Here is a 57,360-nt window from a genome sequence, read left to right as displayed (position 1 = left end):
CCGCCATTAAGCAGAAGGGCTGTACGCTGCAGCAGGTGGCGGAAGCCAGCGGAATGACCAAAGGCTATCTGAGCCAACTGTTGAATGCCAAAATCAAAAGCCCAAGCGCGCAGAAGCTGGAAGCGCTGCACCGTTTTCTCGGCCTTGAGTTTCCGCGTCAGCAAAAGAGCGTCGGCGTGGTGTTTGGTAAGTTTTACCCGCTGCATACCGGGCACATCTATTTGATTCAGCGCGCCTGTAGCCAGGTGGACGAACTGCACATCATTATGGGCTACGACGATACCCGCGATCGTCAGCTGTTCGAAGACAGCGCGATGTCGCAACAGCCGACGGTCTCTGACCGTTTGCGCTGGCTGCTGCAAACCTTCAAATATCAGAAAAACATCCGCATTCATGCGTTTAATGAAGAGGGGATGGAGCCTTACCCACACGGCTGGGACGTCTGGAGCCGCGGGATCCGCGGATTTATGAGCGATAAGGGCATTCAGCCAAACTGGATCTACACCTCGGAAGAGGCGGATGCGCACCAGTATTTACAGCATCTGGGGATCGAAACCGTGCTGATCGATCCTAAGCGCACCTTTATGAGCATCAGCGGCGGGCAGATCCGTGAAAACCCGTTCCGCTACTGGGAATATATCCCAACGGAAGTGAAGCCGTTCTTCGTGCGTACGGTGGCGATCCTCGGCGGCGAGTCGAGCGGTAAATCGACGCTGGTGAATAAGCTCTCGAACATTTTTAATACCACCAGCGCCTGGGAGTATGGCCGTGATTACGTCTTCTCGCACCTCGGCGGCGACGAGATGGCGTTGCAGTATTCCGATTATGACAAAATCGCGCTTGGTCATGCTCAGTACATTGATTTTGCAGTGAAATATGCTAATAAAGTGGCGTTTATCGATACCGATTTTGTCAGTACCCAGGCCTTCTGCCTTAAATATGAGGGGCGCGAGCACCCTTTCGTGCAGGCGCTGATCGACGAGTATCGCTTCGACCTGGTGATCCTGCTGGAGAACAATACCCCGTGGGTGGCCGATGGTTTACGCAGCCTCGGCAGCTCGGTGGATCGCAAAGAGTTCCAGACCCTGCTGGTGTCGTTGCTTAAAGAAAATGAGATTGACTTCGTGCATGTCAAAGAGCCGGACTACGATACGCGCTTCCTGCGCTGCGTCGAGCTGGTGAAACAGCTGATGGGCGAGCCGGGCTGATCGTCCTGCTGGTCACTCAAGGCGGCCAGCATATTTTTAGGGTTTATCGTGGCGTGACGTGATGCCGGTAAACGGTGGTTTGGCGAAGCTGTTTTCTTCGCTTGTGCTGTAAAATATCCCGTTCGCTTACGGTGGAATATCACCATATGTTTCGCACACTTTTGTTTCCCGCCATGCAGGTGAACTGCCCGGGGCCGGTTTCGTCCGGCCCCGGGAACCCGGCATTCAGGCAAGAAAAATCGTCGCTGCGCGACACCTTCGTCTCCCGTCTTCGCCGTCTGGCTTTTCGCGGACGGCAAGAGGTCACTTCCCCGTAAGGCTTGCCTCCGCCAGGTTGTTCGCCCCTCCCTCTGGAGCTCACCCCTTCGGGGCCGCCTGCGCCTCAGCGATTTTTAGCCGTCCCAACCCCCTGCTGTCTGTCCCGATGTTCCATGCTGACATAATGGTCGTTGCTGAAAAAACGTTCAGCAACGATATAGCGACAGAGCGGTCACAGGCTGGCAGCGCGGGGGTGAGAAAAGTGATGCATTCACCGTGAACGGAACATTCCTCGGAAGTCAGCGGAATATTCCGCAGGACATCCGTTTTCTGGCTTCCCCGCATAAAAAAATCCGTAATCACGCTGTGATTACGGATTTTTATGTCACCACAGGAGCGGCCAATGAATCCTTAAATGATCGGCATTATAGTATGAGCCGCCCGTTTTATGACTGCGTGGCTTACTTCGCGATACGCTTGTATTTGATTCGCTTCGGCTCCAGCGCATCGGCGCCGAGGGTGCGTTTCTTATACTCTTCGTATTCGGTAAAGTTACCTTCGAAGAACTCCACCTTGCCTTCATCCTGGTAATCCAGAATGTGGGTGGCGATACGGTCGAGGAACCAACGGTCGTGCGAGATGACCATCGCGCAGCCCGGGAACTCCAGCAGGGCGTTTTCCAACGCGCGCAGAGTTTCGATATCCAGGTCGTTGGTCGGTTCATCGAGCAGCAGCACGTTGCCGCCAACCTGCAGCAGCTTCGCCAGGTGCAGACGACCGCGCTCGCCGCCGGACAATTCGCCAACGCGTTTACCCTGATCGACACCTTTAAAGTTGAAGCGGCCGACGTAGGCGCGGCTTGGCATCTCGGTGTTGCCGATCTTCATGATATCCAGCCCGCCGGAAACTTCTTCCCAGACGGTTTTGCTGTTATCCATCGCGTCACGGAACTGATCGACGGACGCCAGCTTCACGGTTTCACCGAGGGTGATAGAGCCGGCATCCGGCTGTTCCTGGCCGGACATCATGCGGAACAGGGTCGATTTACCCGCGCCGTTCGGCCCGATGATCCCGACGATGGCTCCTTTCGGTACGGAGAAGGTCAGATCGTCGATCAGCAGGCGATCGCCGTAGGATTTACGCAGGTTGCTCACCTCAACGACTTTATCCCCCAGACGGGCTCCAGGCGGAATAAACAGTTCGTTGGTTTCGTTACGCTTCTGATACTCAACGTTGTTGAGCTCTTCAAAGCGCGCCAGACGGGCTTTGCCCTTCGACTGACGGCCTTTCGCGCCCTGGCGTACCCATTCCAGCTCTTTCTCAATTGATTTGCGGCGCGCCGCTTCCTGAGAGGCTTCCTGCGCCAGACGCTGATCTTTCTGCTCCAGCCATGAAGAGTAGTTGCCTTCCCACGGAATCCCTTCGCCGCGGTCGAGTTCGAGGATCCAGCCGGCCACGTTATCGAGGAAGTAACGGTCGTGGGTAATCGCCACCACGGTACCTTCGAAGTCGTGGAGGAAGCGTTCCAGCCACGCCACGGATTCGGCATCCAGGTGGTTAGTCGGTTCGTCGAGTAGCAACATGTCCGGTTTTTCCAGCAGCAGGCGGCACAGCGCCACGCGGCGGCGTTCCCCCCCGGAAAGGTTGGCGATTTTCGCGTCCCAGTCCGGCAGACGCAGGGCATCGGCCGCACGCTCCAGCTGAACGTTCAGGTTGTGGCCGTCGTGCGCCTGGATAATCTCTTCGAACTTGCCCTGCTGCGCCGCGAGCTTATCGAAATCGGCATCCGGCTCGGCGTACTTCGCATACACCTCGTCCAGGCCCTTCAGCGCGCTAACCACTTCGGCAACCGCTTCTTCCACGGACTCACGAACGGTTTGCTCCGGGTTCAGCTGCGGCTCCTGCGGCAGATAGCCAATTTTAAGACCCGGCTGCGGACGGGCTTCACCTTCAATATCGGTATCGATACCGGCCATAATGCGTAGCAGGGTGGACTTACCGGCGCCGTTCAGACCGAGAACGCCGATCTTCGCGCCAGGGAAGAAGCTCAGGGAGATATTTTTCAAAATATGTCGTTTCGGCGGAACCACTTTGCCGACACGATGCATGGTATAAACGAATTGAGCCACGGTGGACTTCGCCTCTTTTATTTTGCGGAATAGTTTTCAAAGGCGAAGTGTAGCCTTTTTCGCGCGTTAATCCCAGAGAGGCGATGGGATTCACAGAAGAGTAAAAAAATGTCCAGGACGTGGCACGTTTGGCGTTGTCTGGTTAGCATATCTAAAGCGACACCGGGATATTTTACACGCGGCACGATGCTGCTCTGATGTACTTAATATAGAGGAAGAGCTTGTGGAAAAAGCCAAAACGATGGCATGGCGTCTGCTGGCGGCCAGCGTGAGTCTGCTGACGCTCAGCCAACTGGCGCATGCGGATTCACTGGATGAACAGCGCAGCCGCTACGCTCAAATTAAGCAGGCATGGGACAGCCGGCAGATGTCCATCGTCGATCAGCTGATGCCTACGCTAACCACCTATCCGCTATACCCCTATCTCCAGTACCGGCAGATTGCTGACGATCTGATGAACCAGCCGACGCTGGTGGTGAAAAACTTCATCGAAGCGAACCCGACGCTGCCGCCCGCGCGTTCCCTTAAATCGCGCTTCGTCAACGAGCTGGCGCGTCGTAGCGACTGGCAAGGACTGCTGGCGTTTAGTCCGGATAAGCCGGCCAGCACCGAGGCGCAGTGTAATTACTACTATGCGAAACTGAGCGTGGGCCAGGCGCAGGAAGCCTGGGAAGGGGCGAAAACGCTGTGGCTGAGCGGTAAAAGCCAGCCCAATGCCTGTGACGCGCTGTTTAGCGCCTGGCGATCTTCCGGCAAGCAGGACCCGTTGGCCTGGCTTGAGCGTATTCGCCTGGCGATGAAGGCGGGTAATACCGGCCTGGTCAGCGTGCTGGCGCAACAGATGCCGCCTGAATACCAGACGATTTCGTCCGCGGTGGTGGCGCTGGCCAATGATCCGAATACCGTGATGACCTTCGCCCGCACAACCGGGGCGACGGATTTCACCCGCCAGATGGCGGCGGTGGCGTTTGCCAGCGTCGCCCGCCAGGATGTAGAAAACGCCCGGCTGATGATCCCCTCGCTGGTGCAGGCCCAGCAGCTCAATGACGATCAAACCCAGGAACTTCGGGATATCGTCGCCTGGCGTCTGATGGGCAACGACGTGACCGAAGAACAGGCCGTCTGGCGCGATGACGCCATTATGCGTTCGCAATCCACCCCGCTGGTGGAACGACGGGTGCGGATGGCGCTGGGGATCGGCGATCGTCGCGGCCTGAATACCTGGCTGGCGCGCCTGCCGATGGAAGCGAAAGAGAAAGATGAGTGGCGCTACTGGCAGGCGGATCTGCTGCTGGAGCGCGGGCGCGATGACGAAGCGAAAGCGATCCTCCACTCGCTGATGCAGCAGCGCGGTTTCTATCCGATGATCGCCGCCCAGCGTCTGGGAGAGGAGTTTACCTTCCGGATCGATAAAGCGCCGGCCAACCTTGACTCTGCGTTGACCTCGGGGCCGGAAATGGCCCGGGTCCGCGAGCTGATGTACTGGAATATGGATAACACCGCCCGCAGTGAATGGGCGAACCTGGTGACCAGCCGGACCAAAGATCAGCAGGCGCAGCTGGCGCGCTACGCTTTCAACCAGCACTGGTGGGATCTCAGCGTTCAGGCCACGATCGCCGGAAAGCTATGGGATCAGTTGGAAGAGCGCTTCCCGCTGGCCTACAACGATCTCTTCTCGCGTTATATCAGCGGCAAAGATATCCCGCAGAGCTACGCGATGGCGATCGCCCGGCAGGAGAGCGCCTGGAATCCGAAAGTCCGCTCGCCGGTCGGCGCCAGCGGCCTGATGCAGATCATGCCGGGTACCGCGACCCATACGGTCAGCATGTTTAATCTCCCGGGCTACAGCGGCCCGTCACAGCTGCTGGATCCGGCAACCAATATCAATATTGGCACCAGCTATCTGCAATATGTTTATCAGCAGTTCGGTAACAACCGTATCTATGCCTCGGCGGCCTACAATGCCGGTCCCGGACGCGTGCGGACCTGGCAGGGCAATAGCGCCGGGCGCATCGATGCGGTGGCCTTCATCGAGAGCATTCCGTTCTCGGAAACCCGTGGCTACGTGAAGAACGTGCTCTCCTATGATGCGTACTACCGTTACTTTATGGGGCAGAATGGGCCGATGCTGAGCGATGCGGAGTGGAAGCAACGCTACTGATACTCGCCGTGATTCGCGCGTCGGAGAGCGGCATGCCGGCGATCCGGCGCGCGAAATCGATAGAGTATTGAACGGAGTATGTTATGCTTTGTACTCGTTAATGAGTACATTCGACAGGCGGCCACGGTCGCCTGCCTCAACATGGCGGCGTAACATGACCCAACAATCTCCATATTCAGCGGCAGTGGCCGAACAGCGTCATCAGGAATGGCTTCGCTTCGTAGCGTTACTCCAGCAGGCGTACGCCGACGATCTGCATCTGCCATTACTGCAATTAATGCTGACGCCCGATGAGCGCGAAGCGCTGGGCACGCGGGTGCGTATCATTGAAGAGTTATTGCGTGGCGAAATGAGCCAGCGCGAGCTCAAAAATGAGCTCGGCGCCGGGATTGCCACCATTACCCGCGGCTCCAACAGCCTGAAATCGGCCCCGCCCGAGCTGCGACAGTGGCTGGAACAGGCTCTGCTTAACGGTAAATAGGGTTATGGAACGGGCTTAACGCCAGCACCACCGCCTGGTGATAGACGCTGCTGCGGGTGAGTTTACCGGCGGTGAAGACGCCGATAGCGCCTTCTTTGCGGCCAATCTCATCAATACCGGTATGCTGCGACATCACCGGGCCTAATGCCTCACCGGCGCGAACCTGTTCCAGGATCACCGTCGGTAATGGCAACGTCGCCGATCGCGCTTCGCCGCGCTGATGGCGATCTTCAATCACCACCCAGCTGAAGGTGCTGCCGTCGTCGATCCCGGCTTCAATGGCGACCCAGAAATCGGCATTCGGCTGCGCAATACGTGCGTTGCTCACCCTGTTTCGTGCGCCAGCGCGCGTTTCCTCGTTACCAAATGGCTGTTCCGGTACGCCGCTCTCGACGGAGACGGACGCAATATGGCAGGATCCGGCGCCGAAGATCTCGTTAAACGCCTGCAGAATTGCCTGAATTTTGGCGGGATTGGTGGTAGCTGAGACAACATGGTGCATAATCAAACGACTCAGAATACATTAACGTCATCGCAGTATACTCCAAATCGTTTTCGCTGCAGGCACGGCGCCCGCAAGCGAAATTGTGAAGAGCACAGAACGGAAAAAACGCATGTTACAGGTACACCTAGTTCGCCACGGTGAAACGCAGTGGAACGCCGAGCGACGTATTCAGGGCCAGTCCGACAGCCCGCTAACCGCCCACGGCGAACGTCAGGCCTGGCAGGTCGGCGAGCGCGCCAGATCGCTGGGTATTACGCATATTATTGCCAGTGATTTGGGGCGTACGCGCCGGACGGCGGAAATTATCGCGGAAGCCTGCGGCTGCGGCGTTACCCTTGATTCGCGGCTGCGCGAGCTGGATATGGGGGTTCTTGAGAAGCGCCATATCGACTCGCTGAGTGAAGAAGAAGAGGAGTGGCGTCGTCGGCTGGTAAATGGCACCCCGGACGGCCGTATTCCACAAGGCGAGTCGATGCAGGAGCTGAGCGAACGGATGCATGCCGCGCTGGCGTCCTGCCTGGATCTGCCTGCCGGGAGCCGACCGCTGCTGGTGAGCCACGGCATCGCGTTGGGCTGCCTGGTCAGTACGATTCTCGGTCTGCCCGCGCATGCGGAACGCCGCCTGCGTTTGCGTAACTGCTCAATTTCACGGGTGGATTATCAGCAGAGTCTGTGGTTGGCATCGGGCTGGGTCGTGGAAACGGCGGGGGATGTGTCGCATCTTGACGCCCCCGCGTTGGATGAGCTGCAGCGTTAACGACGAATCGGGATCAGGTACTCACAACGCAGTTGAATCGGCGTGTCCTGATCCCGGCTTTCATCCTCCGGGAAGAAGCGTTCAATATCCAGCCCCTTGCGGCGGGTCAGGTTGAGCATTGGCATGCAGGTGCCATACACCGTCAGGATAAACTCCTGCAATCCGGTCCCTGGCCCTTCGTAGGTGAACATCACATACTCTCCGCCTTCCAGAACGATCGGCTGGGAGTTGTGCAGGTGGCCGTTCGCCATCTCCGGCATCAGCGCGGTGGTATAGAAGACCTCCTGCTCGTCGTCTTTTTCAAGGCTCGGACGCGGTTCGTGCAGGCCGTACAGCAGCGGCGGGATTGACGGCGAATTGCCGAGGAAATCACGCCAGAACTGCACGCGCATCTGGGTACGGAAGTCAGAGATCTCTTCGAGCTTGCAGGTGTAGCTCTGGGTCACGCCGATCAACTGGGTATTGCTTAGCGTGACGAACTCATGCTTCGGCATGGCGAACTCGCCCAGACGCAGCGGAGGACGCATACCATAGGAGCTCCAGTCAGGGGAGCGGCGGTACAGCGCCGGCGTTAAAGAAAACTGTTTCTTAAACGCGCGGGTGAAAGTCTGCTGTGAGTCAAAACGATACTGCAGCGCAATATCAAGAATCGGGCGGGCAGTCAGGCGCAGGGCGACCGCTGATTTTGACAGGCGACGAGCGCGGATATAGGCACCTATGGCATGGCCGGTCACGTCTTTAAACATTCTTTGCAAATGCCACTTGGAATAACCCGCCTTTGCCGCCACATTGTCCAGTGACAGTGGCTGATCCAGGTGACCTTCTAACCAGCTAAGGAGATCGCGAATAATCCCTGCTTGATCCATAAAATGTCCTCATCCTTAAACTCAGGTAGCCTGCTACTAAGGTAGCGGATAATAGCATTTTTTGATGTTTTAGCATTCAGTGTTTTTTTTGCTTATAAATGCGATTTGTCAGTGGCGATGGTGAGGAATTTTGTAAAGCTGTGATCTATAAACATTTTCCACTGAGCAGAACGTCATCACTCCGCTAAATTCTAAAGAATGGTAACAATATGAAATACAAGAAGTTAGTAGCCGGGCTGTTTTTACTGGCCGGTTGTCAGGTCGCCCAGGCGGAACAAATTGGCTCCGTGGATACGGTATTCAAATTTTTTGGCCCGGACCATAAAATCGTCGTGGAAGCTTTTGACGATCCGGATGTGCAGAATGTGACGTGCTACATCAGCCGGGCGAAAACCGGCGGGATTAAGGGTGGCCTCGGGCTGGCGGAAGATACCTCTGATGCGGCCATTTCTTGCCAGCAGGTCGGGCCGATCGAGCTGAGTGATAAGATTAAGAACGGCAAGTCGCAGGGTGAGGTGGTGTTCCAGAAACGCACCTCGCTGGTGTTTAAAAAATTGCAGGTGGTACGCTTTTACGACAGTAAACGTAATGCGCTGATCTACATGAGCTATTCGGATAAAGTCGTCGACGGTTCGCCGAAGAACGCGCTCAGCGCCGTGCCGATCATGCCATGGAATAAATAACAGGGAACGCCGATGCAACAACCGCGGATCTGGTTGGTGGAAGATGAGCAGAGTATTGCTGATACGCTGGTCTATATGCTTCAGCAGGAAGGCTTTATCGTCAGCGTATTCGGGCGCGGGCTACCCGCGCTGGATGCCGCCCGCCAGCAGATCCCGGACCTGGCGATTCTGGATGTCGGTCTGCCGGATATCAGCGGCTTTGAGCTCTGCCGCCAGCTGCTGACGCGCTATCCGGCGTTACCGGTACTGTTCCTGACGGCGCGCAGCGAGGAGGTGGATAAGCTGCTGGGGCTCGAAATCGGCGCCGATGATTATATTGCCAAACCCTTTTCCCCGCGTGAAGTCTGCGCGCGAGTGCGCACCGTGTTACGCCGGTTGCAAAAGTTTTCCGCCCCTTCGCCACGGCTGCAGGTGGGCGAGTTTACCCTCAATGACGCCACCACTCAGGTGACCTGGTGCGGCCAACCGTTAACGCTGACCCGCTATGAATATCTGCTGCTAAAAACGCTGCTGCACGCCCCTGGCCGCGTTTTTTCCCGCCGGCAGCTGATGGAACGGGTGTGGAGCGATGCGCATGAGAGCTACGACCGTACCGTCGATACCCATATTAAAACCCTGCGCGCCAAACTGCGTGAGGTGAATCCTCATCTTTCGCCGATTAACACCCACCGCGGCATGGGGTATAGCCTGGGAGGCTTCTGATGCGCATCGGCATGCGGCTGCTGCTTGGCTACTTCCTGATTGTCGCCGTTGCGGCGTGGTTCGTCCTGTCGATTTTCGTTCAGGAGGTCAAACCCGGCGTACGCCGCGCAACGGAAGGTACGCTGATTGATACCGCAACGCTGCTGGCCGCGCTGGCGCGTGAAGACTTACTCGCCGCCAATCCGCAGCAGGGGCGTCTGGCCGAGGCCTTTCAGACGCTGCGCCAGCAGCCGCTCAACGCCAGTATTGCGGGGATTCGCAAAACCCGGAATGAATACCGCGTCTATCTGACCGACGCGCAGGGGAAAGTCGTTTTTGACTCGACAGGAGAAGCGGTGGGGCAGGACTACTCCCGCTGGAACGATGTCTGGCTGACGCTACGCGGCCAGTACGGCGCCCGCAGCACCCGAACTGACCCGGACGATCCGGACAGCTCAGCGATGTATATCGCCGCCCCGGTGACCGATAACGGTCGTATTATCGGCGTGCTGACCGTCAGTAAACCCAATCAGGCGATGGCTTCGGTGATTAAGCGCAGCGAACGTCGCATTTTGTGGGCCGGCGGGGCGCTGTTAGGGATTGCGCTGCTGATCGGCTCGGCGATGGTCTGGTGGATCAATTTTTCTATCGGCAAGCTGGTGCGCTACGCGGATTCCGTGACGGCCGATCGTCCGCTGCCGCTGCCTGCTGTTGGCAGCAGCGAACTGCGTAAACTGGCGCTGGCGCTCGAAAGCATGCGTATCAAACTGGAAGGTAAGCACGCGATTGAAAACTACGTCCATGCGCTGACGCATGAGCTAAAAAGCCCGCTGGCGGCAATCCGCGGCGCGGCGGAGATCCTGAGGGAAGGGCCGCCTCCGGCGGTTGCTGCACGCTTCACCGACAATATCCTCGCGCAAAATGCGCGCATGCAATCGCTGGTGGAAAAGCTGCTGCAGCAGGCGCGGCTGGAGAATCGTCTGGAGATTACGCCACGGCCGATCGCGGTGGCGCATCTTTTCCAGCGTCTGGCGCAGGAACGCGAGGTCGTGCTGGCGATGAAACATCTGCAACTGCGCTGCCAGGACAGGGCGTTGACCATGGAAGGGGATAGCGAGCTGTTGGCGCAGGCGTTGGGCAACCTGCTCGATAACGCGATCGACTTCACCCCGACGGGAGGCGAGATTGTGATGGCTGCCGAAGCGCGCGACGGGCGTATACAGCTGACGGTCAGCGACAACGGGAGCGGAGTTCCTGACTATGCTCTCGCGCGTATTTTTGAGCGTTTCTACTCCCTGCCGCGTGCGAATGGCCAAAAAAGCAGCGGCCTGGGGCTGGCTTTCGTCCACGAGGTGGCGCGATTGCATCAGGGCGAGATTCGGCTGGCGAATCGCCCGCAGGGGGGCGTGGTGGCCACCCTGCAACTTCACCGTCCCTTCACATAGCTTCAAACTCTCCCCACATAGCCGGACTAAGGTGAGGGCCTCACTAAGGAGAAGGCTATGTTGAAATCACCGTTGTTCTGGAAAATGAGCACCCTGTTGGGGTGCATTCTGTTGCTCTCTGTCCCGCTGATGATGGTCCGCCAGCTGATCGTTGAACGTGCGGATTATCATAACGATGTTGTTGATGCCTTAGAGAAAAGCACCAGCGGTTCGCAAAAGCTGGCGGGGCCGCTGATTGTCATTCCGGTGGTCGAAACCCTGACCCGTGTCGAGGGGAAAACAACGGTGAAATACCAGAATCGCTGGCTGCGCTACTGGTTACCTGAGTCGCTGGCGGTAAAGGGCAGGCAGAACGTGGAGACCCGCCAGATCGGTATTTATGAAGGGCAGCTGTGGCATAACGAGGTACAGTTTAACGCGCAGTTTGACCCGGCGCGGCTGGCGGATCTGCAGAAAGAGAACATAACCCTGGGGAGGCCATGTCTGGTGGTGAGCGTCAGCGATGCGCGCGGAATTGGCTCTATAACCGCTCCGGAAATCGACGGCGTCGCCTTGTCCGTCGAGCCGGGACCTGGGCTAAGCGGCAGCGGCGAGGGGATACATATGCCGATGCCGCCGCTCTCGTTACAGGCAAAGCCGCTGGCGCTGACGTTTGCGCTCAACCTGAGCGGCACCGGCAGCTTCTCGGTGGTTCCGCTCGGGCGTAACAGCGACCTGCAGATGACCAGCAACTGGCCGCATCCGGGATTCCTCGGCGATTTTTTGCCGCAACATCGTGAAATCAGCGCTTCGGGCTTTAGCGCCAGCTGGCAAAGCAGCTGGTTCGCTAACAACATGGCGCACTATTTCCCCGATGATGAAACCATCGAATGGCAGAGCCTGCCTGCGTTTAATGTCAGCGTTACCACTCCTGCCGACCAATATCAGCTGACCGACCGGGCAACAAAATATGCCATCTTGCTGATCGCGCTGACTTTTATGGCCTTTTTCGTCTTTGAAAGCTTAAGCGCCTGCCGTTTGCATCCGATGCAATATCTGCTGGTCGGTCTGTCGCTGGTGATGTTTTATCTGGTACTGCTGGCGCTCTCCGAGCACCTTGGCTTCACGCCGGCCTGGATTGTCGCCAGTCTGCTCGGCGCCGCTATCAATGGCGTTTACCTGCAGGCGGTGCTGAAAGGGTGGCGCAATAGCCTGCTGTTTGTCTGCTCGCTGCTGGCGCTGGATGGAGTGATGTGGACGCTGCTACGTTCGGAGGATAACGCCCTGCTGCTGGGGAGCGGTGTGTTGATGCTGGCGCTATCGGCGCTGATGTTCCTGACCCGGCGGGTTGACTGGTATACGCTATCCATGGCGAAACCGAAGGAGGATAAATCTGGCGGTGGCGGGAAGGATACGCTACGGATCGGCAAATAAAAAACGGCGCCAGGAGGCGCCGTTTTTACGTGGTGATGGCCGGAAAACGGATGTTATTCCTGCAGGTCGCCACAGAAGCGGTAACCTTCGCCGTGAATGGTGGCGATGATTTCCGGGGTATCCGGAGTGGACTCGAAGTGCTTACGAATGCGACGGATGGTCACGTCTACGGTGCGGTCGTGCGGCTTAAGCTCACGGCCGGTCATTTTCTTCAGCAGTTCAGCACGTGACTGGATTTTGCCCGGGTTTTCGCAGAAGTGCAGCATCGCGCGGAATTCACTGCGTGGCAGCTTGTACTGCTCGCCATTTGGGCTAACCAGCGAACGGCTATTGATATCCAGTTCCCATCCGTTGAACTTATAGCTTTCTACGCTGCGACGTTCTTCGCTCACGGTACCCAGGTTCATGGTACGAGAGAGCAGGTTGCGCGCGCGAATAGTCAGTTCACGAGGGTTAAACGGTTTAGTGATATAGTCATCAGCGCCGATTTCAAGGCCCAGAATCTTATCAACTTCGTTGTCGCGGCCGGTCAGGAACATCAGCGCGACGTCCGCCTGTTCACGCAGTTCACGCGCCAGCAGGAGACCATTTTTACCCGGCAGATTAATATCCATAATCACCAGGTTGATATCATTTTCAGACAGGATCTGATGCATTTCCGCGCCATCGGTCGCTTCGAACACATCATAACCTTCTGCTTCGAAAATACTTTTTAACGTGTTGCGTGTTACCAACTCGTCTTCAACGATAAGAATGTGCGGGGTCTGCATGTTTGCTACCTAAATTGCCAACTAAATCGAAACAGGAAGTACCAAAGTCCCTGACCTGCCTGGTGCATGTCGCAAATTAACATGTCCGGCGTAACATGACTAAAGTACGTAATTGCGTTCTTGATGCACTTTCCATCAACGTCAACAACATCATTAGCTTGGTCGTGGGTACTTTCCCTCTGGACCCGACGGTGTCAAAAACGGCTGTCATCCTAACCATTTTAACAGCAATATAACAGGCTAAGAGAGGCTGAACACCCAATAAAACTACGCTTCGTTGACATATATCAAATTCAATTGTAGCACGTTAACAGTCTTGTGAAATCATTGCATGGTAATGCCATTAATAGTCACAAATCTTACACAGCTCAAGTGGTTGCGCGGGTAAATTAGTAAATATGCTGAATCCAATATCCGTCGGGAGCGTTTGCCTTAAATCTCATTGGCAAACAGATGGATAAAAGCGTTCTGTTAACATACTCCGTGTCGAGGTTTGTTGGAAACAGTTTAGGCTTTTTTATGGGTAATAAACGGCAATTTTAGTGATTTTTGTTGCAATTTTGTAAATTTTCGCCGCGTAAAAATGGACATGCTTCCATTTTCGCCGCGTAAGAACGTAGAAGAGAGTCACAATGCGTGTATCTATTGTATTAGTCGCCCCGGCCAGGGCAGAGAATGTTGGCGCGGCGGCGCGGGCGATGAAAACGATGGGCTTTAGCGACATGCGCATCGTCGATAGCGATGCGCATCTGCAGCCTGCCGCGCGCTGGGTGGCGCATGGTTCTGGCGATATTCTCGATAATATCAGCACTTATCCCACCCTCGAGCAGGCGCTGCACGATGTCGACTTTACCGTCGCGACCACCGCCCGCAGCCGGGCGCGTTTTCATTACTACGCCACGCCGCAGCAGCTGTTGCCGCTGCTGGAAGAAAAAGCGCGCTGGATGAATCATGCCGCGCTGGTGTTTGGCCGCGAGGATTCCGGGCTGAGCAACGAGGAGCTGGCGCTCGCCGATGTCCTGACCGGGGTGCCGATGGTGGCGGACTATCCTTCGCTTAACTTAGGGCAATCGGTGATGGTTTATTGCTACCAGTTGACCTCTTTGCTGCAGCAGACGTCGGCCGCTTCCGCCTGCGCCGATGCAAATCAGCTGCAGGCATTACGCCTGCGCACTCACGATCTGTTGACCCGACTTGGCGTCTCTGCAGACACCAAACTCACCGACTGGCTGCAGCAGCGGATCGGGCTTTTGCAGCAGCGCGACACGGCGATGTTGCACCGATTGCTGCACGATATTGAAAAAAACCTACCAGAGTAAAGTGCTGATATAAGATTTTAGTATGGTTATATCTGCTGATAGCAAGCGCGATACTCCACAAATGCGCAGGAATTGTCAGGCCATTGTGGCGCATTGCCCAGGTGCCTGAGAACAGGCGAAATGTAAAAATTCGTTGACTTAAACCGGCAGATACTTTAACCAATATAGGCACAGGACACAGACAGATAAAAATTACAGAGTACACAACATCCATGAAACGCATCGGCATGATGACAACCATTATCACCATCACCATTACCACAGGTAACGGTGCGGGCTGACGCGTACAGGAAACACAGAAAAAAGCCCGCACCTGAACAGTGCGGGCTTTTTTTTCGACAAAAAATCTAGGGGTAACAACCATGCGCGTGTTGAAGTTCGGCGGTACATCAGTGGCAAATGCAGAACGTTTTCTGCGGGTTGCCGATATTCTGGAGAGCAATGCCAGGCAGGGGCAGGTAGCAACCGTCCTGTCTGCCCCGGCGAAAATCACCAACCATCTGGTCGCGATGATTGAAAAAACCATCGGCGGTCAGGACGCGCTCACCAATATCTCCGACGCCGAACGCATTTTTGCCGAACTGCTGCAGGGCCTCGCCGACGCGCAGCCGGGGTTTCCGCTGGCGCAGCTGAAAGCGTTTGTCGCACAAGAATTTGCCCAGATTAAACATGTCCTGCACGGTATCAGCCTGCTGGGCCAATGCCCTGATAGCGTCAACGCGGCGCTGATTTGCCGCGGCGAAAAGTTATCTATTGCCGTTATGGCAGGTCTGCTGGAAGCGCGCGGCCATAAAGTTAGCGTGATTAACCCCGTCGAAAAACTGCTGGCCGTGGGCCATTACCTTGAATCCACCGTTGATATCGCGGAGTCGACCCGCCGCATTGCCGCCAGCCACATTCCGGCCGATCATATGGTGCTGATGGCCGGGTTTACCGCCGGTAACGAGAAGGGGGAGCTGGTGGTGCTGGGGCGGAATGGCTCCGACTATTCCGCTGCCGTGCTGGCCGCCTGCCTGCGCGCCGACTGTTGTGAAATCTGGACCGATGTTGACGGCGTCTATACCTGCGACCCGCGTCAGGTTCCCGATGCGCGCCTGCTGAAGTCGATGTCTTACCAGGAGGCGATGGAGCTTTCCTACTTCGGCGCCAAAGTGCTGCATCCGCGTACCATTGCCCCTATCGCCCAGTTCCAGATCCCCTGCCTTATCAAAAACACCGGTAATCCGCAGGCGCCCGGCACGCTGATCGGCGCCAGTCTCGAGGAAGACGGTCTGCCGGTCAAAGGCATCTCCAACCTCAATAATATGGCGATGTTCAACGTCTCCGGCCCGGGGATGAAAGGGATGGTCGGTATGGCCGCCCGGGTCTTTGCCACCATGTCCCGCGCCGGGATTTCAGTGGTCCTGATCACCCAGTCCTCTTCGGAATACAGCATCAGCTTCTGCGTACCGCAGAGCGACTGCGCGCGCGCAAAACGGGTGATGGAAGAGGAGTTCTATCTGGAGCTGAAAGAGGGCCAGTTGGAGCCGCTGGCGATCATGGATCGTCTGGCGATCATCTCCGTCGTGGGCGACGGCATGCGCACGCTGCGCGGGATTTCCGCGAAGTTCTTCGCTGCGTTAGCCCGCGCCAATATCAATATTGTGGCGATTGCTCAGGGCTCTTCCGAGCGCTCGATTTCCGTAGTGGTCAGCAACGATGATGCGACCACCGGGGTGCGCGTGACCCACCAGATGCTGTTCAATACCGATCAGGTGATTGAAGTCTTTGTCATCGGCGTGGGCGGCGTGGGCGGCGCGCTGATTGAACAGATCAAGCGCCAGCAGGGCTGGCTGAAAAACAAGCATATCGACCTGCGCGTGTGCGGCGTGGCTAATTCACAGGCCCTGCTGACCAACGTCCACGGCCTGAATCTCGAAAACTGGCGGGCGGAGCTGGCGGAGGCGAAAGAGTCGCTGAACCTCGGGCGGCTGATTCGTCTGGTTAAAGAGTACCACCTGCTGAACCCGGTTATCGTTGACTGTACTTCCAGTCAGGCGGTCGCCGATCAGTACGCCGATTTCCTGCGCGAAGGTTTCCACGTGGTGACGCCGAACAAAAAGGCCAATACCTCGTCGCTGGATTATTATCATCAGCTGCGCCATGCTGCCAGCAGCTCACGGCGTAAATTCCTCTACGACACTAACGTGGGCGCCGGGCTGCCGGTGATTGAAAACCTGCAAAACCTGCTGAACGCCGGGGATGAACTGCTGCATTTCTCCGGGATACTGTCAGGCTCGCTGTCGTTTATCTTCGGTAAGCTGGATGAGGGGATGAATCTCTCCGAGGCGACAACCCTGGCGCGCACGATGGGCTATACCGAACCGGATCCGCGTGACGACCTTTCTGGCGTCGACGTTGCCCGTAAACTATTGATTCTGGCCCGTGAAACCGGCCGCGAGCTGGAGCTGTCGGATATCGTCGTCGAACCGGTATTGCCGGCGGAATTTGACGCCAGCGGCGATGTTGAGAGCTTTATGGCGCGTCTGCCCGCGCTGGATAACGAGTTTGCGTCACGCGTTGCCAAAGCGCGTGACGAAGGTAAAGTCTTGCGTTACGTCGGTAATATCGAAGAGGATGGCACCTGTCGGGTGAAAATTGCCGCCGTTGATGGTAACGATCCTCTGTTCAAAGTGAAAAACGGCGAGAACGCCCTGGCCTTTTACAGCCATTATTATCAGCCGCTGCCGCTGGTGCTGCGCGGTTATGGGGCGGGTAACGATGTCACGGCGGCCGGCGTGTTTGCTGACCTGTTGCGCACCCTGTCATGGAAGTTAGGAGTTTAAGATGGTCAAAGTATATGCCCCGGCTTCCAGTGCCAATATGAGCGTCGGGTTCGATGTGCTGGGCGCGGCGGTGACGCCGGTCGATGGCACGCTGCTGGGGGACAACGTCTCGGTAGAGGCGGCAGAAAGCTTCAGCCTGCAAAACGTCGGTCGTTTTGCCGCTAAATTACCTGCCGCGCCGCAGGAGAACATTGTTTATCAGTGCTGGGAGCGTTTTTGCCAGGAAATAGGCAAAAAAGTTCCGGTTTCGATGGTGCTGGAAAAGAACATGCCGATTGGCTCAGGACTCGGCTCCAGCGCCTGTTCGGTCGTTGCCGCGCTGGTAGCGATGAATGAATTCTGCGGTAAGCCGCTGAATGAAATGCGCATGCTGGCGCTGATGGGGGAGATGGAAGGGCGTATCTCCGGCAGCATCCACTATGACAACGTCGCTCCCTGCTATCTGGGCGGGATGCAGCTGATGATTGAAGAGAATGGCATCATCAGCCAGCAGATTCCGGGATTTGACGAGTGGCTATGGGTGCTGGCTTATCCGGGGATCAAAGTGTCGACGGCGGAAGCGCGCGCCATCCTCCCGGCGCAATATCGCCGCCAGGACTGTATCGCTCACGGGCGTCACCTGGCGGGCTTTATTCATGCCTGCTACACCCGCCAGTCGCAGCTGGCGGCGAAATTGATGAAAGATGTGATTGCCGAACCGTACCGCACCAAACTGCTGCCGGGCTTCAGTGAAGCGCGTCAGGCGGCAATGGAGATCGGCGCGCAGGCGTGCGGTATCTCTGGTTCTGGCCCAACGCTGTTTGCGTTGTGCGATAAGCCGGAAACCGCGCAACGCGTCGCGGAGTGGCTGGGCACGCACTATCTGCAAAATCAGGAAGGCTTTGTTCATATTTGCCGGCTGGACACGGCGGGCGCACGAGTAGTGGGATAACCAATGAAACTCTATAACTTAAAAGATCATAACGAACAGGTCAGCTTCGCGCAGGCCGTGACGCAGGGGCTGGGCAAGCAGCAAGGGCTGTTCTTTCCGCACGATCTGCCGGAATTTAGCCTGACTGAAATCGACGACATGCTGGAGATGGATTTGGCCTCCCGCAGCGCCACAATTCTGTCGGCCTTTATTGGCGACGAGATCCCGCAGGAGATCCTCAAACAGCGCATCGCCGCCGCTTTCACCTTCCCGGCTCCGGTCAGTAAGGTGCAGGATGACGTCGGCTGTCTGGAGCTGTTCCACGGCCCGACGCTGGCGTTTAAAGATTTCGGCGGCCGTTTTATGGCGCAGATGCTGACCCATATCGCCGGCGACAAACCGGTGACGATTCTGACGGCAACCTCAGGTGATACCGGCGCGGCGGTCGCGCACGCGTTTTACGGTCTGCCAAATGTGAAAGTCGTTATCCTCTATCCGCGCGGCAAGATCAGCCCGCTGCAGGAAAAACTGTTCTGTACCCTGGGCGGCAACATTGAAACCGTGGCGATTGATGGCGACTTCGATGCCTGTCAGGCGCTGGTAAAACAGGCCTTTGACGATGAAGAGTTGAAGGTCGCTCTGGGTCTGAATTCGGCGAACTCCATTAACATCAGCCGCCTGCTGGCGCAAATTTGCTACTACTTTGAAGCGGTGGCGCAGCTGCCGCAGGAAGCGCGTAACCAGCTGGTGATTTCCGTGCCGAGCGGTAACTTCGGCGATCTGACCGCGGGTCTGCTGGCGAAGTCTTTAGGCCTGCCGATTAAACGCTTTATTGCCGCCACCAACGCCAATGATACCGTGCCGCGTTTCCTGCAGGACGGCAACTGGGCGCCGAAAGCGACCCAGGCGACGCTGTCTAACGCGATGGACGTCAGCCAGCCGAACAACTGGCCGCGCGTGGAAGAGCTGTTCCGTCGCAAAGTCTGGCGTCTGAACGAGCTGGGCTATGCGGCGGTGGACGATGAAACCACCAAACAGGCGATGCGCGAGCTGAAAGCCATTGGCTACACCTCTGAGCCGCACGCAGCCATCGCCTGGCGCGCGCTGCGCGACCAGCTGCAGCCGGGTGAATATGGTCTGTTCCTCGGTACCGCGCATCCGGCGAAGTTCAAGGAGAGCGTTGAAGAGATCCTCCAGGAGACGCTGCCGCTGCCGAAAGAGCTGGCCGATCGCGCTGACCTGCCGCTGCTGTCGCATAATCTGCCGGCGGATTTCGCCGCGCTGCGTCAGCTGATGATGGGCAAAGCGTAACCGCGCTTATCCCTGCGCGTATTTCTCCAGCCGGACCTGAGCGTCCGGCTTTTTTAGCGGCAAAAAAGGAGAAATTATGCAGAAATCAGGCAGGGAAAATGGATGAATTACCAATAAATGCCGGACGTCAGAGATTAGGATTGCGGAGAATAACCAGCGGTGTTGTGGCGGGGTAATCTTTTGTTATCGGCCCGAACGGGGACTGTTAATTAAGGGGAAACCTATGTCAAAGCTGAAATCTGTGATCCTTGCGCTTTCGATGTCGCTGGTGGCTCCTGCGGTGGTACATGCAGCGGAAATTACGCTGGTTCCGGCGGTTAAACTGCAAATTGGCGATCGTGACAGCCACGGCAACTACTGGGATGGCGGCCACTGGCGCGATCATGCATGGTGGGGACGTCATTACGAGTGGCGCGATAACCGCTGGCGCCCGCATGATGAGCATCGCCATGACCACCATCGCGGCCGCGGAGCGGATCGCGACTGGCACCATCGCTAAACCGATTCCCCGGCCGCCGGCAGCGGCCGGGGAGCCCGCTAGCGCTCGTGGCGTTTAAAGACCATTTCACCGTTACCGGAGGCTTCTGAATCAAAGAAATAGCCTTCGCTGTCGAAGCCGGCAAGCTGTTCCGGCTGGGTTAGACGCTTCTCAATGATATAGCGGCTCATTAAACCGCGCGCCTTCTTGGCGTAGAAGCTAATGACCTTAAACTTACCGTTTTTCTCATCGAGGAACACCGGCTTAATGATTTGCCCCTGCAGCCGTTTGGTTTTCACCGAACGGAAGTATTCGTCGGAGGCGAGATTAATGACGATATCGTCGCCCTGGGCTTTCAGCGCCTGGTTTAGCGTGTCGGTAATCACGTCGCCCCAGAACTGGTAAAGATCTTTCCCGTTGGGGTTTTCCAGCTTAATGCCCATTTCCAGACGATAAGGCTGCATCAGATCCAGCGGGCGCAGCACACCATAGAGGCCGGAAAGCATGCGCAGATGCTGCTGGGCGAAATCAAAATCGGCTTCGCTGAGGGTTTCCGCCTGCAGTCCGGTATATACGTCGCCTTTAAAGGCCAGAATCGCCTGGCGAGCGTTTTGCGGGGTAAAGTCCGGGTGCCAGTCGTGAAAGCGGGTGGCGTTCAGATCCGCCAGTTTATCGCTGATGCTCATCAGCTTAGCGATCTGCGGCGCAGAGAGCTGGCGCGCGACGCCGATCAGCTGTTGCGAATACTCCAGCAGCTCAGGCTGAGTGTAACGTGTGGTCGCCAGCGGGCTGTGGTAGTCGAGCGTTTTGGCAGGTGAAATCAGAATCAACATATCCAGTCCTTGCAGGAGATTTTCCGTGACTTTAACAAAAAAAGGCCATGGTGGGATCGATAGCTGCGATTGCCGCGCTATTCGCGCGGCAGATCATCCCAGCTTCCCGGCGCCAGCTGCTGACGGATCTCCGGATAGCGCGTGGCGTCAAAGGTCGGCTGGACGCCGCGTCGCCGCTGGCTGAGATAATCGCCCGCCAGCAGCCGCACCGTCGGCGATAGCAGCAGGATCGCCGTCAGGTTGGTGATGGCCATCAGCGCCATAATGGTGTCCGCCAGCTGCCAGACGACCGGTAAACCGATCCGCGTCCCCATCAGTACCATCAGGATCGTCAGGATCCGCAGTCCCCAGATATGGCGAGGGCGATTAAGACGCAGGAATATCAGGTTATTTTCTGCGTAGATGTAGTTTGCGACGATAGAACTAAAGGCGAAGAGCAGCACGATGAAGGCGACGAAGCCGGCTCCCCAGCCGCCGATTAGCCCGCTCATGGCCTGCTGCAGAGCCTGGATACCATTGGCGGAATCTTCCGTGGCTCCGCGCGGGGCGAGCATGATAATCACCGCACTGGCGGTACAGATGACAATCGTATCAATAAATACGCCAATCATCTGCACAATTCCCTGCGCCGCCGGATGAGGTGGCCAGGAGGCCGCCGCCGCCGCTGCGTTAGGCGTCGAACCCATTCCCGCTTCGTTTGAGAACATGCCGCGTTGAAAACCGCTGGTTAATGCCTGACTGATGGTATAGCCCACCGCGCCGGCAGCGGCTTCCTGCCAGCCGAACGCACAGCGAAAAATGGTTTCGAAAATAGCCGGTAGCGCCGTGATATGCCAGAGGCCAATGAGCAGACTGGTGGCCACCCACAGCAGCGCCATGAGCGGCACGATCCACTGCATTAAGCGCGCCACGCCCCGCAGGCCGCGCGCGATCGTCAGCAGGGTTATCGCTGCCAGGAAGCCACCGGTGATAAGAACGGGAAAATCAAAAGCATAGGCCATTGCATTCGCCACTGAATTGGCCTGAACCGTGTTAAAAATAACCCCGTAGGCCAGCAGCAGGAGAATCGAAAATATCACCCCCATCCAGCGCATTCCTAAGCCTCGGGACATGTACCAGGCTGGGCCACCGCGAAATTGCCCCTGCTCATCGCGCTCTTTATACAGCTGGGCAAGGGAACATTCGGCAAAACTGCTGGCCATGCCGAGCAGCGCCGAGACCCACATCCAGAAGACGGCCCCGGGCCCGCCTGCGGCGATGGCCAGCGCAACGCCGGCAAGGTTGCCGCTACCGACCCGCGCGGCCAGGCTGGTACACAGGGCCTGAAAGGAGGTTAACCCGTGGGGCTGGGGCAGGAGGCTTTTTTTTAGACTTTTCCCAAACTGGCGAACATAACGAAACTGAATGAATTTCGTTCGCCAGGTAAACCAGACGCCAGCGCCCAGTAACAGATAAATCATTACCGAGCCCCAGAGTATTTCATTGATAAAAGAGAAAAAATCAGGCATTAAACATCCTCTTGTCCATGCCGGTACGCTACTGTAAGCGTTACCAATTCAGTGACAATCCCTTAACATTCAGAGAATTAATTCATCCAGTTTATCACACTCTGCGCTCTTGCATGGTCCGCAGTTGCGCTGAAGATGCAGCGTGTTATCATCTTGGCAGACCGGTTACATCCCCTTAACTGCTGTTTAAGAGAAACACTATCATGACGGATAAATTGACTTCTCTGCGTCAGTACACCACTGTCGTAGCTGATACCGGAGATATTGCGGCAATGAAGCTGTATCAGCCTCAGGATGCCACGACGAACCCTTCTTTGATTCTTGGCGCGGCTCAGATTCCTGAGTACCGTAAGCTGATTGATGACGCTGTTGTGTGGGCCCGCGGCCAGAGCAGCGATCGCGCGCAGCAGATTATCGATGCTTCCGATAAACTGGCGGTGAACATTGGTCTCGAAATCCTCAAGCTGATTCCAGGCCGTATTTCAACCGAAGTTGATGCGCGTCTCTCCTATGACACTCAGGCTTCCATCGCTAAAGCGAAACGCATCATCAAGCTGTACAACGAGGCCGGCATCGGTAACGATCGCATTCTGATTAAACTGGCTTCTACCTGGCAGGGCATTTGCGCCGCCGAGCAGCTGGAAAAAGAAGGCATCAACTGTAACCTGACTCTGCTGTTCTCCTTCGCTCAGGCTCGCGCTTGTGCGGAAGCGGGCGTATTCCTGATCTCGCCGTTCGTTGGCCGTATCCTCGACTGGTACAAAGCGAACACCGACAAGAAAGAGTACGCGCCGGCTGAAGATCCGGGCGTGGTTTCGGTGAGTGAAATCTATGAGTACTACAAGCAGCACGGTTACGAAACTGTCGTCATGGGCGCGAGCTTCCGTAACGTCGGCGAAATCCTCGAACTGGCCGGCTGTGACCGTCTGACCATCGCCCCGGCTCTGCTGAAAGAGCTGGCAGAAAGCGAAGGCGCTATCGAGCGTAAACTGGCGTTCAGCGGCGAAGTGAAAGCGCGCCCGGAACGTATCACCGAATCCCAGTTCCTGTGGCAGCACAACCAGGATCCGATGGCGGTAGACAAACTGGCGGAAGGTATCCGTAAGTTTGCGATCGACCAGGAAAAACTGGAAAAAATGATCGGCGATCTGCTGTAATCCCCCATGTGGCCGACGTTCGTCGGCCACATTAAACTGTCTGTCACGCTCCCCTCAGTGTATCATTCTGTTTATACTCGTCGTCTTTCAGGTTGCTGATGCGTTGGCTTTGCCCACTCGCCCGGTGATTGCATGATCAATGCTAGCTGGCCCTGGGTTCGCTGCCTTTTTGCACCTTAAAGCTCATAACGTCCCATGACACTGTTTGAACGGAATAACGATGAATACCTTACGAATCGGCTTAGTTTCCATTTCCGATCGCGCCTCCAGCGGCGTCTATCAGGATAAAGGCATCCCGGCGCTCGAAGAGTGGCTGGCGCGTGCGCTGACCACGCCTTTCGAGCTCCAGACCCGCTTAATCCCTGACGAACAGGTGATTATCGAGCAAACGCTGTGTGAGCTGGTTGACGAGATGGGCTGCCATCTGGTGTTAACCACCGGCGGTACCGGCCCCGCGCGGCGTGACGTCACGCCCGATGCGACGCTGGCCGTCGCCGATCGCATGATGCCGGGCTTCGGTGAGCAAATGCGCCAGGTTAGCCTACACTTCGTCCCGACGGCTATCCTTTCTCGTCAGGTTGGCGTGATCCGCAAACAGGCGCTGATTTTGAATTTGCCGGGTCAACCGAAAGCGATTCAGGAAACCCTTGAGGGGGTGAAAGACGCTGAGGGTCAGGTACTGGTGCAGGGGGTTTTTGCCAGTGTACCCTATTGTATACAGTTGCTTGAGGGCCCCTATGTCGAGACCGCAGCGGATGTCGTAGCAGCTTTTCGCCCAAAAAGCGCAAGGCGTGAAACTTTATCCTGAATTTGATCCATTCCTGACATAACCTGCATCGCTGGTGGTGTGCCGTTTTATTTACGATATAGTGTTTTTTATTTTACACCGTCGGTAAAACACCCTATACACCTCTGGATAAAGCGCTTTGTTATGTCACAAGATACCCGACCTCTGAATCGACAAGACTATAAAACTCTGACGCTGGCTGCCCTTGGCGGGGCGCTGGAGTTTTATGATTTCATTATCTTCGTTTTCTTTGCCGCCGTTGTCGGGGAGCTGTTCTTTCCGACGGATATCCCGGAATGGCTGCGTCAGGTGCAGACCTTCGGCATCTTTGCCGCTGGCTACCTGGCGCGTCCTCTTGGCGGCATTATCATGGCCCACTTCGGCGATCTGGTCGGGCGCAAGAAAATGTTTACCCTGAGCATTTTGCTGATGGCGCTGCCGACGCTGGCGATGGGTCTGCTGCCGACCTATGAGTCGATGGGGATCGTGGCGCCGCTGCTGCTGCTGCTGATGCGCATTCTGCAGGGTGCGGCTATCGGCGGTGAAGTACCCGGCGCGTGGGTGTTTGTGGCCGAGCACGTACCGGAAAAGCGCATCGGTATTGCCTGCGGCACCCTCACTGCCGGCCTGACGGTCGGTATACTGCTCGGTTCGGTGGTCGCGACGCTGATTAATACCAGCCTGACGCCGCAGGGGATCCATGACGGCGGCTGGCGCATTCCCTTCCTGTTAGGCGGCGTGTTTGGCCTGGTCGCCATGTATTTGCGTCGTTGGCTGCAGGAAACGCCGATATTCCTCGAGATGCAGCGGCGTAAAGCCCTGGCGCAGGAGCTGCCGGTTAAATCCGTGGTGCTGAAGCATCAGAAAGCGGTGGTGGTCTCTATGCTGCTGACCTGGCTCCTGTCCGCCGGCATCGTGGTGGTGATTCTGATGTCGCCGGTCTGGCTACAAAAGCACTACGGTTTTGCTCCGGCAGTCACCCTGCAGGCCAACAGCATTGCCACAATAATGCTGTGCATCGGCTGTTTGCTGGCGGGGCTGGCGGCGGATCGGTTTGGCGCCAGCCGGACTTTTATCGTCGGGAGCCTGTTGCTGGCGCTCTCCAGCTGGGCGTTTTATCACCTTGCGGGCAGCAGTCCGCAGCAGCTGTTCTTGCTGTATGGCACGGTGGGATTATGCGTCGGTGTGGTGGGAGCGGTGCCTTATGTGATGGTGCGCGCCTTCCCGGCGGCGGTGCGCTTTACCGGAATTTCGTTCTCCTATAACGTCTCTTACGCCATCTTTGGCGGCCTGACGCCGATTGCCGTCACGATGTTAATGGGCGTTTCGCCAATGGCTCCCGCCTGGTATGTACTGGCGCTTTCGCTGATGGGATTAGGATTGGGAATTTGGCTGCGCCAGGGAATGCATCGCGAAGCTACCGCTGAGACGGGGGAGTTACAGCGCCTGCCGTAACGTTCCGCGGGCAACCCCCTCGCTCCGTCGGGGCGAGGGGGTGTTTATCACAGTGGCGCGCCGATTGGCAGCACCGTACGGCCAAACTGCTCGTTCAGGACTTCAGCCATCGCCAGGTAAATGGCGCTACCGCCGCACACCAGGCCAAGGTAGCCCGCAATTTTGACGATACCTTCGTTATCCGCCAGATGACCGATTGCCAGCAGCGCAAACAGGACGGTCAGGCTCAGGAAGACGAATTGCAGCACCCGTGCGGCTTTCAGGGTGCCGAAGAACATAAACAGCGTGAAGACTCCCCATAGTCCGAGATACATGCCCAGGAAGTGCGCATTTGGCGCTTCTGCCAGGCCCATTTTCGGCATCAGAAGAATCGCGACCAACGTCAGCCAGAAGGCGCCGTAGGAGGTAAAAGCGGTTAAACCAAAGGTGTTGCCTTTTTTAAATTCCAGCAGGCCGGCGAAAATCTGCGCAATGCCGCCGTAAAAAATGCCCATCGCCAGGATAGCTACATCAAACGCGAACAGGCCGCTATTCGCCAGGTTAAGCAGAACAGTGGTCATGCCGAAGCCCATAAGGCCCAGCGGTGCCGGATTAGCCAACTTAGTGTTGCCCATAATTCCTCAGAATAATGATTAGAAAGGGAAGCATTACCCCGCCATACGGTGGCGGGGCGCGGCATAATAATGAGGCCCCGGATAACTGTCTATGATCTGGCGGGGTATTTTTCGCCAATTTACGCAGCGAACGCGTAATGCCGCTCATGGTTGATCGACGGGCAGAGGAGCGGGGCGTCGGGTGGCATGATGCTGAACAATGAACGCCGCTTTCCTGCCCGCTCCTGGCGTGGATATTCCCGCCCCCGTCCCGTCGGCGGCAATATAAAGATAAAAATTTTTTTGCCTCCCCCCTTGATGAAGCGGTGGGCGACCCCATCTTGTAGTCAACCGCAGTGAATGAACCTGAAAAAAATGATGTCGGGGCAGTTGAAACCAAAGGTTTCGCCCTTATTACAGGTTTACAACCACATGTTGATCGAATTTTTAGTGGAGACGTTTAGATGGGTAAAATTATTGGTATCGACCTGGGTACTACCAACTCTTGTGTAGCGATTATGGATGGCACTACTGCACGTGTGCTGGAGAACGCCGAAGGCGATCGCACCACGCCTTCTATCATTGCTTATACCCAGGATGGTGAAACTCTGGTTGGTCAGCCGGCTAAACGTCAGGCAGTGACAAACCCGCAAAATACTCTGTTTGCGATTAAACGCCTGATTGGTCGCCGCTTCCAGGACGAAGAAGTTCAGCGTGACGTATCCATCATGCCGTACAAAATCATCGGCGCCGACAACGGCGACGCATGGCTTGATGTGAAAGGTCAGAAAATGGCACCGCCGCAGATCTCTGCCGAAGTGCTGAAGAAAATGAAGAAAACGGCAGAAGATTACCTGGGTGAACCGGTAACTGAAGCGGTTATCACCGTACCGGCCTACTTTAACGATGCTCAGCGTCAGGCAACTAAAGACGCCGGCCGTATCGCAGGTCTGGAAGTCAAACGTATCATCAACGAACCGACCGCCGCTGCGCTGGCTTACGGTCTGGATAAAGAAGTCGGCAACCGTACTATCGCGGTTTACGACCTTGGTGGTGGTACCTTCGATATCTCTATTATCGAAATCGACGAAGTTGACGGCGAAAAAACCTTCGAAGTTCTGGCAACCAACGGTGATACCCACCTGGGTGGTGAAGACTTCGATAGCCGCATGATCAACTACCTCGTTGACGAGTTTAAGAAAGATCAGGGCATTGACCTGCGTAACGATCCGCTGGCCATGCAGCGTCTGAAAGAAGCGGCTGAAAAAGCGAAAATTGAGCTTTCTTCCGCTCAGCAGACCGACGTGAACCTGCCGTACATCACTGCAGACGCCACCGGTCCGAAACACATGAACATCAAAGTGACGCGTGCGAAACTGGAGAGCCTGGTTGAAGATCTGGTTAACCGCTCCATCGAGCCGCTGAAAGTTGCTCTGCAGGATGCTGGCCTGTCCGTGTCCGATATCCAGGACGTTATCCTGGTCGGTGGTCAGACTCGTATGCCGATGGTGCAGAAGAAAGTGGCTGAGTTCTTCGGTAAAGAGCCGCGTAAAGACGTTAACCCGGATGAAGCGGTCGCTATCGGCGCTGCGGTTCAGGGCGGCGTACTGACCGGTGAAGTGAAAGACGTTCTGCTGCTGGACGTTACCCCGCTGTCGCTGGGTATCGAAACCATGGGCGGCGTCATGACTGCGCTGATCAACAAAAATACCACCATCCCGACCAAGCACAGCCAGGTGTTCTCTACTGCAGAAGACAACCAGTCTGCGGTAACCATCCATGTGATTCAGGGTGAGCGTAAACGCGCCTCCGATAACAAATCACTGGGTCAGTTCAACCTGGATGGGATTAACCCGGCACCGCGCGGCATGCCGCAGATCGAAGTCACCTTCGACATCGATGCTGATGGGATCCTGCACGTGTCGGCGAAGGACAAAAACAGCGGTAAAGAGCAGAAAATTACCATTAAAGCGTCTTCTGGCCTGAACGAAGAAGAGATTGCCAAAATGGTTCGCGATGCGGAAGCGAATGCTGAATCTGACCGTAAGTTCGAAGAGCTGGTTCAGACCCGCAACCAGGGTGACCATCTGCTGCACAGCACCCGTAAGCAGGTTGAAGAAGCAGGCGACAAACTGCCGGCTGACGACAAAACGGCGATCGAGTCTGCGCTGACCGCGCTGGAAACCTCGCTGAAAGGTGAAGATAAAGCCGATATTGAAGCGAAAATGCAGGCGCTGGCGCAGGCTTCGCAGAAGCTGATGGAAATTGCTCAGCAGCAGCACGCTCAGCAGCAGGCTGGCGGCGCTGAAGCTTCCGAAGGCAATGCGAAGGACGACGATGTCGTTGACGCAGAGTTCGAAGAAGTGAAAGACAAAAAATAATCGCCCTTTGAACGGGTAAAACACTGGCACGGGCGAAGAGGTTTCCTCTCCGCCCGTGCACGCATGTTAAGGGGCTGAAAAACACCAATGGCAAAGCAAGATTATTACGAGATTTTGGGCGTTTCCAAAACAGCGGATGAGCGTGAAATCAAAAAGGCCTACAAGCGCCTGGCCATGAAATATCACCCGGACCGTAACCAGGGCGATAAAGAAGCCGAAGCCAGATTTAAAGAAATTAAAGAAGCGTATGAAGTCCTGACTGATGACCAGAAGCGTGCGGCCTACGATCAGTACGGCCATGCGGCCTTTGAACAAGGCGGCATGGGCGGCGGCGGCGGTTTTGGCGGCGGCGCAGATTTCAGCGATATCTTTGGCGATGTTTTCGGCGATATCTTCGGCGGCGGTCGCGGCCGTCAACGCGCAGCGCGTGGCGCTGACCTGCGTTACAACATGGAACTGACGCTGGAAGAAGCCGTTCGCGGCGTGACGAAAGAGATTCGTATTCCGACGCTGGAAGAGTGTGATGTCTGTCACGGCAGCGGCGCGAAAGCCGGCAGCAAGCCGCAAACCTGTCCAACCTGTCACGGCGCCGGTCAGGTACAGATGCGCCAGGGCTTCTTTGCCGTTCAGCAAACCTGTCCTCATTGCCAGGGACGCGGGACGCTGATTAAAGATCCGTGCAACAAATGCCACGGCCACGGTCGGGTTGAGAAAACCAAAACCCTGTCGGTTAAAATCCCGGCGGGCGTCGATACCGGCGATCGTATTCGTCTCTCAGGCGAAGGTGAAGCGGGTGAGCACGGCGCTCCGGCGGGCGACCTGTACGTTCAGGTCCAGGTTAAGCAGCACGCCATTTTTGAGCGTGAGGGCAATAACCTGTACTGCGAAGTGCCGATTAACTTCACCATGGCCGCACTCGGCGGTGAGATTGAAGTTCCGACGCTGGATGGCCGCGTGAACCTGAAAGTACCAGGCGAAACGCAGACCGGCAAGCTGTTCCGCATGCGTGGTAAAGGCGTGAAGTCGGTGCGCGGCGGTGCGCAGGGCGATCTGCTGTGTCGCGTGGTGGTTGAAACGCCGGTCGGGCTGAATGACAAACAGAAACAGCTGCTCAAGGATCTGCAGGAAAGTTTTGGCGGCCCGACGGGGGAGAAAAACAGCCCGCGCTCCAAAAGTTTCTTTGACGGCGTGAAGAAGTTCTTCGACGATTTGACCCGCTAATCCACAGCGAGTTTAAAAAGCCACTTTATTGTTAAAGTGGCTTTTTTGTTTATAGCCCACTATCTGTTAATGATCTCTGTATCTCCCCGCCGGGGTGCTTGTTGCTAAGTCTGGTTTCATATCGTAAAAGCCGATCTATAACGCAATAATAAACTTATTTTTTCGAAGTGTTATGGCGACTAAAATAGTTTCATCGATGAATTAGCCTTATAGAGAGAGTAAACGTGAAACATCTGCAGCGTTTTTTTAGTAGCGATGCTTCAGGAGGGATTATCCTTATTTGCGCGGCTGCGCTGGCGATGCTATTGGCTAATACCGGCGCGACCAGCGCTCTGTACCACTCTTTTCTGCAAACGCCCGTTCAGCTGCGTGTGGGCGCGTTGGAAATCAATAAGAACATGCTGCTGTGGATTAACGATGCGCTGATGGCGGTCTTCTTTCTGTTGATTGGTCTGGAGGTGAAGCGTGAGATGATTCAGGGCGCGCTAGCCAGCCGTCGTCAGGCGGTTTTCCCGGTGGTCGCCGCCTTCGGCGGGATGGTGGTTCCGGCGTTGATTTACCTGGCGTTTAACGCTCAGGATCCGATTACCCGGGAAGGGTGGGCGATTCCGGCGGCGACCGATATCGCCTTTGCACTGGGCGTTCTGGCCCTGTTGGGGAGCCGCGTGCCCACCGCGCTGAAAATTTTCCTGATGGCGTTGGCCATTATTGATGACCTGGGGGCGATCGTCATTATTGCCCTGTTCTATACCCACGATCTGTCGATGCTGTCGCTGGCCGTTGCGGCAGGGGCGATCGTCGTGCTGGCGGCGCTGAATCTGTGCGGCGTCCGGCGGAGCGGTATTTACCTCCTGGTGGGGGCCGTGCTGTGGACCGCGGTGTTGAAATCCGGCGTTCACGCGACTTTAGCCGGGGTCATCGTTGGCTTCATGATCCCGCTGAAGGAACGCGCCGGTAAATCTCCGGCCAGGCAGCTTGAGCATGTCCTGCATCCGTGGGTGGCTTATCTGATTTTACCGCTTTTCGCCTTCGCCAACGCCGGCGTGTCGCTGCAAGGCGTGACGCTTGAAGGGCTGACGTCGCTGCTACCGCTGGGCATCATTGCCGGGCTGTTTATTGGTAAGCCGCTAGGTATCAGTCTGTTCTGCTGGCTGGCGCTGAAGCTCAGGTGGGCTTCACTGCCGGAGGGCACTACCTGCCAGCAGATTATGGCCGTCGGCATTCTGTGCGGAATTGGCTTCACCATGTCGATTTTTATCGCCAGTCTGGCCTTCGGTAGCGTGGACCCCGGATTAATCAACTGGGCGAAGCTGGGGATCCTGATAGGTTCTGTCCTGTCGGCGGTTACCGGTTATATGATTCTTCGTAGGCGGATAGCAGGTCCCGCCGCCGTTTAACCTTCACGGGAGAGCCTACAGAGGCTCTCCCTGGCATTATCAGGGAGAGAAATATGTCGCATATTAATTACAACCATTTGTACTACTTCTGGCACGTTTATAAGGAAGGCTCCGTTGTTGGCGCTGCGGAGGCATTGTTCCTGACCCCGCAGACCATCACCGGGCAAATCAAAGCGCTTGAAGAGCGCCTGCAGGGGAAGCTGTTTAAGCGTAAGGGCAGGGGGCTGGAGCCGAGCGAGCTGGGGGAGCTGGTATTTCGCTACGCTGACCGTATGTTCACGCTGAGCCAGGAGATGCTCGATATTGTGAACTACCGCAAAGAGTCCAACCTGCTGTTTGACGTTGGCGTCGCCGATGCGCTGTCGAAACGGCTGGTGAGCGGGGTGCTGGATGCGGCGGTGGTCGATAATGAACAGATTCACCTGCGCTGTTTTGAGTCGACCCACGAAATGCTGCTGGAGCAGCTCAGCCAGCACAAGCTGGATATGATTATCTCTGACTGCCCGATTGACTCCACGCAGCAGGAAGGGCTGTTTTCGGTGCGTATCGGGGAGTGCAGCGTGAGTTTCTGGTGTATGAATCCGCCGCCGGAAAAACCGTTTCCCGCTTGTCTGGAGGAGCGCCGTTTACTGATCCCCGGGCGCCGTTCGATGCTGGGGCGCAAGTTACTCAACTGGTTCAATTCGCAGGGACTGAAGGTCGAAATTCTCGGTGAGTTTGACGATGCGGCTCTGATGAAGGCATTCGGCGCGGCGCACAATGCGATTTTTGTCGCCCCAACGCTTTACGCCCATGATTTCTATCATGATGAGTCAATTATTGAGATTGGGCGGATGGATAATGTGATGGAGGAGTACCACGCCATCTTTGCTGAAAGGATGATTCAGCATCCGGCGGTGCAGCGTATCTGCAATCGCGACTATTCAGCGCTCTTTACCTCGCCCGTATCGTAACGACACCTTGCGCCTGCGGCGCTTCTGGCGTAAATGACAGGCATAAAAAAACCCGCTTTCGCGGGTTTTTCTACAAAGCGATAACAAGCAGGCGATTAAGCCAGTTTGTTGATCTGAGCGGTCAGGTTTGCTTTATGACGCGCAGCTTTGTTTTTGTGGATCAGACCTTTAGCAGCCTGACGGTCCACGATCGGTTGCATTTCGTTAAATGCTTTCAGTGCAGTAGCTTTGTCGCCAGCTTCGATAGCTGCGTATACTTTCTTGATGAAAGTACGCATCATAGAGCGACGGCTAGCGTTGTGCTTGCGGGCCTTTTCAGACTGAACGGCGCGCTTCTTAGCTGATTTGATATTAGCCAAGGTCCAACTCCCAAATGTGTTCTATATGGACAATTCAAAGGCCGAGGAATATGCCCGTTTAGCCTTCTTTTGTCAATGGATTTGTGCAAATAAGCGCCGCTTAAAACAACAACGCTTTATTACGTAGTGATGGCGCAAGATTCTACCAGCTTGTTGCAGGCGAATACAGCCTTTCCACCATAAAAATCGAAGGGGGCGGGGAGTTTTTCACGTATTCCCGCGCTGAGTGGATGAATTCCCGGGATCTTTCGCTGAAGAGGTGCAATCGCTGGTTAACGTCGTCAGTTGTACAAGGTATACTCGGACGATTTTCACTGTTTTGAGCCAGACATGAAGCTGATACGCGGCATACATAATCTCAGTCAGGCGCCGCACGGGTGCGTGCTGACCATTGGAAATTTTGACGGTGTGCATCGCGGGCATCAGGCGCTGCTGCAGCGTTTGCGCGCAGAAGGCCGCCAGCGTGGTCTACCGGTGGTGGTGATGATTTTCGAACCACAGCCGCTGGAGCTGTTTGCCGCCGATAAGGCGCCAGCACGTTTGACGCGTCTGCGGGAAAAGCTGGGCTATCTGGCTGAAAGCGGCGTCGACTATGTGCTGTGCGTGCGTTTTGACCGACGCTTCGCCGCCTTGACCGCGCAGGACTTTATCAGCGAACTGCTGGTGCGCCGGTTAGGCGTGCAGTTCCTCGCCGTCGGCGATGATTTCCGCTTTGGCGCTGGTCGCCAGGGGGATTTCTTGTTATTACAGAAAGCGGGTGCGGAATACGGTTTTGACGTCACCAGTACCCAAACCTTCTGTGAAGGCGGCGTGCGTATCAGCAGCACGGCGGTGCGCCAGGCGCTGGCGGACGACGACCTTGCGCTGGCGGAAACTCTGCTGGGTCATCCCTTTGCCATTTCCGGGCGGGTGGTCCACGGCGATGAGCTGGGGCGCACCATCGGTTTCCCGACGGCGAACTTACCGCTACGTCGTCAGGTTTCCCCGGTGAAAGGGGTCTATGCGGTTGAAGTGCGCGGACTGGGCGACACACCGTTAGTGGGCGTCGCCAATATTGGCACCCGCCCAACGGTCGCTGGCGTGCGGCAACAGCTGGAAGTGCATCTGCTGGACGTTGTAATGGACCTCTATGGTCGCCATATAGATGTAATACTGCGTAAAAAAATACGTAACGAACAGCGATTTGCGTCGCTCGATGAGCTGAAGGCGCAAATTGCACGAGATGAGTTAACGGCCCGCGAGTTCTTTGGGCTGACCAGCCAGGCATAAGCCTGTTGGTGTTAATCAAACCGAAATACGGAACCGAGAATCTGATGAGTGACTATAAATCGACCCTGAATTTGCCGGAAACAGGGTTCCCGATGCGTGGCGACCTCGCCAAACGCGAACCGGGAATGCTGGCGCGTTGGACCGATGATGACCTGTACGGCATCATCCGTGCAGCGAAAAAAGGCAAAAAAACCTTCATTCTGCATGATGGCCCTCCTTATGCGAATGGCAGCATTCATATTGGTCACTCGGTTAACAAGATTCTGAAAGACATTATCGTTAAGTCCAAAGGGCTGGCGGGCTATGATTCGCCTTACGTGCCGGGTTGGGACTGCCACGGTCTGCCGATCGAGCTGAAAGTGGAGCAGGAGTACGGCAAACCGGGGGAAAAATTCACCGCGGCGGAATTCCGCGCCAAATGCCGTGAATACGCGGCGACGCAGGTCGACGGGCAGCGTAAAGACTTTATCCGCCTCGGCGTGCTGGGCGACTGGTCGCATCCGTACCTGACCATGGACTTCAAAACCGAAGCCAATATCATCCGCGCGCTGGGTAAAATCATCGGCAACGGCCACCTGCATAAGGGGGCGAAGCCGGTGCACTGGTGCGTGGACTGCCGTTCCGCGCTGGCGGAAGCGGAAGTTGAGTACTACGACAAAACCTCGCCTTCTATCGATGTGGCGTTCCACGCGGTCGATAAAGCGGCGGTAGAAGCGAAATTCGGCGTTGCCGATGTCAGCGGCCCGATCTCGCTGGTTATCTGGACCACCACGCCGTGGACGCTGCCGGCCAACCGCGCCATTTCGCTGTCTGCGGAATTTGACTACGCGCTGGTGCAGGTTGACGGCCAGGCGCTGATTGTGGCGAAAGACCTGGTTGAAAGCGTCATGAAACGCGTGGGTATCGCGGATTACACCATCCTGGCGGTGGTGCAAGGTGCCGCGCTGGAGCTGATGCGCTTTAAGCATCCGTTCCTCGACTTTGACGTTCCGGCGATCCTTGGCGATCACGTTACGCTGGATGCGGGTACCGGCGCGGTCCATACCGCCGGCGGCCACGGTCCGGATGACTACACCATCAGCCAGAAATATGCGCTGGAAATTGCTAACCCGGTGGGGCCGGACGGCTCCTATCTGCCAGGAACTTATCCGGCGCTGGACGGCATCAACGTCTTTAAAGCCAACGACATTATCGTTGAGATGCTGCGTGGCAGCGGCGCGCTGCTGCACGTGGAAAAAATGCAGCACAGCTATCCGTGCTGCTGGCGCCACAAGTCGCCGATCATCTTCCGCGCCACCCCGCAGTGGTTCGTGAGTATGGATCAGCAGGGCCTGCGTGCGCAGTCGCTGAAAGAGATCAAAGGCGTGCAGTGGATCCCGGACTGGGGTCAGGCGCGTATCGAGTCGATGGTGGCCAACCGTCCGGACTGGTGTATCTCCCGTCAGCGTACCTGGGGCGTGCCGATGTCGCTGTTCGTACACAAAGAGACGCAGGAACTGCATCCGCGCACGCTGGAGCTGATGGAAGAAGTCGCTAAACGCGTCGAAGTCGACGGGATTCAGGCATGGTGGGATCTGGACGCAAGCGAAATTCTTGGCGCCGATGCCGATAGCTACGAGAAGGTGCCGGATACCCTGGACGTATGGTTCGACTCCGGGTCTACCCACTCTTCCGTGGTCGACGTGCGTCCGGAATTCTCGGGTCACGCTGCCGATATGTATCTGGAAGGTTCCGACCAGCACCGCGGCTGGTTCATGTCCTCGCTGATGATCTCCACGGCGATGAAGGGCAAAGCGCCGTACCGCCAGGTACTGACCCACGGCTTTACCGTTGATGGTCAGGGACGCAAGATGTCCAAATCCATCGGCAACACCGTCTCCCCGCAGGATGTGATGAACAAACTGGGCGCGGATATTCTGCGTCTGTGGGTGGCCTCTACCGACTATACCGGCGAAATGGCGGTCTCAGACGAGATCCTCAAACGTGCCGCCGACAGCTATCGTCGTATCCGTAACACCGCGCGCTTCCTGCTGGCGAACCTCAACGGTTTCGATCCGCTGACAGACATGGTGAAACCGGAAGAGATGGTGGTGCTCGATCGCTGGGCGGTAGGCTGCGCGAAAGCGGCGCAGGAAGATATCCTGAAAGCCTACGAATCCTACGATTTCCACGAAGTGGTGCAGCGTCTGATGCGTTTCTGCTCCATCGAAATGGGCTCGTTCTATCTCGACATCATCAAAGACCGCCAGTACACCGCGAAAGCGGACAGCGTGGCGCGTCGTAGCTGTCAGACCGCGCTGTTCCATATCGTCGAAGCGCTGGTTCGCTGGATGGCGCCGATCATGTCCTTCACCGCAGACGAAATCTGGGGCTACCTGCCGGGTTCCCGTGAGAAATACGTCTTTACCGGCGAGTGGTATGAAGGTCTGTTCGGCCTGGCCGACGACGAAGCGATGAACGACGACTTCTGGGACGATCTGCTGCAGGTGCGCGGTGAAGTCAACAAGGTCATCGAGCAGGCGCGTGCTGACAAGCTGGTGGGCGGCTCTCTGGAAGCGGCGGTGACGCTGTATGCCGATGCCGATCTGGCGGCGAAGCTGAACGCGCTGGGGAGCGAATTGCGATTTGTCCTGTTGACCTCCGGGGCGACGGTTGCCGATGATAGCCAGGCTCCGGCTGATGCCTGGCAGAGTGAACTGCTGAAAGGTCTGAAAGTCGTGCTGAGCAAAGCCGAAGGTGAGAAATGCCCACGCTGCTGGCACTACACCAGCGATGTCGGCAAGGTGGCGGAACACGCGGAAATCTGCGGTCGCTGTGTCAGCAACGTCGCCGGCGACGGCGAACAACGTAAGTTTGCCTGATGAGTAAATCTGTCTGTTCAACGGGGCTACGCTGGCTTTGGGTCGTCGTAGCGGTTCTGATTATCGATCTGGGCAGCAAATTCCTGATCATCCAGAACTTCGCTCTGGGGGATACGGTATCGCTGTTCCCGTCGCTTAATCTGCATTATGCGCGCAACTACGGCGCCGCTTTTAGCTTCCTCGCGGATAGCGGCGGCTGGCAGCGCTGGTTCTTTGCGGGAATCGCCATCGGTATCTGCGTGATTCTGGCGGTCTTGATGTACCGTTCGAAGGCCACGCAAAAGCTGAACAACATTGCCTACGCGCTGATCATTGGCGGCGCGTTGGGCAATTTGTTCGACCGGCTATGGCACGGTTTTGTCGTCGATATGATTGATTTCTACGTCGGCGACTGGCATTTCGCCACCTTCAACCTTGCCGATACCGCGATTTGCATCGGCGCGGCGCTGATTGTGCTGGAAGGCTTTTTACCTGGCGCGGCCAGAAAAACCGCCTGATCCTTGCCGGGCGACGTTCGCGTTGACCCGGCCTACATGATAAATTTGCCCTGCCGGCGCCTTTTAGCGGGCATCGGTGGGGTAACATACAGATTAAAACTTAGAGCAAACCTGCATGTCTAACTCTGTACAGAGCAACAGCGCGGTGCTGGTGCACTTCACGTTGAAACTTGATGATGGCTCCACCGCGGAGTCTACGCGCAACAACGGTAAGCCGGCCCTGTTTCGTCTTGGCGATGCATCGCTTTCCGAAGGCCTGGAGCAGCATCTGCTGGGGCTGAAAGCCGGGGATAAAACCACCTTTTCGCTGGAGCCTGATGCCGCGTTTGGCGTGCCAAGCCCGGATCTTATCCAGTATTTCTCCCGTCGCGAATTTATCGATGCGGGCGAGCCGGAAATCGGCGCGATTATGCTCTTTACCGCAATGGATGGCAGCGAAATGCCTGGCGTGATTCGTGAAGTGAACGGCGATTCGATCACCGTTGATTTCAACCACCCGCTTGCCGGGCGCACCGTCCATTTTGATATTGAAGTGCTGGAAGTCGATCCGGCGCTGGAGGAGTGAAATGCAGATCCTGTTGGCTAACCCGCGCGGCTTTTGCGCCGGCGTTGACCGCGCTATCAGCATTGTCGAAAACGCGCTGACGCTTTACGGCGCGCCGATTTATGTGCGTCATGAAGTGGTGCATAACCGCTATGTGGTCGATAGCCTGCGTAAACGCGGCGCCATTTTTATCGAACAGATTAGCGAAGTGCCGGACGGCGCGATCCTGATTTTCTCCGCGCACGGCGTTTCGCAGGCGGTACGTAACGAAGCGAAAAGCCGCGATCTGACGGTCTTTGACGCCACCTGTCCGCTGGTGACCAAGGTGCACATGGAAGTCGCCCGCGCCAGCCGCCGTGGCGAAGAGTCGATTCTGATCGGTCATGCCGGCCACCCGGAAGTCGAAGGGACGATGGGCCAGTACAGCAACCCGGCAGGGGGGATGTACCTGGTTGAATCGCCTGATGACGTCTGGACGCTGGAAGTGAAAGACGATGCCCGGCTGTCGTTTATGACCCAGACCACGCTCTCCGTCGACGATACCTCTGACGTGATCGATGCGCTGCGTGAGCGTTTCCCGAAAATTGTCGGCCCGCGTAAAGATGATATCTGTTATGCCACCACCAACCGTCAGGAAGCGGTGCGCGCGCTAGCGGAACAGGCCGATGTGGTGCTGGTGGTGGGGTCGAAAAACTCGTCCAACTCTAACCGGCTGGCGGAGCTGGCGCAGCGGATGGGCAAAGCGGCCTATCTGATTGACGATGCGACCGATATCCAGGAGACGTGGGTCAAAGAGGCGCAATGCGTGGGCGTAACCGCCGGCGCCTCGGCCCCGGATATCCTGGTGCAGAACGTGATTGCGCGTCTGCAGGCGCTCGGCGGCGGAGAAGCCGTGCCGCTGGAAGGCCGCGAAGAGAATATCGTTTTCGAGGTACCGAAAGAGCTGCGGGTTGATGTCCGTGAAGTAGAGTAAGTTCTTTCCTGCCCTGATGTGCGAAGATGCCAGACTTAACGTCTGGCATTTTTTTTGGAGAAACTATGCGCTTACCGATCATTCTTGATACCGATCCCGGCATTGACGATGCGGCGGCGATCGCCGCGGCGCTGTTCGCCCCTGAGCTGGATCTGCAATTGATGACCACGGTGGCGGGCAACGTGTCGGTGGAAAAAACCACCCGCAACGCGCTGCAACTGCTGCACTTCTGGCAGGCTAAGGTGCCGCTGGCTCAGGGGGCTTCAATGCCTCTGCTGCGCCCGCTGCGCGATGCGGCCTCCGTCCACGGCGAATCCGGGATGGCGGGGTATGATTTCGTCGAACACGACGGCCAGCCGCTGCAGAAACCGGCCTTTCAGGCTATTCGCGATACGCTGATGCATGCGCCGGAGCCGATCACCCTGGTGGCGATTGGTCCGTTGACCAACATCGCGCTGCTGCTGACGCAGTACCCGGAGTGCCGCTTTAACATACGCCGGCTGGTGATCATGGGCGGTTCTGCCGGCCGCGGTAACTTTACGCCAAATGCGGAGTTTAATATTGCCATCGATCCGGAAGCGGCGGCGAAGGTCTTCCGGAGCGGCCTGGAGATTGTGATGTGCGGCCTCGACGTCACTCATCAGGCGGTGCTGGCACCAGAGTATCTGGCCACGCTTCCGACGTTGAACAACACCGGGAAAATGCTGCACGCCCTGTTCAGCCACTATCGTAGCGGCAGCATGAGCAGCGGGCTGCGGATGCACGATCTGTGCGCCATTGCGTGGCTGGTGCGCCCTGAGCTATTTACCCTCAAGCCGTGCTTTGTGGCGGTGGAAACGCAAGGCCGCTGGACGTCCGGCACCACCGTCGTCGATATCGAAGGGCGGCTGGGGCAACCGGCGAATGCCCGGGTGGCGCTGGATCTGGACGTCGCCGGTTTTCAGCGCTGGGTGGCGGAAGTGCTGGCCCTGGCGCCATAACCGCGATCGGCGGTGATAAATTTTCTCGCTCAGGTAATCGCTCATGGCCCGCATTCTGGCGGGCGAGCAGTCCGGCTGGCAGGCGCAAGATCTGCGCGACATCTCTCATTTGAGGGGGCTGCGTAAGGTAGAGAGAGACAACTGTGACCGGCACCGGCGATCCTGCGGCTTTCGCCGGGGATAAGCCCGGCCCGGTACCCGCGAGAAAGACCTGACTTTGATGCCAGCTTATAGTTTTTACTGATATCGAGCGCCGTTTGTCATAAATTTCTAATTATCGGCGTTTTTGAGTAGCGGCTCATCGATGGGCTGGTTACTCTGAAAACAATTCACGTGAAGTTAACAAAAGAGAATAGCTATGCATGATGCACAAATCCGCGTGGCCATCGCGGGCGCGGGCGGCCGGATGGGACGCCAGTTAATTCAGGCGGTACAGCAGATGGAAGGCGTGGCGCTGGGCGCCGCGCTGGAGCGCGAAGGTTCCTCCCTGCTCGGCAGCGACGCCGGGGAACTGGCCGGCGCCGGTAATGTCGGCGTGGCGGTGCAAAGCAGCCTGACAGCAGTGAAAGATGATTTTGACGTGCTGATCGATTTTACCCGTCCGGAAGGCACGCTGAACCACCTTGCGTTCTGTCGCGAACACGGTAAAGGCATGGTGATTGGCACTACCGGCTTTGATGAGGCGGGAAAACAGGCCATTCGCGATGCAGCGCAGGATATTGCCATCGTTTTTGCCGCCAATTTCAGCGTCGGCGTCAACGTCCTGTTAAAGCTGCTGGAAAAAGCGGCGAAGGTGATGGGCGACTACACTGATATTGAAATTATCGAAGCGCACCATCGTCATAAAGTCGACGCCCCGTCGGGCACTGCGCTGGCGATGGGTGAAGCGATCGCCGGCGCACTGAACAAAGATCTGAAGGATTGCGCGGTATATAGCCGGGAAGGGCATACCGGCGAACGCGTACCGGGGACCATTGGTTTTGCTACCGTGCGCGCCGGAGATATCGTCGGCGAACATACGGCGATGTTTGCTGATATCGGCGAGCGTATTGAGATCAGCCACAAAGCCTCCAGCCGGATGACTTTTGCCAATGGTGCGGTTCGTTCTGCATTATGGTTAAAGAACAAGAAATCGGGGCTCTTTGATATGCGTGATGTCCTTGAACTCAACAGTTTATAAGTTTTATTACCCATCGTGATGTGGTTATTGCATTCAATATGTAATTGATTGCAAAGGGCAATGTCTTATTGCCCTTTTTATTTTTTGCCATTTAACTCCTGTTTTTATCTTAGTTCTCTATAAGTTTGCCTTATCTCTTCTTTTTTTGTGGTGTTATTGTAAATTTTGACCATCTGGTCTACTTTTTTGCTTCCATGCCCTTCATTTTGCAATCTTCCTGGTCCGCAAGCGTTTTCTCAGGCTAGTTTGTTGATCTTTTTACCTGCTAAAGCAGTGTGAAAGGGCCAGTGACGCAAAAGAAGATAAAAAATATCGGCTTTAAGTTGACTTTTAGCCGACATCTCTCCAGAATGCCGCCGTTTGCCAGAAATCCATAGGTAAGCAAATTTGCATTGATTCATGCTACACGTATGCATTAATATGCAAATAAAGTGAGTGAATATTCTCTGGAGGGTGTTTTGATTAAGTCAGCGCTATTGGTTCTGGAAGACGGAACCCAGTTTCACGGTCGGGCCATCGGGGCAACGGGCACGGCGGTTGGGGAAGTCGTTTTCAATACTTCAATGACCGGTTATCAAGAAATCCTCACTGATCCTTCCTATTCCCGCCAAATCGTCACTCTTACTTATCCTCATATCGGTAATGTCGGCACCAACGCCGCCGATGAAGAATCTTCTCAGGTACATGCTCAGGGTCTGGTTATTCGCGATCTGCCGCTGATTGCCAGCAACTTCCGCAATACCGAAGACCTCTCTTCCTACCTGAAGCGCCATAACATCGTGGCGATTGCCGATATCGATACCCGTAAGCTGACCCGTTTGCTGCGTGAAAAAGGCGCCCAGAACGGCTGCATCATCGTGGGTGACAACCTGGATGCGCAGCTGGCGCTGGAAAAAGCCAAAGCGTTCCCGGGCCTGAATGGCATGGACCTGGCGAAAGAAGTCACCACTTCAGAGACCTACAGCTGGACGCAAGGCAGCTGGACGCTGGCGGGCGACCTGCCAGAAGCGAAAGCGGAAAGCGAGCTGCCGTTCCACGTCGTGGCCTACGATTTCGGCGCCAAGCGCAACATTCTGCGTATGCTGGTGGACCGCGGCTGTCGTCTGACGGTCGTACCGGCGCAAACCTCCGCCGAAGAGGTGCTGAAGATGAACCCGGACGGGATCTTCCTGTCCAACGGACCTGGCGACCCGGCACCATGCGACTACGCGATTGCGGCAATTGAGAAATTCCTCGCCACCGATATTCCGGTGTTTGGCATCTGCCTCGGCCACCAGCTGCTGGCGCTGGCGAGCGGAGCGAAGACCGTTAAGATGAAGTTCGGCCACCACGGCGGTAACCACCCGGTTAAAGACATCGATAATAATGTGGTCATGATTACCGCGCAGAACCACGGTTTTGCCGTCGACGAAGCGTCGATGCCGGCTAACCTGCGGGTGACCCACAAGTCGCTGTTCGACGGTACGCTGCAGGGGATCCACCGTACCGACAAACCGGCGTTCAGCTTCCAGGGGCACCCGGAAGCGAGCCCTGGTCCGCACGATGCCGCGCCGTTGTTCGACCATTTCATTGAGTTAATTGAGCAGTACCGCCAGTCCGCGAAATAATCAGGAGAAAAAAGCCATGCCAAAACGTACAGATATAAAAAGCATCCTGATTCTTGGCGCTGGCCCGATCGTTATCGGCCAGGCTTGTGAATTTGACTACTCTGGCGCACAGGCCTGTAAGGCCCTGCGTGAAGAAGGTTACCGCGTCATTCTGGTGAACTCGAACCCGGCCACCATCATGACCGACCCGGAGATGGCCGATGCAACCTATATTGAGCCGATCCACTGGGAAGTGGTGCGTAAAATCATCGAAAAAGAGCGCCCGGATGCCGTTCTGCCGACCATGGGCGGCCAGACCGCGCTGAACTGCGCGCTAGAGCTGGAGCGTCAGGGGGTGCTGGCTGAATTCGGCGTCACCATGATCGGCGCCACCGCCGATGCGATTGATAAAGCGGAAGACCGCCGTCGCTTCGACGTGGCGATGAAGAAAATCGGTCTCGACACCGCGCGTTCCGGGATAGCGCACACCATGGAAGAAGCGCTGGCGGTTGCCGCTGACGTGGGCTACCCGTGCATCATCCGTCCGTCGTTCACCATGGGCGGCACCGGCGGCGGTATCGCTTATAACCGCGAAGAGTTCGAAGAAATTTGTACCCGCGGCCTGGATCTCTCTCCGACCAACGAGCTGCTGATTGATGAATCGCTGATCGGCTGGAAAGAGTATGAAATGGAAGTGGTGCGCGATAAGAACGACAACTGCATCATTGTTTGCTCCATCGAAAACTTCGATGCCATGGGCATCCACACCGGTGACTCGATTACCGTGGCGCCGGCGCAAACCCTGACCGATAAAGAATACCAGGTGATGCGTAACGCTTCGATGGCGGTGCTGCGCGAAATTGGCGTGGAAACCGGGGGGTCTAACGTTCAGTTCTCGGTAAACCCGAAAGACGGTCGCCTGATTGTTATCGAAATGAACCCGCGCGTATCACGCTCCTCGGCGCTGGCATCGAAAGCCACCGGCTTCCCGATTGCCAAAGTGGCGGCGAAACTGGCGGTGGGTTACACCCTGGATGAGCTGATGAACGACATCACCGGCGGTCGTACCCCGGCTTCGTTCGAACCGTCCATCGACTACGTCGTGACCAAGATTCCGCGCTTTAACTTTGAAAAATTCGTCGGCAGCAACGACCGTCTGACCACCCAGATGAAATCCGTTGGCGAAGTGATGGCAATTGGCCGCACTCAGCAGGAATCTCTGCAGAAAGCGCTGCGCGGTCTGGAAGTGGGCGCCACCGGCTTTGACCCGAAAGTTAGCCTGGACGATCCGGAAGCGCTGACCAAAATTCGTCGCGAACTGAAAGACGCCGGCGCCGAGCGTATCTGGTACATCGCCGACGCTTTCCGCGCGGGTCTCTCCGTAGATGGCGTTTTCAACCTGACCAACATTGACCGCTGGTTCCTGGTGCAAATTGAAGAGCTGGTCCGTCTGGAAGAGAAAGTGGCTGACCTCGGCATCACCGGTCTCACCCCTGACTTCCTGCGTCAGCTGAAGCGCAAAGGCTTTGCCGACGCGCGTCTGGCCAGGCTGGCGGGCGTTCGTGAAGGCGAAATCCGCAAGTTGCGTGACCAGTACAACCTGCACCCGGTCTACAAGCGCGTGGATACCTGCGCGGCGGAATTCGCTACCGATACCGCCTATATGTACTCCACCTATGAAGACGAGTGTGAAGCCAATCCGTCCGTCGACCGCGATAAGATTATGGTCCTCGGCGGCGGTCCGAACCGTATCGGCCAGGGTATCGAATTCGACTACTGCTGCGTACACGCTTCGCTGGCGCTGCGCGAAGATGGTTACGAGACCATTATGGTCAACTGTAACCCGGAAACCGTCTCTACCGACTACGACACCTCCGACCGTCTATACTTCGAGCCGGTCACCCTCGAAGACGTGCTGGAAATCGTGCGCATCGAGAAGCCGAAGGGCGTCATCGTCCAGTACGGCGGTCAGACCCCGCTGAAACTGGCGCGCGCGCTGGAAGCGGCCGGCGTACCGGTTATCGGCACCAGCCCGGATGCGATTGACCGCGCGGAAGACCGTGAACGTTTCCAGCAGGCGGTTGACCGTCTGAAGCTGAAACAGCCGGCGAACGCCACGGTCACCGCGATTGAGATGGCCGTTGAAAAGGCGAAAGAGATTGGCTACCCGCTGGTGGTTCGTCCATCCTACGTTCTCGGCGGCCGGGCGATGGAAATCGTCTACGATGAAGCCGATCTGCGTCGCTACTTCCAGACTGCGGTCAGCGTCTCTAACGATGCGCCGGTGCTGCTGGACCGCTTCCTTGACGATGCGGTAGAAGTCGACGTTGACGCGATCTGCGACGGCGAAATGGTGCTGATTGGCGGCATTATGGAGCACATCGAGCAGGCGGGCGTACACTCCGGCGACTCCGCGTGTTCTCTGCCCGCCTACACCCTGAGCCAGGAAATTCAGGATGTGATGCGCGAGCAGGTACAGAAGCTGGCCTTCGAACTGCAGGTCCGCGGCCTGATGAACGTTCAGTTCGCGGTGAAGAACAACGAAGTGTATCTGATTGAAGTGAACCCGCGTGCGGCGCGTACCGTCCCGTTCGTCTCGAAAGCCACCGGTATCCCGCTGGCTAAAGTCGCGGCGCGCGTGATGGCTGGCCAGACGCTGGCCCAGCAGGGCGTGACCAAAGAGATTATCCCGCCGTACTACTCGGTGAAAGAAGTGGTGCTGCCGTTCAATAAATTCCCGGGCGTGGACCCGCTGTTAGGGCCGGAAATGCGCTCTACCGGGGAAGTGATGGGCGTAGGTCGTACCTTCGCGGAAGCTTTCGCCAAGGCGCAGCTGGGCAGTAGCTCCACGATGAAAAAGCAGGGGCGCGCGCTGCTCTCAGTACGCGAAGGCGACAAAGAGCGCGTGGTGGACCTGGCGGCGAAGCTGCTGAAGTTCGGTTTCGAGCTGGATGCGACCCACGGCACTGCGATTGTGCTGGGTGAAGCCGGTATTAACCCGCGTCTGGTGAACAAGGTGCATGAAGGTCGTCCGCACATTCAGGACCGTATCAAGAATGGCGAGTACACCTACATCATCAACACCACCGAAGGTCGTCAGGCGATTGAGGACTCCAAGCTGATTCGTCGCAGCGCCCTGCAGTACAAAGTGCATTACGACACCACCCTGAACGGCGGTTTCGCGACGGCGATGGCGCTGAACGCCAACGCTATCGAGAAAGTGACCTCGGTCCAGGAAATGCACGCCCAGATTAAGAAGTAAGCCGCTTCGCTAACGGCGAGTAAGGCAACAAAAAGGCTGACGCGCGATCGTCAGCCTTTTTTTATTGTGGGCATCTTCGGAGAGTTCTGCTTTTAACTGACCGCCCGCTGGGGCTAACTAGAGTTAGCATCATAACGATATCAATTGACGGAAAGACAGGAGGATACAATGCGGAACAAAATTCTGATGGCATCCGCGCTGGCGGCGACGGCAATGTTATTTGTGGCGGGCTGTTCATCAAACCAGTCGCTGAAGACCACGGATGGTAAGACGATCGTGACGGATGGTAAACCGCAGGTGGATGACGATACCGGCATGGTGTCTTATAAAAATGCTGAAACCGGTCGTACCGAGCAGATCAATCGCGATCAGGTCAAGTCAATGGATGAGCTGGATAACTAAGGGTATCCATGGCCCCGCATGACACTGCGCGGGGCCGGTATTACGCCATCGCTAAAGCAGGGCGTGGTCGATCTTTACGATGATCTTGCGCAGCGGCGCGCCGGCATCCATGGCGCCCATCGGCCGGTGCAGTTCGCCCGGGAACAGAATCGCCAGCTCTTCCGGATGCAGATGAATCAGCGTTTCGCTGCCGATCTTTTCACAAAAGCCAATATCGTGCGCCTCTTTAAACGGGCCGTCCGGGACGATCGCCAGGCCTTTATTGCCGGCGCCGATAATCTCCACCCCTGCCAGGACAATATGAATATCAATATACTGACGATGGTACTCCGGGCGTTGTTCCGCCAGTGGCCGCGTCTGGCCTTCGACCACGGTGAAAAACAGATTGTCTCCATCGACGGTATATTTTCCCGGCGGTAGGGAGTGCGGATCCTGCTGGGCGACGGCCTGTAAAGCTTTGCGGATCACCGGCGGATAGAACGCGTTTTTTGCGCCAGCGTTGAGGGTATCGATAATCATGCCGGAACTCCCTGTAGTGGGTGAGGGTCAAGTAAGGTGATGGATTGCGCGACGATAGTCGCTACGTCGGGGGCGATATCAACGGCGATGATATCGCGCTCGCTGGCGTCCGGCGTTTCCAGGGCGGCAAACTGGCTGCGCAGCAGCGCTTCCGGCATAAAGTGGCCTTTACGCTGCTGCATCCGCTGCAGAATGCACTCATAGTCGCCGGTCAGCCACAGAAAACGCAGGTTGTCGCTGCCTTCACGCAGACGGTCGCGATAGCGTTTTTTCAGCGCCGAGCAGACCAGCACGCCGGATTCATTCTTTTGCTCCAGGCTGAAAATCACGTCGGCAATCCGCTCCAGCCAGGGCCGGCGATCGTCATCATCGAGCGGCTGGCTGGCGGCCATTTTGACAATATTCTGCCGTGGATGCAGATCGTCGCCATCGATGAACTTCGCGCCAAGCGCCTGGGCCAGCGCCTGCCCGACGGTGGTTTTGCCGGTGCCTGAGACGCCCATCAAAATAATGCATTGTCCTGCCATCTTGCGCTCCTTAATCAGACGGCAACCAGCATGCCGCCGTCGACGAATAACAGGTGACCATTAACGAAATCGGAGGCTTTGGATGACAGAAACACCGCCGCGCCAACCAGCTCCTGTGGGTCGCCCCAGCGGGCGGCGGGAGTACGTTTGCATAGCCAGTCGGTAAAGGCGCGATCGTCCACCAGCGCCTGGGTCATGGCGGTCTTAAAGTAGCCCGGGGCGATACCGTTAACCTGAATGTTATAGCGCGCCAGTTCGACACACATCCCGCGGGTCAGCATTTTTACCGCGCCTTTGGCGGCGGCGTAAGGCGTAATCGTGTCGCGCCCCAGTTCGCTCTGCATGGAGCAAATATTGACGATTTTTCCGCGCTGGCGGCTGACCATGCGTTTGGCCACGGCCTGGGAGACAAGAAAGACAGCGGTCTGATTGACGGAAATAACATCATTCCATTCCTGTACCGGAAATTCGGTAAACGGGTGGCGCCGCTGGATCCCGGCATTATTAAAGAGGACGTCAATGACGCCAATTTCTTCTTCAATTTTGCTAATCGCGTTTTCTACCGCGTCGGCGTCGGTGACATTAAATACCGCGGAATGAGCGACGGCACCTTCATCACGTAATTTCATCACCGCATCATCTGCTCGCGACGCAGAAATATCGTTGATAATAATTTCTGCGCCATATTGTGCAAGGCCCTGGGCCATGACAAAACCAATACCTTGTCCGGCGCCAGTAATTAAAATTCGTTTGCCTTGTAAGCTGAAAAGATCTTTCATCTTGATATCCTGATTAACGGCTGAATATAAATGATGCTGTGCGTTTTCATTGCGGATTAACCAACAACAAACCGCAACAACCTGTGCTCTATCTCACGGATTTTTGCCGGGTAAAACCGTGATGGAGATCACTCAAAACGGTGTTACGAAAAGGGGTTACATTAAACGTGAAGTCGGGTGGAAATTACCGTGTCTCAAGGGGTTAACGGGGAAAGGGTTCGATTCTCTTTTTCTTCAGCGGCAGGCATAATGGCCTGATGCAGCGGATGTATTTGACGGGCAGATAGATGAAAGCACAACGTATTACGCTCAATGATATTGCAGCGCTGGCTGGCGTAACCAAGATGACCGTCAGCCGCTATTTACGTACGCCGGACAAAGTGAAACCGGAAACGGCGGAACGTATCGCCAGCGTGATTGCGGAAATCGGCTATGAGCCCGATCCCGATAATCCGGCGATGACCAGCGTCGTCGTGCCGCGCATAGGCGTGCTGATCCCTTCTTTTCATAACCAGATCTTTGCCGACCTGCTGGCCGGTATCGAGTCGGTCACCGCCGCGCACGGCTATCAGACGCTGGTGGTGAACTACGATTACGACCGCCAGCGCGAAGAGGAACAGATTGCCGCCGTGCTGGCCTTTCACGTCAAAGGCCTGCTGCTGACCGAGTCTCTCCATACGCTACGGGCGGATAAGTACCTGAATGCGGCAAAAATCCCGGTGGCCGAAGTGATGGGGCTGGCCGAGAATCCGGGGCGGATCAACGTCGGGTTCGACAACTTCAAGGCCGGGTTTGACATGACCAATATGCTGCTGGCGAGCGGCAAGCGGCATATTATCTATTTTGGCTCAATGTCCGATGTGCGCGACGAACAGCGCTATGCCGGCTATTGCCAGGCGATGGAGAATGCCGGGCTGGCCACCGGACGTATTGCGCCGAATAAGGTATCGTCGGTGTCGATCGGTACCGGGATGATGAACCTCGCGCGCCAGATGTATGCCAGCATGGACGGGATTCTGTGTACTAACGACGATCTGGCGGTAGGCGTGTTACAGGAGTGCCTGGCAACGGGTATCACGGTCCCGCAGGAGCTGGCCATCGCCGGTTTTCATGGTCTGGAGATCGGCCAGATAATCGCTCCGCGCCTGGCGAGCGTCCTGACCCCGCGCTTTGAAATGGGGAAGGTGGCGACAGAGATTTTAATTAAAAAAATCAAAGGGCTGCCCACCATAGAAAAAGTTGACTTGCACTATCGTCTGTCGATGGGCGAAACCATCTAGCCCTCTCTGAACGGCGGTGACGTACTGTTAGTAAAACGTTAACGTCGCGCCGCGCGCCACCTGCGCAACCGCGGGTTTTGTCTTACCGATCACGGACGCCGTAACAGCTATTTTTAACACGATTCAGCGTGATGCAGATCGCAAAACGTTCGGCTAAAAAACCGTTTGATAGTGGCTACTGTCGTAATGAACCGTCAAACAGGTGATCTGATGAAGAGTACTATTACCCGCGCCGTCCTCCTGGTGGCTCCCGTGCTTGATTCGCTGCAGGAAAAGCTGGCGGCCGAATTCCCGCTGCTGCGTCTGTACGAACAGGACGATCCGATCGGCTTTCTGCGCGAGCAGGGAGAGAACATCGCCGCCGTCGTTACCCGCGGCGATATTGGGGTGCAGAACAGCGTGCTTGAACTGCTGCCGCACGTCGGGCTGATTGCTATCTTCGGCGTGGGTACCGACGCCGTGGATTTAGAGTATGCCCGTTCCCGGCAGATTGCCGTCTCCATCACTTCCGGCGTGTTGACCAACGACGTGGCCGATCTGGCAATGGGCCTGCTGCTGGCCGGTTCCCGCAACCTGTGTCAGGGCGATCGCTTTGTGCGCGAAGGGCGCTGGGAGAAAGGCGGCATGCCGCTGGCCACCCAGGTGAGCGGCAAACGTATCGGCCTGCTGGGGATGGGGAATATCGGCCAGGCGATTGCCCGCCGCGCCCGCGGTTTTGATATGCAGGTGCTCTATACCGACCGTAAACAGGTCCCGGGGCTGGATTATCAGTGGTGCGCCGATCTGCATACCCTGGCGCATGAGAGTGATTTTCTGGTGATTGCCGCCTCCGGCGGCGAAGCGAACCGCGGTCTGATAGAGGCGTCGGTCTTTAACGTCATGCCGAAACACGCGTGGCTGATTAATATCGCCCGCGGGTCATTGGTGGATGAAAAGGCGCTGATCGCGGCGTTACAAAACGGTGTTATCGCCGGGGCCGCGCTCGACGTCTTTGAAGATGAGCCTCATGTGCCGGCAGAGCTGATTGCGCTCGATAATGTGGTGTTGCAACCTCATGTCGCCAGCGCGACCCATGAAACCCGACAGAAAATGAGTGATGTCGTTTTCGCTAACGTCGCCGCTTATTTCTCCGGCGCCGCTTTGCCGAACGCTATTAATTAATTTTCGCGTCTTATTTCTGTACCCAGCTCGAATTTCATTACAACGATAACCTCTGCATAGAGAGTGCGAAATATGAACGATAAAATTCCCAGTACCCGCTGGTGGCGTATTATTACGCCGGTGTTGATCGCCTGTATTATTTCGTTTATGGACCGGGTAAATATTAGTTTTGCCTTACCCGGGGGGATGGAACAGGATTTAGGTATTACCAGCCAGATGGCCGGTGTCGCCAGCGGTATATTTTTTATTGGTTATTTATTTCTGCAAATACCCGGTGGGCGTATTGCGGTAAACGGCAGCGGTAAACGCTTTATTGCCTGGTCGCTGATGGCCTGGGCGGTGGTGTCAATTGCGACCGGTTTTGTGACCCACGAATACCAATTACTGGTGCTACGTTTTATTCTCGGCGTTTCCGAGGGGGGAATGCTGCCGGTAGTGCTGACGATGGTCAGCAACTGGTTCCCGGAAAAAGAGCTGGGGCGCGCCAACGCCTTTGTGATGATGTTCGCTCCGCTGGGCGGTATGCTGACCGCGCCGGTCTCCGGGGCGATTATTGCCGCGCTCGACTGGCGCTGGCTATTTATTATCGAAGGTCTGCTCTCGGTGGTGGTGCTGGCGGTATGGTGGTACATGATTAGCGACCGGCCGGAAGAGGCCCGCTGGCTGCCGGAGAAAGAACGCGACTATCTGGTCGCCACCCTCGCAGCCGAGCGGGCGGCGAAGCTGGCGGAAGATGCGGTGAGCAACGCGCCGGTGAAAGACGTTTTCCGCAACGGCGGGCTGATGAAGCTGGTGATCCTCAACTTCTTCTACCAGACCGGGGATTACGGCTACACCCTGTGGCTGCCGACGATCCTCAAAGGGCTGACCGGCGGCAATATGGCCAGCGTCGGCTTCCTGGCGGTGCTGCCCTTCGTGGCGACGCTGGCGGGGATCTATGTGATTTCGTTATTCAGCGATCGCAGCGGTAAACGTCGTCTGTGGGTGCGCTTCTCGCTCTACAGCTTCGCGGCGGCGCTGCTGGCCTCGGTAATACTGCGCGAACATGTGGTGGCGGCCTATATTGCGCTGGTGATTTGCGGCTTCTTCCTCAAATCAGCCACCAGTCCGTTCTGGTCGATGCCGGGGCGTATCGCCTCCGCAGAAGTGGCCGGCAGCGCCCGCGGAGTGATTAATGGTCTTGGCAACCTCGGCGGCTTCTGTGGTCCGTACCTGGTGGGGGTGATGATCTATCTGTATGGTCAGAATGTGGCGGTCTGCGCGCTGGCGGGATCGTTAATTATCGCCGGGACCATGACCTTCCTGCTGCCGAAACGCTGCGATCTCACGGTCAGTGAAGCCGATATCGCCGTCAGCAAGCAGCCGCGCAATGCCTGAGCGGTCAGGAGATAAAACAAGGTTGTGATTGTAAGCGCTTTGATTAACTGACTACACTCTTGCTGATTACAACGAGAGTTAACGCAGGCTAATCAATGATTCTGATAATTTATGCCCATCCCTATCCGCATCACTCGCATGCGAATAAACGGATGCTTGAGCAGGCAGGGACGCTGGATGGCGTAGAAATACGCTCCCTCTATCAACTTTACCCCGATTTCAATATCGACGTCGCCGCCGAACAGGCGGCGCTGGCGCGTGCCGACCTGGTTATCTGGCAGCACCCGATGCAGTGGTACAGCGTTCCGCCGCTGCTGAAGCTGTGGATGGATAAAGTGCTGTCGCACGGCTGGGCCTACGGGCATAACGGCATTGCGCTGCATGGCAAATCGCTGATGTGGGCGGTGACCACCGGCGGCGGCGAAAGCCACTTTGATATTGGCTCATTCCCCGGATTCGATGTGCTGGCCCAGCCGCTTCAGGCTACCGGGCTGTACTGCGGTATGAAGTGGCTACCGCCTTTCGCCATGCACTGCACTTTTATCTGTGACGATGAGACCCTGCAGGCGCAGGCGCGTCACTACCGTCAACGCTTAATCGAATGGCAGGAGACGCATCATGGATAGCCATACGCTCATACAGGCGCTGATATATCTCGGGTCCGCCGCGCTGATTGTGCCGATTGCCGTACGCCTTGGGTTGGGGTCGGTACTCGGCTATCTGATTGCCGGCTGTATTATCGGGCCGTGGGGCCTGAGGCTGGTGACCGATGCCGGGGCGATTTTGCACTTTGCCGAAATCGGCGTGGTGTTGATGCTGTTTGTGATCGGTCTGGAGCTTGATCCGCAGCGGCTGTGGAAATTGCGCGCCGCGGTGTTCGGCGGCGGCGCGCTGCAGATGGTGGTATGCGGGGTATTGATTGGCCTGTTTTGCATGCTGCTGGGCATGCGCTGGCAGGTGGCTGAGCTGATTGGCATGACGCTGGCGCTGTCATCTACGGCTATCGCCATGCAGGCGATGAACGAACGCAACCTGACGGTCTCGCAGCTGGGGCGCAGCACATTTGCCGTGCTGCTGTTTCAGGACATCGCGGCGATCCCGCTGGTGGCGATGATCCCGCTACTGGCGGTCAGCGGAGGGTCTACGACGCTGGGGGCATTCGCCCTGTCAGCTCTCAAGGTTGCGGCGGCGCTGGCGCTGGTGGTGGCGCTGGGGCGCTATGTGACCCGTCCGGTGCTGCGCTTTGTTGCCCGCTCCGGCCTGCGTGAGGTGTTCAGCGCCGTGGCGCTGTTCCTGGTCTTCGGCTTTGGCCTGTTGCTGGAAGAGGTGGGGCTGTCGATGGCGATGGGCGCCTTCCTTGCGGGGGTACTACTGGCGAGTTCGGAATATCGCCACGCGCTGGAAAGCGACATCGAACCGTTTAAAGGGCTGCTGCTGGGGTTGTTCTTTATCGGCGTCGGGATGTCGATTGATTTCGGCACCCTGGTGAGCCATCCGCTGCGCATTCTGATTTTACTGGTCGGCTTCCTGATCATTAAAGGGGTGATGCTGTGGCTGATTGCGAAACCGCTCGGGGTGCCGCGCGCCCAGCGCCGCTGGTTTGCCGTGCTGCTGGGGCAGGGGAGCGAGTTTGCCTTTGTGGTCTTCGGCGCGGCGCAGATGGCCGACGTGCTGGATAGCGAGTGGGCCAAAGCGCTGACCTTAGCGGTGGCGCTATCGATGGCGGCGACGCCGGTTCTGCTGGTGCTGCTGACCCGCCTGGAGAAATCTTCCGCTGGTCAGGAGCGCGAAGCGGATGAGATTGATGAAGAACAGCCGCGGGTGATTATTGCCGGTTTTGGCCGCTACGGGCAGATTGCCGGCCGTGTGCTGCTTTCCGGCGGGGTGAAGATGGTGATCCTCGATCACGATCCTGACCATGTGGATACGCTACGTAAGTTCGATATGAAAGTGTTCTATGGCGACGCCACGCGCGCGGATCTGCTGGAATCCGCAGGCGCGGAAAAAGCCGAGGTGCTGATTAACGCCATCGACGATCCGCAAACCAGCCTGCAGCTGGTCGCGCTGGCGAAAGAACATTTCCCGCATCTGCAGATCATCTCCCGCGCCCGCGATGTCGACCACTATATTCAGCTGCGTCAGGCCGGAGTGGAGGCGCCGGAGCGTGAAACTTTCGAAGCGGCGCTGAAATCCGGGCGTATGGCGCTGGAGGCGCTGGGGCTGGGAGCTTATGAAGCGCGTGAGCGTGCCGATCTGTTCCGGCGCTTCAACCACAAAATGGTGGAAGAGATGGTGGCGATGGCCGAAAACGATGCGGCTTCTCGCGTGGCGGTGTTCAAACGGACCAGCGACATGCTGACCGGCATTATCAACGAGGATCGCAATCATCTGTCGTTAGTGCAGCGGCATGGCTGGCAGGGAACCGAAGAGGGCAGGCATACCGGCGATGTTGCCGATGAGCCGGAGAACAAGCCTGCCGTCTGAGGCGCGGCCTGCTGTTACGTTTTCTTTACAGTTAACATTTTGTTTTCGATTTAAATCCTCTGCTGGCGGCTCAGGTGGCTTACGTGGGCCCGCCAGCAAATCCGAAAATTTTCTTATTCTTTACTCTCCGCCCAGTCGACGAAGTATTACGCTTTACGTATAGTGGCGGCAATTTTTTGCATTCGGGAAATTTTCAATGATCAGTCTGATTGCGGCGTTAGCGGTAGATCGCGTCATTGGTATGGAAAACGCCATGCCATGGAACCTGCCTGCCGATCTCGCCTGGTTTAAACGTAATACGTTAAACAAGCCGGTGGTGATGGGGCGTCTGACCTGGGAGTCTATTGGCCGTCCGCTGCCGGGGCGTAAAAATATCGTTATCAGCAGCCAGCCCGGTAGCGACGATCGCGTGCAGTGGGTGAAATCGGTTGATGAAGCGATTGCCGCCTGCGGCGATGTTGAAGAGATGATGGTGATCGGCGGCGGTCGCGTGTATGAGCAGTTCCTGCCGAAGGCCCACAAGCTCTATCTGACGCATATTGATGCGGAAGTGGAAGGCGATACCCATTTCCCGGATTACGATCCGGATCAGTGGGAGTCGGTATTCAGTGAATTCCATGATGCAGACGCGCAGAACTCGCATAGCTACTGCTTCGAGATTCTCGAACGTCGCTAAGACCAACCCCGGCTGCATGGCGCTAACCGGGGTTGTATCGTATCCCGGATAAGAAGCGGCAGGCCGCTATCCGGGGTCGTTCTCAGGAGGCGACCGCCTCGCCTTCGTCCATATTCTTCTGCCGGTTAGACGGCTGGGTGAAATAGCGTTTATCTTCCCAGCGCAGACAGGTGAGATCCCCGCCCCAGCAGCAGCCCGTATCCAGGGCGTAAATCCCCTCAGGCGTACCGCGGCCTTCCAGCGAAGCCCAATGGCCGAAAACAATGCTGTATTCACTGGCGATCGGCCCTGGAATGGTAAACCACGGTTTTAACGGCGCCGGGGCGTTTTCCGGCGCCTCTTTGGCATACATATCCAGCTGCCCGTTCGGGAAGCAGTACCGCATGCGGGTAAAGGCGTTGGAGATAAAACGTAGACGGGCCAGGCCGCTCAGCTCGTTGCTCCAGTTATTGGGCATATCGCCATACATCGCGTCGAGGAAGAACGGGTAGGAGTCGCTGGAGAGCACGGCTTCGACATCGTGCGCGCACTGCTTTGCCGTTTCCAGATCCCACTGCGGCGTGATGCCGGCATGGGCCATCACCAGTTTTTTCTCTTCATCGATCTGCATCAGCGGCTGGCGACGCAGCCAGTTGAGCAGTTCATCGGCATCCGGGGCTTCGAGCAGCGGTTTCAGCCGGTCTTTCGGCTTGTTGCGACTGATCCCGGCGAAAACCGCCAGCAGGTGCAGATCGTGATTGCCGAGGACGAGGCGTACGTCATCGCCCAGGGATTTAACGTAGCGTAACACCTCAAGCGAACCCGGACCGCGCGCGACTAAATCGCCCGTGAGCCACAGCGTATCGCGCCCTGGGGTAAACTCCACCTGCTTTAATAATGCGATCAGTTCATCGTAGCAACCGTGAACGTCGCCAATAAGATATGTAGACATTGTTTTAGTGAATGAGCGTTGGTACTGCGAGACGGAAAACAGGGATGTCGATCGAGAACGGCACGCCGTTCACATCGATCATTTCATAATGTCCCTGCATGGTGCCCAGCGGCGTTTCAATGACGGCCCCGCTGGTGTATTGAAATTCACCGCCTGCGGGAATATGCGGCTGTTCGCCGACAACCCCTTCACCCTGAACTTCAGTCTCACGACCGTGGCCGTTGGTGATAAGCCAGTAGCGGCCCAGCAGCTGAACCTGAGTCCGCCCCAGATTGCGAATGGTGACGGTATAAGCGAAGACGTAGCGCTCCTCTTCCGGGGAAGATTGCGATTCGATATAGACGCTTTGCACCTGCACGCAAACTCGAGGCGAATTGATCATGGTTAGCTCTCCTTGGTGGGCGAGTTGTCAGATAACCAGTTAGCTAACTGGCAGTACTGCGCCACGGAAATATTCTCTGCACGCTTCGCCGGATCGATGCCCAGCTCGGTCAGCACTTCTACGCTGAACAGGTTGCCGAGACTGTTACGAATCGTTTTCCGACGCTGGTTGAAGGCCTCGGTGGTGATTCGGCTCAGTACGCGAACCTCTTTCACCGGATGCGGCAGGGTGCGATAAGGCACCAGACGCACGACGGCGGAATCCACTTTAGGTGGCGGCGTAAAGGCGCTCGGCGGGACTTCAAGTACCGGGATAATCTGGCAGTAATACTGCGCCATAACGCTCAGTCGACCATACGCTTTGCTGTTCGGCCCGGCAACCAGACGATTGACGACCTCTTTTTGCAGCATAAAGTGCATATCGGCGATGGCATCAGTATAGCTGAACAGATGGAACATCAGCGGCGTCGAGATGTTGTACGGCAGGTTGCCGAACACGCGCAGCGGCTGACCCATAGTCTGCGACAGCTCGCCAAAGTTCATGGTCATCGCATCTTGCTGATAAATCGTCAGCTTAGGCCCTAAGAACGGGTGCGTTTGCAGACGTGCGGCCAGGTCGCGATCCAGTTCGATAACGGTGAGTTCGTCCAGGCGTTCACCGACCGGTTCGGTCAGCGCCGCGAGGCCCGGACCGATCTCGACAATTGCCTGACCTTTCTGTGGGTTAATGGCCGAGACAATGCTGTCGATCACAAATTGATCGTTGAGAAAGTTTTGCCCGAAGCGTTTACGGGCTAAGTGGCCCTGATGGACTCGATTATTCATTGCGTATTAACAATCATTTTGA

54 protein-coding genes, 1 pseudogene and 1 other annotated feature (2 of these 56 only partly in view) are annotated in these 57,360 nt (G+C 56.6%); of the genes and pseudogenes, 40 read left to right on the top strand and 15 right to left on the bottom strand.

Features of this window, described 5'->3' with window-relative positions; genetic code table 11:
• Both nadR and EDF73_RS27440 read left to right on the top strand, forming a co-directional pair.
• Positions 1–1,208: the 3' portion of a multifunctional transcriptional regulator/nicotinamide-nucleotide adenylyltransferase/ribosylnicotinamide kinase NadR gene (gene nadR, locus EDF73_RS15515; protein ID WP_132729989.1), read on the top strand. It extends 25 nt beyond the left edge of the window; the window shows 1,208 of its 1,233 coding nt (coding positions 26–1,233); its start codon lies off the left edge, out of view; it ends in the stop codon at positions 1,206–1,208.
• A gap of 146 nt (positions 1,209–1,354) precedes the next feature.
• Positions 1,355–1,525 carry a hypothetical protein gene (locus tag EDF73_RS27440; RefSeq protein ID WP_165905726.1) on the top strand — a complete coding sequence of 57 codons (171 nt, stop codon included), beginning with the start codon at positions 1,355–1,357 and terminating at the stop codon, positions 1,523–1,525.
• 402 nt (positions 1,526–1,927) lie between these two features.
• Here the strand turns inward: EDF73_RS27440 and ettA are convergent, their stop codons facing one another.
• Positions 1,928–3,595: an energy-dependent translational throttle protein EttA gene (ettA, locus tag EDF73_RS15510; protein WP_132729988.1), complete on the bottom strand. Its 1,668-nt coding sequence runs from the start codon at positions 3,593–3,595 to the stop codon at positions 1,928–1,930.
• Positions 3,596–3,818: 223 nt separating this feature from the next.
• Here ettA and sltY point away from each other — a divergent pair, with 223 nt between their 5' ends.
• Entirely contained in the window at positions 3,819–5,756 is a 1,938-nt protein-coding gene (gene sltY, locus EDF73_RS15505; RefSeq protein WP_132729987.1) for a murein transglycosylase, read from the top strand.
• Positions 5,757–5,910: 154 nt separating this feature from the next.
• Positions 5,911–6,237 (top strand): trp operon repressor, encoded by a 327-nt coding sequence (trpR, locus tag EDF73_RS15500; protein ID WP_132729986.1) that lies wholly within the window; start codon positions 5,911–5,913, stop codon positions 6,235–6,237.
• On the opposite strand, the gene yjjX is transcribed toward trpR, so the two are convergent.
• Entirely contained in the window at positions 6,224–6,739 is a 516-nt protein-coding gene (gene yjjX / locus EDF73_RS15495; RefSeq protein ID WP_132729985.1) for an inosine/xanthosine triphosphatase, read from the bottom strand. The two genes, trpR and yjjX, sit on opposite strands and share 14 nt — an antisense overlap.
• A 112-nt stretch (positions 6,740–6,851) precedes the next feature.
• Here yjjX and gpmB point away from each other — a divergent pair, with 112 nt between their 5' ends.
• Positions 6,852–7,499, top strand: coding sequence for a 2,3-diphosphoglycerate-dependent phosphoglycerate mutase GpmB (gene gpmB / locus EDF73_RS15490; protein ID WP_132729984.1), 648 nt, complete (start codon positions 6,852–6,854; stop codon positions 7,497–7,499).
• Here the strand turns inward: gpmB and robA are convergent.
• Positions 7,496–8,365: an MDR efflux pump AcrAB transcriptional activator RobA gene (robA, locus tag EDF73_RS15485; RefSeq protein WP_132729983.1), complete on the bottom strand. Its 870-nt coding sequence runs from the start codon at positions 8,363–8,365 to the stop codon at positions 7,496–7,498. The genes gpmB and robA overlap by 4 nt on opposite strands.
• A gap of 209 nt (positions 8,366–8,574) precedes the next feature.
• Between robA and creA the strand changes: the two genes are divergently transcribed.
• The 4 genes from creA to creD are packed head-to-tail and all read left to right on the top strand — an operon-like array spanning position 8,575 to position 12,587.
• Positions 8,575–9,048 carry a protein CreA gene (gene creA / locus EDF73_RS15480; RefSeq protein WP_132729982.1) on the top strand — a complete coding sequence of 158 codons (474 nt, stop codon included), beginning with the start codon at positions 8,575–8,577 and terminating at the stop codon, positions 9,046–9,048.
• Between the two features lie 12 nt (positions 9,049–9,060).
• Positions 9,061–9,750: a two-component system response regulator CreB gene (gene creB / locus EDF73_RS15475; RefSeq protein WP_132729981.1), complete on the top strand. Its 690-nt coding sequence runs from the start codon at positions 9,061–9,063 to the stop codon at positions 9,748–9,750.
• Positions 9,750–11,174, top strand: a complete 1,425-nt coding sequence (gene creC / locus EDF73_RS15470; RefSeq protein WP_132729980.1) for a two-component system sensor histidine kinase CreC — start codon at positions 9,750–9,752, stop codon at positions 11,172–11,174. The genes creB and creC overlap by 1 nt, the downstream gene beginning before the upstream one ends.
• A 57-nt stretch (positions 11,175–11,231) precedes the next feature.
• Positions 11,232–12,587, top strand: coding sequence for a cell envelope integrity protein CreD (creD, locus tag EDF73_RS15465; RefSeq protein WP_165905725.1), 1,356 nt, complete (start codon positions 11,232–11,234; stop codon positions 12,585–12,587).
• 53 nt (positions 12,588–12,640) lie between these two features.
• Here creD and arcA read toward each other — a convergent pair whose 3' ends face one another.
• The gene (gene arcA / locus EDF73_RS15460; protein ID WP_002887843.1) at positions 12,641–13,357 is read right to left on the bottom strand and encodes a two-component system response regulator ArcA; all 717 of its coding nucleotides are present in this window, start codon (positions 13,355–13,357) and stop codon (positions 12,641–12,643) included.
• 95 nt (positions 13,358–13,452) lie between these two features.
• On the opposite strand from arcA, the gene yjjY reads away from it, so the two are divergent.
• The 7 genes from yjjY to EDF73_RS15425 all read left to right on the top strand — a co-directional run bounded on the left by yjjY (position 13,453) and on the right by EDF73_RS15425 (position 20,221).
• Positions 13,453–13,593 carry a protein YjjY gene (gene yjjY / locus EDF73_RS15455; RefSeq protein WP_049268126.1) on the top strand — a complete coding sequence of 47 codons (141 nt, stop codon included), beginning with the start codon at positions 13,453–13,455 and terminating at the stop codon, positions 13,591–13,593.
• A 396-nt stretch (positions 13,594–13,989) separates the two neighbouring features.
• Positions 13,990–14,676, top strand: coding sequence for a tRNA/rRNA methyltransferase (locus tag EDF73_RS15450; protein WP_132729979.1), 687 nt, complete (start codon positions 13,990–13,992; stop codon positions 14,674–14,676).
• Between the two features lie 212 nt (positions 14,677–14,888).
• Complete coding sequence (gene thrL / locus EDF73_RS15445; RefSeq protein WP_132730089.1) at positions 14,889–14,957, top strand: thr operon leader peptide; 69 nt, start codon at positions 14,889–14,891, stop codon at positions 14,955–14,957.
• Positions 14,896–15,013: a sequence feature (Thr leader region), on the top strand. Its footprint overlaps the gene before it by 62 nt.
• A gap of 25 nt (positions 15,014–15,038) precedes the next feature.
• A complete protein-coding gene (gene thrA / locus EDF73_RS15440) occupies positions 15,039–17,501 on the top strand; it encodes a bifunctional aspartate kinase/homoserine dehydrogenase I (protein WP_132729978.1) in 2,463 nt (820 codons plus the stop codon).
• 1 nt (position 17,502) lies between these two features.
• A complete protein-coding gene (gene thrB / locus EDF73_RS15435) occupies positions 17,503–18,432 on the top strand; it encodes a homoserine kinase (protein WP_132729977.1) in 930 nt (309 codons plus the stop codon).
• Positions 18,433–18,435: 3 nt separating this feature from the next.
• The gene (gene thrC, locus EDF73_RS15430; RefSeq protein WP_132729976.1) at positions 18,436–19,722 is read left to right on the top strand and encodes a threonine synthase; all 1,287 of its coding nucleotides are present in this window, start codon (positions 18,436–18,438) and stop codon (positions 19,720–19,722) included.
• A 223-nt stretch (positions 19,723–19,945) separates the two neighbouring features.
• On the top strand, positions 19,946–20,221 hold the full coding sequence (locus EDF73_RS15425; RefSeq protein ID WP_132729975.1) for a DUF2502 domain-containing protein: 276 nt from the start codon (positions 19,946–19,948) through the stop codon (positions 20,219–20,221).
• Between the two features lie 38 nt (positions 20,222–20,259).
• Here the strand turns inward: EDF73_RS15425 and yaaA are convergent, their stop codons facing one another.
• Positions 20,260–21,033, bottom strand: coding sequence for a peroxide stress protein YaaA (gene yaaA / locus EDF73_RS15420; RefSeq protein WP_132729974.1), 774 nt, complete (start codon positions 21,031–21,033; stop codon positions 20,260–20,262).
• Between the two features lie 77 nt (positions 21,034–21,110).
• Complete coding sequence (locus EDF73_RS15415) at positions 21,111–22,541, bottom strand: sodium:alanine symporter family protein (RefSeq protein ID WP_132729973.1); 1,431 nt, start codon at positions 22,539–22,541, stop codon at positions 21,111–21,113.
• 203 nt (positions 22,542–22,744) lie between these two features.
• Here EDF73_RS15415 and tal point away from each other — a divergent pair, with 203 nt between their 5' ends.
• From tal to EDF73_RS15400, 3 genes are all read left to right on the top strand, one after another.
• On the top strand, positions 22,745–23,698 hold the full coding sequence (gene tal / locus EDF73_RS15410; protein ID WP_132729972.1) for a transaldolase: 954 nt from the start codon (positions 22,745–22,747) through the stop codon (positions 23,696–23,698).
• Positions 23,699–23,918: 220 nt separating this feature from the next.
• Complete coding sequence (gene mog / locus EDF73_RS15405; protein ID WP_132729971.1) at positions 23,919–24,506, top strand: molybdopterin adenylyltransferase; 588 nt, start codon at positions 23,919–23,921, stop codon at positions 24,504–24,506.
• Between the two features lie 123 nt (positions 24,507–24,629).
• Entirely contained in the window at positions 24,630–25,940 is a 1,311-nt protein-coding gene (locus tag EDF73_RS15400) for an MFS transporter (RefSeq protein WP_132729970.1), read from the top strand.
• Positions 25,941–25,987: 47 nt separating this feature from the next.
• Here EDF73_RS15400 and satP read toward each other — a convergent pair whose 3' ends face one another.
• Positions 25,988–26,554 (bottom strand): acetate uptake transporter, encoded by a 567-nt coding sequence (gene satP, locus EDF73_RS15395; RefSeq protein WP_132729969.1) that lies wholly within the window; start codon positions 26,552–26,554, stop codon positions 25,988–25,990.
• 443 nt (positions 26,555–26,997) lie between these two features.
• Between satP and dnaK the strand changes: the two genes are divergently transcribed.
• From dnaK to nhaR, 4 genes are all read left to right on the top strand, one after another.
• A complete protein-coding gene (gene dnaK / locus EDF73_RS15390) occupies positions 26,998–28,914 on the top strand; it encodes a molecular chaperone DnaK (RefSeq protein WP_132729968.1) in 1,917 nt (638 codons plus the stop codon).
• Between the two features lie 87 nt (positions 28,915–29,001).
• The gene (gene dnaJ, locus EDF73_RS15385; protein ID WP_132729967.1) at positions 29,002–30,135 is read left to right on the top strand and encodes a molecular chaperone DnaJ; all 1,134 of its coding nucleotides are present in this window, start codon (positions 29,002–29,004) and stop codon (positions 30,133–30,135) included.
• 224 nt (positions 30,136–30,359) lie between these two features.
• Positions 30,360–31,532 carry a Na+/H+ antiporter NhaA gene (gene nhaA / locus EDF73_RS15380; RefSeq protein WP_132729966.1) on the top strand — a complete coding sequence of 391 codons (1,173 nt, stop codon included), beginning with the start codon at positions 30,360–30,362 and terminating at the stop codon, positions 31,530–31,532.
• 53 nt (positions 31,533–31,585) lie between these two features.
• Positions 31,586–32,485, top strand: a complete 900-nt coding sequence (nhaR, locus tag EDF73_RS15375; RefSeq protein WP_132729965.1) for a transcriptional activator NhaR — start codon at positions 31,586–31,588, stop codon at positions 32,483–32,485.
• A 95-nt stretch (positions 32,486–32,580) separates the two neighbouring features.
• On the opposite strand, the gene rpsT is transcribed toward nhaR, so the two are convergent.
• Positions 32,581–32,844 (bottom strand): 30S ribosomal protein S20, encoded by a 264-nt coding sequence (rpsT, locus tag EDF73_RS15370; protein WP_003018940.1) that lies wholly within the window; start codon positions 32,842–32,844, stop codon positions 32,581–32,583.
• A gap of 119 nt (positions 32,845–32,963) precedes the next feature.
• Here rpsT and EDF73_RS27690 point away from each other — a divergent pair.
• The 11 genes and pseudogenes from EDF73_RS27690 to EDF73_RS15315 all read left to right on the top strand — a co-directional run.
• Positions 32,964–33,167: pseudogene (locus EDF73_RS27690) on the top strand (DUF2575 domain-containing protein); the annotation flags it as partial.
• 7 nt (positions 33,168–33,174) lie between these two features.
• A complete protein-coding gene (gene ribF, locus EDF73_RS15360) occupies positions 33,175–34,113 on the top strand; it encodes a bifunctional riboflavin kinase/FAD synthetase (protein ID WP_132729964.1) in 939 nt (312 codons plus the stop codon).
• A 44-nt stretch (positions 34,114–34,157) separates the two neighbouring features.
• Positions 34,158–36,974, top strand: a complete 2,817-nt coding sequence (gene ileS, locus EDF73_RS15355) for an isoleucine--tRNA ligase (protein ID WP_132729963.1) — start codon at positions 34,158–34,160, stop codon at positions 36,972–36,974.
• Positions 36,974–37,471, top strand: a complete 498-nt coding sequence (gene lspA, locus EDF73_RS15350) for a signal peptidase II (protein WP_132729962.1) — start codon at positions 36,974–36,976, stop codon at positions 37,469–37,471. Before ileS ends, lspA begins: the two co-directional genes overlap by 1 nt.
• A gap of 115 nt (positions 37,472–37,586) precedes the next feature.
• Entirely contained in the window at positions 37,587–38,036 is a 450-nt protein-coding gene (fkpB, locus tag EDF73_RS15345) for an FKBP-type peptidyl-prolyl cis-trans isomerase (protein WP_132729961.1), read from the top strand.
• Between the two features lies 1 nt (position 38,037).
• On the top strand, positions 38,038–38,988 hold the full coding sequence (ispH, locus tag EDF73_RS15340) for a 4-hydroxy-3-methylbut-2-enyl diphosphate reductase (RefSeq protein WP_132729960.1): 951 nt from the start codon (positions 38,038–38,040) through the stop codon (positions 38,986–38,988).
• Between the two features lie 65 nt (positions 38,989–39,053).
• Positions 39,054–39,968 (top strand): ribonucleoside hydrolase RihC, encoded by a 915-nt coding sequence (gene rihC / locus EDF73_RS15335; RefSeq protein WP_132729959.1) that lies wholly within the window; start codon positions 39,054–39,056, stop codon positions 39,966–39,968.
• 358 nt (positions 39,969–40,326) lie between these two features.
• Positions 40,327–41,148 (top strand): 4-hydroxy-tetrahydrodipicolinate reductase, encoded by an 822-nt coding sequence (gene dapB / locus EDF73_RS15330; RefSeq protein ID WP_132729958.1) that lies wholly within the window; start codon positions 40,327–40,329, stop codon positions 41,146–41,148.
• Between the two features lie 458 nt (positions 41,149–41,606).
• Positions 41,607–42,755: a glutamine-hydrolyzing carbamoyl-phosphate synthase small subunit gene (gene carA / locus EDF73_RS15325; protein ID WP_132729957.1), complete on the top strand. Its 1,149-nt coding sequence runs from the start codon at positions 41,607–41,609 to the stop codon at positions 42,753–42,755.
• A gap of 16 nt (positions 42,756–42,771) precedes the next feature.
• Positions 42,772–45,996 (top strand): carbamoyl-phosphate synthase large subunit, encoded by a 3,225-nt coding sequence (gene carB, locus EDF73_RS15320; RefSeq protein ID WP_132729956.1) that lies wholly within the window; start codon positions 42,772–42,774, stop codon positions 45,994–45,996.
• A gap of 168 nt (positions 45,997–46,164) precedes the next feature.
• Positions 46,165–46,398 (top strand): YgdI/YgdR family lipoprotein, encoded by a 234-nt coding sequence (locus EDF73_RS15315; RefSeq protein ID WP_004857757.1) that lies wholly within the window; start codon positions 46,165–46,167, stop codon positions 46,396–46,398.
• A 51-nt stretch (positions 46,399–46,449) separates the two neighbouring features.
• Here EDF73_RS15315 and EDF73_RS15310 read toward each other — a convergent pair whose 3' ends face one another.
• The 3 genes from EDF73_RS15310 to idnO are packed head-to-tail and all read right to left on the bottom strand — an operon-like array spanning position 46,450 to position 48,223.
• Positions 46,450–46,917 carry a YhcH/YjgK/YiaL family protein gene (locus EDF73_RS15310; protein ID WP_132729955.1) on the bottom strand — a complete coding sequence of 156 codons (468 nt, stop codon included), beginning with the start codon at positions 46,915–46,917 and terminating at the stop codon, positions 46,450–46,452.
• Positions 46,914–47,444, bottom strand: coding sequence for a gluconokinase (locus EDF73_RS15305; protein ID WP_032698183.1), 531 nt, complete (start codon positions 47,442–47,444; stop codon positions 46,914–46,916). Before EDF73_RS15305 ends, EDF73_RS15310 begins: the two co-directional genes overlap by 4 nt.
• Positions 47,445–47,458: 14 nt before the next feature.
• Positions 47,459–48,223 carry a gluconate 5-dehydrogenase gene (gene idnO, locus EDF73_RS15300; RefSeq protein WP_132729954.1) on the bottom strand — a complete coding sequence of 255 codons (765 nt, stop codon included), beginning with the start codon at positions 48,221–48,223 and terminating at the stop codon, positions 47,459–47,461.
• A 287-nt stretch (positions 48,224–48,510) separates the two neighbouring features.
• Between idnO and EDF73_RS15295 the strand changes: the two genes are divergently transcribed.
• The 6 genes from EDF73_RS15295 (at position 48,511) to folA (ending at position 55,201) form a co-directional block, all read left to right on the top strand.
• Entirely contained in the window at positions 48,511–49,503 is a 993-nt protein-coding gene (locus tag EDF73_RS15295) for a LacI family DNA-binding transcriptional regulator (RefSeq protein ID WP_132729953.1), read from the top strand.
• A gap of 210 nt (positions 49,504–49,713) precedes the next feature.
• On the top strand, positions 49,714–50,664 hold the full coding sequence (locus tag EDF73_RS15290; RefSeq protein ID WP_132729952.1) for a 2-hydroxyacid dehydrogenase: 951 nt from the start codon (positions 49,714–49,716) through the stop codon (positions 50,662–50,664).
• 72 nt (positions 50,665–50,736) lie between these two features.
• Positions 50,737–52,041: an MFS transporter gene (locus tag EDF73_RS15285; protein WP_132729951.1), complete on the top strand. Its 1,305-nt coding sequence runs from the start codon at positions 50,737–50,739 to the stop codon at positions 52,039–52,041.
• Positions 52,042–52,136: 95 nt separating this feature from the next.
• Positions 52,137–52,667 carry a glutathione-regulated potassium-efflux system oxidoreductase KefF gene (kefF, locus tag EDF73_RS15280; protein WP_132729950.1) on the top strand — a complete coding sequence of 177 codons (531 nt, stop codon included), beginning with the start codon at positions 52,137–52,139 and terminating at the stop codon, positions 52,665–52,667.
• Entirely contained in the window at positions 52,660–54,525 is a 1,866-nt protein-coding gene (gene kefC / locus EDF73_RS15275; RefSeq protein WP_132729949.1) for a glutathione-regulated potassium-efflux system protein KefC, read from the top strand. Before kefF ends, kefC begins: the two co-directional genes overlap by 8 nt.
• 196 nt (positions 54,526–54,721) lie before the next feature.
• Complete coding sequence (gene folA / locus EDF73_RS15270; RefSeq protein WP_132729948.1) at positions 54,722–55,201, top strand: type 3 dihydrofolate reductase; 480 nt, start codon at positions 54,722–54,724, stop codon at positions 55,199–55,201.
• 82 nt (positions 55,202–55,283) lie between these two features.
• Here folA and apaH read toward each other — a convergent pair whose 3' ends face one another.
• The 4 genes in view from apaH to pdxA are tightly spaced (at most 4 nt apart) and all read right to left on the bottom strand, a layout consistent with a single transcriptional unit that may run on beyond the window.
• Entirely contained in the window at positions 55,284–56,132 is an 849-nt protein-coding gene (gene apaH, locus EDF73_RS15265; RefSeq protein ID WP_132729947.1) for a bis(5'-nucleosyl)-tetraphosphatase (symmetrical) ApaH, read from the bottom strand.
• 4 nt (positions 56,133–56,136) lie between these two features.
• A complete protein-coding gene (gene apaG / locus EDF73_RS15260) occupies positions 56,137–56,514 on the bottom strand; it encodes a Co2+/Mg2+ efflux protein ApaG (RefSeq protein ID WP_132729946.1) in 378 nt (125 codons plus the stop codon).
• A gap of 2 nt (positions 56,515–56,516) precedes the next feature.
• Positions 56,517–57,338, bottom strand: coding sequence for a 16S rRNA (adenine(1518)-N(6)/adenine(1519)-N(6))-dimethyltransferase RsmA (gene rsmA / locus EDF73_RS15255; RefSeq protein WP_132729945.1), 822 nt, complete (start codon positions 57,336–57,338; stop codon positions 56,517–56,519).
• On the bottom strand, positions 57,335–57,360 hold the final stretch of the coding sequence (gene pdxA, locus EDF73_RS15250; protein WP_165905724.1) for a 4-hydroxythreonine-4-phosphate dehydrogenase PdxA. 964 nt of this gene lie beyond the right edge of the window; 26 of the gene's 990 nt are visible here — the last part of the coding sequence; its start codon lies beyond the right edge, outside the window — the gene reads right to left on this strand; the stop codon is at positions 57,335–57,337. The genes rsmA and pdxA overlap by 4 nt, the downstream gene beginning before the upstream one ends.

Source organism: Klebsiella sp. BIGb0138 (assembly GCF_004342285.1).
Classification (GTDB): Bacteria; Pseudomonadota; Gammaproteobacteria; order Enterobacterales; family Enterobacteriaceae; genus Klebsiella.
This window is presented reverse-complemented; position numbering and strand designations above follow the sequence as displayed.

Bases quoted from the DNA above. Each gene is read 5' to 3' on its own strand.
- EDF73_RS27440 (WP_165905726.1), top strand. From the start codon at position 1,355: ATGTTTCGCACACTTTTGTTTCCCGCCATGCAGGTGAACTGCCCGGGG.
- trpR (WP_132729986.1), top strand. From the start codon at position 5,911: ATGACCCAACAATCTCCATATTCAGCGGCAGTGGCCGAACAGCGTCAT.
- yjjX (WP_132729985.1), bottom strand. From the start codon at position 6,739: ATGCACCATGTTGTCTCAGCTACCACCAATCCCGCCAAAATTCAGGCA.
- gpmB (WP_132729984.1), top strand. From the start codon at position 6,852: ATGTTACAGGTACACCTAGTTCGCCACGGTGAAACGCAGTGGAACGCC.
- robA (WP_132729983.1), bottom strand. From the start codon at position 8,365: ATGGATCAAGCAGGGATTATTCGCGATCTCCTTAGCTGGTTAGAAGGT.
- creA (WP_132729982.1), top strand. From the start codon at position 8,575: ATGAAATACAAGAAGTTAGTAGCCGGGCTGTTTTTACTGGCCGGTTGT.
- creB (WP_132729981.1), top strand. From the start codon at position 9,061: ATGCAACAACCGCGGATCTGGTTGGTGGAAGATGAGCAGAGTATTGCT.
- creC (WP_132729980.1), top strand. From the start codon at position 9,750: ATGCGCATCGGCATGCGGCTGCTGCTTGGCTACTTCCTGATTGTCGCC.
- creD (WP_165905725.1), top strand. From the start codon at position 11,232: ATGTTGAAATCACCGTTGTTCTGGAAAATGAGCACCCTGTTGGGGTGC.
- arcA (WP_002887843.1), bottom strand. From the start codon at position 13,357: ATGCAGACCCCGCACATTCTTATCGTTGAAGACGAGTTGGTAACACGC.
- yjjY (WP_049268126.1), top strand. From the start codon at position 13,453: ATGACTAAAGTACGTAATTGCGTTCTTGATGCACTTTCCATCAACGTC.
- EDF73_RS15450 (WP_132729979.1), top strand. From the start codon at position 13,990: ATGCGTGTATCTATTGTATTAGTCGCCCCGGCCAGGGCAGAGAATGTT.
- thrA (WP_132729978.1), top strand. From the start codon at position 15,039: ATGCGCGTGTTGAAGTTCGGCGGTACATCAGTGGCAAATGCAGAACGT.
- thrB (WP_132729977.1), top strand. From the start codon at position 17,503: ATGGTCAAAGTATATGCCCCGGCTTCCAGTGCCAATATGAGCGTCGGG.
- thrC (WP_132729976.1), top strand. From the start codon at position 18,436: ATGAAACTCTATAACTTAAAAGATCATAACGAACAGGTCAGCTTCGCG.
- EDF73_RS15425 (WP_132729975.1), top strand. From the start codon at position 19,946: ATGTCAAAGCTGAAATCTGTGATCCTTGCGCTTTCGATGTCGCTGGTG.
- yaaA (WP_132729974.1), bottom strand. From the start codon at position 21,033: ATGTTGATTCTGATTTCACCTGCCAAAACGCTCGACTACCACAGCCCG.
- EDF73_RS15415 (WP_132729973.1), bottom strand. From the start codon at position 22,541: ATGCCTGATTTTTTCTCTTTTATCAATGAAATACTCTGGGGCTCGGTA.
- tal (WP_132729972.1), top strand. From the start codon at position 22,745: ATGACGGATAAATTGACTTCTCTGCGTCAGTACACCACTGTCGTAGCT.
- mog (WP_132729971.1), top strand. From the start codon at position 23,919: ATGAATACCTTACGAATCGGCTTAGTTTCCATTTCCGATCGCGCCTCC.
- EDF73_RS15400 (WP_132729970.1), top strand. From the start codon at position 24,630: ATGTCACAAGATACCCGACCTCTGAATCGACAAGACTATAAAACTCTG.
- satP (WP_132729969.1), bottom strand. From the start codon at position 26,554: ATGGGCAACACTAAGTTGGCTAATCCGGCACCGCTGGGCCTTATGGGC.
- dnaK (WP_132729968.1), top strand. From the start codon at position 26,998: ATGGGTAAAATTATTGGTATCGACCTGGGTACTACCAACTCTTGTGTA.
- dnaJ (WP_132729967.1), top strand. From the start codon at position 29,002: ATGGCAAAGCAAGATTATTACGAGATTTTGGGCGTTTCCAAAACAGCG.
- nhaR (WP_132729965.1), top strand. From the start codon at position 31,586: ATGTCGCATATTAATTACAACCATTTGTACTACTTCTGGCACGTTTAT.
- ribF (WP_132729964.1), top strand. From the start codon at position 33,175: ATGAAGCTGATACGCGGCATACATAATCTCAGTCAGGCGCCGCACGGG.
- ileS (WP_132729963.1), top strand. From the start codon at position 34,158: ATGAGTGACTATAAATCGACCCTGAATTTGCCGGAAACAGGGTTCCCG.
- lspA (WP_132729962.1), top strand. From the start codon at position 36,974: ATGAGTAAATCTGTCTGTTCAACGGGGCTACGCTGGCTTTGGGTCGTC.
- fkpB (WP_132729961.1), top strand. From the start codon at position 37,587: ATGTCTAACTCTGTACAGAGCAACAGCGCGGTGCTGGTGCACTTCACG.
- ispH (WP_132729960.1), top strand. From the start codon at position 38,038: ATGCAGATCCTGTTGGCTAACCCGCGCGGCTTTTGCGCCGGCGTTGAC.
- rihC (WP_132729959.1), top strand. From the start codon at position 39,054: ATGCGCTTACCGATCATTCTTGATACCGATCCCGGCATTGACGATGCG.
- dapB (WP_132729958.1), top strand. From the start codon at position 40,327: ATGCATGATGCACAAATCCGCGTGGCCATCGCGGGCGCGGGCGGCCGG.
- carB (WP_132729956.1), top strand. From the start codon at position 42,772: ATGCCAAAACGTACAGATATAAAAAGCATCCTGATTCTTGGCGCTGGC.
- EDF73_RS15315 (WP_004857757.1), top strand. From the start codon at position 46,165: ATGCGGAACAAAATTCTGATGGCATCCGCGCTGGCGGCGACGGCAATG.
- EDF73_RS15310 (WP_132729955.1), bottom strand. From the start codon at position 46,917: ATGATTATCGATACCCTCAACGCTGGCGCAAAAAACGCGTTCTATCCG.
- EDF73_RS15305 (WP_032698183.1), bottom strand. From the start codon at position 47,444: ATGGCAGGACAATGCATTATTTTGATGGGCGTCTCAGGCACCGGCAAA.
- idnO (WP_132729954.1), bottom strand. From the start codon at position 48,223: ATGAAAGATCTTTTCAGCTTACAAGGCAAACGAATTTTAATTACTGGC.
- EDF73_RS15295 (WP_132729953.1), top strand. From the start codon at position 48,511: ATGAAAGCACAACGTATTACGCTCAATGATATTGCAGCGCTGGCTGGC.
- EDF73_RS15290 (WP_132729952.1), top strand. From the start codon at position 49,714: ATGAAGAGTACTATTACCCGCGCCGTCCTCCTGGTGGCTCCCGTGCTT.
- EDF73_RS15285 (WP_132729951.1), top strand. From the start codon at position 50,737: ATGAACGATAAAATTCCCAGTACCCGCTGGTGGCGTATTATTACGCCG.
- kefF (WP_132729950.1), top strand. From the start codon at position 52,137: ATGATTCTGATAATTTATGCCCATCCCTATCCGCATCACTCGCATGCG.
- kefC (WP_132729949.1), top strand. From the start codon at position 52,660: ATGGATAGCCATACGCTCATACAGGCGCTGATATATCTCGGGTCCGCC.
- folA (WP_132729948.1), top strand. From the start codon at position 54,722: ATGATCAGTCTGATTGCGGCGTTAGCGGTAGATCGCGTCATTGGTATG.
- apaH (WP_132729947.1), bottom strand. From the start codon at position 56,132: ATGTCTACATATCTTATTGGCGACGTTCACGGTTGCTACGATGAACTG.
- apaG (WP_132729946.1), bottom strand. From the start codon at position 56,514: ATGATCAATTCGCCTCGAGTTTGCGTGCAGGTGCAAAGCGTCTATATC.
- rsmA (WP_132729945.1), bottom strand. From the start codon at position 57,338: ATGAATAATCGAGTCCATCAGGGCCACTTAGCCCGTAAACGCTTCGGG.